Consider the following 55,264-nt stretch of genomic DNA (forward strand, 5'->3'; position numbering starts at 1 on the left):
TCCGCCCTAGCGGCGGCCTGCCGCTTAGCGCCTGCTGCGATTGGGGGCAGCCATGACGGGATCGCAGGCGGCCGGCAGCGTCGGCATGTCGCAGCCCAAGATCTCCAAGCTGGAGAACGGCCGGCTGTTGCCTTCGGTCGAGGACGTACGGACCCTGCTGACGCTCTACCGGGCGGAAGCGGCCCAGCGGGACGACCTGCTGGACCTCACGGCGCGGCTGCACACAACCGTCGAGAGCAACCGGACGATCCTTCACCGGGGCGCGGCCAGACAGCAGATGCAGATCGCCCAAGTCGAGGCCGAGGCAGTCAGCTTGAGGTACTTCTCACCCATCGCCGTGCCCGGTCTGCTGCAAACCGCCGAATACGCGCGGCGCGTCTTCGCCCTTGACCTGTCGGGCACAGAGCTGACCTCGGCCGTCGCAGCCCGACAACAACGCCAGCAAGCCCTGTACAAGACGGAGAAGAAATTTACGTTCGTCCTCACGGAAGCGGTGCTGCGCTGGGGGTTCTGCCCGGAGGAGGTCATGGCCGCACAGATCGGTCACCTCACCTCCATTGCCACGCTGACCAATGTGAAGATCGGCCTGATCCCGTTCGCCTCACGCCCCAAGGATCTTCCCCTGCACGGCTACCAGATCTTCGACGACCGTCTGGCCACCATCAGCCTGGAGCACGCGACGGTCAGCGTGACCGAGCCCCGCGACATCGCCACCTACCTCACGTTGTTCTCCACGATGTCGGAGGCAGCCGAATTCGGCGAAGCGGCTCGGGCCCGTATTGCCGCCATAGGCCGCGAGTATCAGTCTTGACCGTAGCCGTCGAACCGCCCCGCCTTGACTGCGGCGAGGAAGGGTCCGAGCCGGGCCGGGGCGGCGGTGAGAATCACGTGGGGGTCGTCACTCTCGCGTATGAGTATGCGGCCGTCGTGCTGAGCGAGCTCAATGCAATTGGCCCCCTCCCCTTCCGAGAACGAGGACTTCTTCCATATGGGTATGACGGACATGCCAGGACTCTCACATTTCTTGCGCGATGCCGCGAATAGTCTCCCGCGATGCACGGATGCCCAGTGAGACACCTGCGAGGACATCGTAGATCGCCCGGTACTTGGCGAGTTGGGCCTCCGCGTCCAGAAACGCACTTCCGTAGGCGGTATCGACCGTCGCGGTGTCCAGGCTGGGGACGACCCCACCCGCGTACAGGAGATTCTGCGCCGACCCGATGAACTTCTCTGAGGCGAACGGGATCACGCGCAACGTCACGGCAGGCCACTCGGACACCTCCAGCAGGTATTCCAACTGAGCCTTCACCACCTTCCGGCCGCCACTGCACATGCGCAAGGCCGCCTCGTGGATGATGCCGTCGAACGTCGGCGGAGATGCACGTTCGAAGATCAGACGCCGCCTGATCCGGTGCTCTACCCGAGCCTCGATCTCGCTCTCAGGGAGCGGCGGGATGACCGACTCGAAGAGGGAGCGCGCATAGTCCTCGGTCTGGAAGATGCCGGGAATCGTGAGTGCCTGGATGGAGTGGAAGTACGTGGCATGGTGCTCGAGCTCCGCGAGATCGAGGAATGACGGCGGCAGAACACCTCGATACTCCTCCCACCAGCCCTTGCCACGCTCCTCAGCCATCGCACACAGCACGTCCACCAATGTCTCGTCAGCGGCGGAGTAGAACGCCGCAAGGCGTCGGACTCGTTCGGCGCTGACACCCCAGCGCCCCGACTCCACGTGGCTGATCTTTGCCTGGTTGCCCCCGATCATCTCCGCCGCCGCGCGGGCGGGCAACCCGGCCGCCTCGCGAAGCTTCCGCAGTTCCGATCCCAACCGCGCCTGACGGACGGTGGGGTTGCTTCTGGCTGGCATCGCTACCTCTCATCAATCGGCCTGCGTGCGAAGCAGTGTGGCGCGCCACCGTCGCGCGGATCCACTTCGTGTCACCCACAGGCGTGAAGCATCCGCATCAAGCTTGTGCCGCGTCAGATCTTCGCCCTACGGTCGCGTCGCAAATGAACGCTCAACCCTCCGCACACGCCGGGAGACGCAATGAGCACAGCCGCATTGGACAGAGCCCCACGCATCGACGCCCACCCAGCCCAGATTTACCACCTCACCACCCCGAACTGCCCGACCAGCCCAAAGGTGGTCCGCGATCTCCTCGCATCACTCTTGCTCGTCACGGGACATCCCGACCTGGTCGACGCCGCACAGGTCTGCGCCTCGGACGTGGTGACCAATGTGGTACAGCACACCAAGGTGCCGGACATGCACATCGATGTGACCATCCAGGACGACCGCGTGATCGTCGGCGTACGAGACGACGATCCCTGCGGGCATCCCGAGATCCGTCAAGCAAGCATCAAAGATGAGACTCGACGCGGCCTACAACTCGTGGACCACCTCTCCTACGCCTGGGACGTGGCATGGACAGGCGCGGACGGCAACCAGACGGGGAAGCGGGTGTGGTTCGAGCTCCGCGAGCCAGGACTCCGCGTGTGAGGCTCACCGCGCCGGACGACGTACGGCCCTGTCGGCCTGACCCGCGCTCAGCTCCGGACAGCCAGCTGCCGTGCCGCCGCCTCCACCGTCTGCGCCAGCAGCACGGCGATGGTCATGGGGCCGACCCCGCCCGGGACGGGCGTGATCAGGCTCGCCCGCTCCCGCGCGGTCTCGAAGTCGACGTCCCCGACATTGCCGGGGTTGTACCCCGCGTCGATCACCACGGCTCCCGGCTTCACATCGGCCCCGGCGATGAACCGCGGACGGCCGACCGCGGCCACCAGTACATCGGCCTCCCGCACGATCGCCGACAGATCGGCGGTGCGCGAGTGGCAGTACGTGACCGTGGCGTCCCGGCCGAGCAGCAGCATCCCGGCGGGCTTGCCCAGAATGGCGCTGCGCCCCACGACGACCGCGTGCTTGCCCACGAGGTCGACGTCGTACTCGTCCAGCAGCCGCATGATGCCGCCGGGGGTGCAGGACGCGAAGCCGGGCAGGCCGAAGGCCATGGCCGCGAAGGAGTGCATGGTGACGCCGTCGACGTCCTTCTCCGGGGCGATCGCCTCGAAGGCGGCGCGCTCGTCGATATGAGGTCCCACGGGATGCTGCAGGAGGATCCCGTGCACCCCCGGGTCCTGGGACAGCGCGGTGACGGTGTCGACGAGGACGCCGGTGCTCACCGACGCAGGCAGGGCCACCTGCCGTGACTCGATCCCCGCCTTCCGACACCTGGCACGCTTCATCCGGACATAGGTCACCGAGGCCGAGTCTTCCCCGACCAGGACGGTGGCCAGACAGGGCGCCGTCCCGGTGCGCCGTGCGATGTCCGCGGCGGCCTTCGCGGTGTCCTCGATGATGCGACCGGCCAGGCCGGTGCCGTCCATCAGGCGAGCTGTTCGGGTCCGGTCCATACGCCACTCCTGAGGCACTCACATGAGTCGCCCAGGCGCGCGGCATCGACAACCGGTGTCAGACCGCTCCCCGGTGGTGCTCCACCTCAGCGCCAGTCACGGCCCGCGTCCACCGTAAGGGAGGGACGCCGCTCGGCGGCGGACGATGGCCGGTCCCCGGGGCGGCTAGCATCACCCGCACCGGATCCGACGAACGGAGTTCACCCGTGCGTAACCCGCGCGTTGGCGTCGCCATCCTGACCATGGGCACTCGGCCCGCCGAACTGACCGCCCTGCTCGCTTCGGTCGCCAAGCAGGACACCCCCGCGGCGCGGGTGGTGGTCGTCGGCAACGGCTCGCCGCTGCCGCTTCTCCCCGACGGGGTGACCGGTGTCGAACTGCCGGAGAACCTGGGCATCGCCGGCGGCCGGAACGCCGCCCTGGCCCGGCTGAAGGAGTTCGGGGATGTCGATGTGGTGGTGGACTTGGACGACGACGGGCTGCTGATCAGCACGGACGTCTTCACCCGGCTGGTGGAGCTGTACGAGTCCGACCCGCGGTTGGGCATCGTGAGCTTCCGCATCGCCGACGAGCGGGGCCGCACCCAGCGCCGCCACGTCCCCCGTCTGCGTAGCTCGGATCCGATGCGCGGCGGGTGGGTGACCACGTTCCTCGGCGGCGGCCACGGCCTGTCCATGCGGATGCTGGAGGAAATCGGCGGCTGGCCCGAGCCGTTCTTCTACGCCCACGAGGAGACCGACCTGTCCTGGCGGGCCCTGGACGCGGGCTGGAAGGTGCTCTACGAGCCGGACTTGGTGCTCCAGCATCCGTGGACATCGCCGACCCGGCACGCGGTCTTCTACCGTATGGTCGCCCGCAACCGGGTCTGGCTGGCCAAACGGCACCTTCCCGCCCTCCTCGTCCCCGTATACCTGGGAACCTGGACCGCGCTGACCATGGTCCGCACCAGGTCGGCGGCCGGTTTGCGGGCGTGGTTCGGCGGCTTCGCCGAGGGCCTGCGCACCCCGTGCCCACCGCGTCGACCGATGCGGTGGGCCACCGTATGGCGGATGACCCGGCTGGGCCGACCGCCGGTCATCTGATCAAGCGGGCAGCCGCTGGAGCACCAGCGTCCGGTAGCGGTCGGCCACCTCCGCCAGAACCTCCGCGCCGTCCCGCGCCCATAGGGCCGGGTTGAAGATCTCCACCTCGATCGGTCCGTCGAAGCCCGTCGCGTCGACGCGCTCGCGGAACCAGCGGAAGTCGACGGCGCCGTCGCCGAGTTGGCCGCGGCCCAGGAGGACGCCTTCCGGGAGGGGGGTGATCCAGTCGGCGAGCTGGAAGGAGGCGAGGCGGCCGCCGGCGCCCGCGCGGGCGATTTGGTCCGCCACCGTGTCGTCCCACCACAGGTGGTACGTGTCGACGACGACGCCCACCTGGTCCGCCGGGAAGCGCTCGGCCAGGTCGAGGGCCTGGGCGAGGGTGGAGACGACGCAGCGGTCGGAGGCGTACATGGGGTGCAGCGGTTCGATGGCCAGGCGGACGCCGTGGTCGGCGGCGTAGGGGGCGAGTTCGGCGAGGGCGTCGGCGATGCGCTCGCGGGCGGCGAACAGGTCGCGGCTGCCGGGTGGGAGGCCGCCGGAGACCAGGATGAGGGTGTCGGTGCCGAGGGTGGCGGCCTCGTCGATGGCGGCGCGGTTGTCGGCGAGGGCGGCGGCGCGTTCGTCCGGGTCGATGGCGGTGAAGAAGCCGCCCCGGCACAGGGAGGTGACGGCCAGGCCCGCGTCGCGGATCAGCCTCGCGGCCGCCTCCACGCCGTACTCCTGCACCGGCGCGCGCCACAGGCCGACGCCCGGGACGCCCGCCTTGACGCAGCCCTCCGCCAGTTCGGGCAGCGACCACTGCTTGATCGTTTCCTGGTTGAGGCTCAGGCGGGTCAGGTCGCCGCTCACACCGGTCATTGCGTCACTCCGTACACCGTCAGCAGGGCCTTCATCCTCGACTCCGCGAGGCCCGGGTCCGGGAACAGGCCGAGGCCGTCGGCCAGTTCGTACGCCCGCGCCAGGTGCGGCAGCGAGCGGGACGACTGCTGGCCGCCGACCATCGTGAAGTGCGGCTGGTGGCCGGCCAGCCAGGCCAGGAAGACGACGCCCGTCTTGTAGAAGCGGGTCGGGGCCTGGAAGAGGTGGCGGGACAGCTCGACCGTGGGGTCGAGCAGGCCGCGGAAGGCCGCCGTATCGCCGGTGTCAAGCCTGCGCACCGCCTCGGCGGCCAGCGGCCCCAGCGGGTCGAAGATGCCGAGCAGGGCGTGGCTGAAGCCGTGGTCGTCGCCCGCGATCAGTTCGGGGTAGTTGAAGTCGTCGCCCGTGTAGCAGCGGACGCCGTCCGGGAGGAGGCGGCGCAGCTCGATTTCACGCTGGGCGTCGAGGAGGGAGACCTTGATGCCGTCGACCTTGTCGGGGTGGGCGGCGATGACGTCGAGGAAGGTGCGGGTGGCGGCGTCCAGGTCGGTGGCGCCCCAGTAGCCTTCGAGCGCCGGGTCGAACATGGGGCCGAGCCAGTGCAGGACGACCGGTTCGGCGGCCTGGCGCAGCAGATGGCCGTAGACCTCGAGGTAGTCGTCGGGGTTCTTGGCCACGGCGGTCAGGGCGCGGGAGGCCATGAGGATGGCCTGGGCGCCCGCCGTCTCGACGACCTCCAGCTGCTCCTCGTACGCGGCCCTGACCTCGTCGAGGCTGTACGGGTAGCCGAGCTCGGTGACCGGCAGCTGGTCGGTGCCGACGCCGCAGGCGATGCGGCCGCCGACCGCCTTGGCCTCGGCGGCCGAGCGGCGGATCAGCTCGGCGGCGCCGGCCCAGTCCAGGCCCATGCCGCGCTGGGCGGTGTCCATGGCCTCGGCGACGCCGAGACCGTGGGACCACAGGTGGCGGCGGAAGGCGAGGGTGGCGTCCCAGTCGACGGCGGCGGGGCTGTCGGGGGTCACATCGGCGTACGGGTCGGCGACGACGTGGGCGGCGGAGAAGACCGTACGGGAGGCGAGCGGCGCACCGCCGGGGGCGAAGGCCGCGGGTTCGGTGCGGGGTTCGTACGGGCGGGTGGCGCCGCCCTCGGCGGGGAGGTGGATGGTCACAGGCTCAGCTCCGGTACGTCCAGGCGGCGGCCCTCCGCCGACGACTTGAGGCCCAGCTCGGCGAGTTGCACGCCGCGCGCGCCGGCCAGCAGGTCCCAGTGCCAGGGCTCGTCGAGGGCGACGTGGCGCAGGAACAGCTCCCACTGTGCCTTGAAGCCGTTGTCGAACTCCTCGTTGTCCGGGACCTCCTGCCACTGGTCGCGGAAGCTCTCGGTGAGCGGGATGTCGGGGTTCCAGACCGGCTTGGGGGTGGCGGAGCGGTGCTGGGCGCGGCAGCGGCGCAGCCCCGCGACGGCCGAGCCCTCGGTGCCGTCGACCTGGAACTCGACCAGTTCGTCGCGGTTGACGCGGACCGCCCAGGAGGAGTTGATCTGCGCGACGGCGCCGCCTTCGAGCTGGAAGATGCCATAGGCCGCGTCGTCGGCGGTGGCGTCGTACGGCTTGCCCTGCTCGTCCCAGCGGGTGGGGATGTGGGTGGTGACATGTGCCTGGACGGTCCGTACGGCGCCGAAGAGCTCGTGCAGCACGTACTCCCAGTGCGGGAACATGTCGACGACGATGCCGCCGCCGTCCTCGGCGCGGTAGTTCCAGGAGGGCCGCTGGGCGCTCTGCCAGTCGCCCTCGAAGACCCAGTAGCCGAACTCGCCGCGCACCGAGAGGATCTTGCCGAAGAAGCCGCCGTCGATGAGGCGCTTCAGCTTGAGCAGGCCGGGGAGGAAGATCTTGTCCTGGACCACGCCGTGCTTGACGCCGGCCGCGTCGGCGAGCCGGGCCAGCTCCAGGGCGCCGGCCAGGCCGGTGGCGGTGGGCTTCTCGGTGTAGATGTGCTTGCCGGCCGCGATGGCCTTCTTGATGGCCTCTTCGCGGGCGGCGGTGACCTGGGCGTCGAAGTAGATGTCGATCGAGTCGTCGGCGAGGACGGCGTCGACGTCGGTGGACCAGTGGTCCAGGCCGTGGCGCTCGGCCAGGGCCTTGAGGGCGTGGTCCCGGCGGCCGACGAGGACCGGCTCGGGCCACAGCACGGTGCCGTCGCCGAGGTCGAGGCCGCCTTGTTCGCGGATGGCGAGGAGGGAGCGGACGAGGTGCTGACGGTAGCCCATGCGCCCCGTCACACCGTTCATGGCGATCCGCACTGTCTTGCGTGTCACGGTTTTCTTCTCCTCACCGAGGTCCTCTTCAGACGTCGCCAGGGTCATAGCAAGCGCTTTCTATACGCTAGCCGCCCCGGCCCGCCCATGTCCACAGAGAGAAGGGGTCGGAGAGCGGACACGGGGCGGTCGGTGCGTCAGCGCAGTGTCAGGCGGTAGTTGAGCGGCGCGCGCCCCGTGATCAGCACGCGGATACCGGAGACATTGAGGCTGCCGGCCATCCAGCTGTAGCGCTCCCCCGCGTCCACGGTGGCCGGCTGACGCGGGCCGCTGCCGTTGCCCGGCCCGAAGGTGATCACGTCATCGCCCACCGTGTACGTCCCGTACCCCTTCACCAGCTGGTACGTATCCGCCTGGCCGGCGACCGGCTCCACGCCGCCGAGCGTGCCGCCGGGACGGAAGCACAGCTCCAGGGCGAGCGGGACCTCGGAGGGGCCGACCGAGAAGTCCAGGTCCCAGCCGCCGCCCGACTCCCTCAGCCGCACCTCCGTACGCAGGGTGCGCCACTGTTTGGGCCGGTACGGGAAGTCCATCGCGGACCAGAACCGGCCGTCGTCGGTCAGCGGGTACAGCCCGTCGGCGCGCCGGTGCTGCGGCGGCAGCGGCAGGTGGAACGCGGCCCGGACCTCCGCCGACAGCCGCCAGCCGTCGGACGTGCGCACCAGGTCCTCGGCCCGGAAGTGGCCGGTGGAGAAGAACTGCGGGGACAGCCGCAGCGAGTCCAGGATCGCCCCGCCCTTGCGCCACTTGAGGAAGGTCGGGTTGGTGGAAAGACCGGAGGAGATGGCGTGTACGTCGGGGAAGTCGGTCCCGCCGAAGATCGAGGTACGGGTGGCGCCCCGGCCGATCCTGACCAGGCCGCACTCCTTGTCGTGGAAGGTGAACTCAGCCACGGCCTCGGTGGCCTTGGGCAGCGGTGCGGCCAGCTCCGGGTGGTCGAGCACCTCGGCGAGGAAGTCGCCGAGCGGGGTCTCGTCGAAGGTCTGGTCCGCCCCGCGCCGCTGGATGGTCTCCGCGACGGCCGCGAACCGCCCGTCCTTGTCCCGGAGCGCCAGGGCGCGGTACTGGAGCCAGTACTCGGACACATGCTTCGTCGTCTTCTGGTCCTGGCGGCGCGAATGCACCGTCTCCACCTCGCCGTTCGGCTCGATGAGGTGGAGTGTCGCCTCGAGGTTGCGGCGTACGCACGCGTACAGCTCGGGCCGGTCGGTCAGCCGCGCGAGCGTCAGCAGGGACGGGTTGGTGACGATCGGCGCGTACGTGGCGCTGCGCTCGCTGTACTGGCCGGCCGGGTACTGGTCGATGCCCTCGGCGAGCCAGGCGTCGATACGCCGGGTGTAGCTCTCGTCCGGCCAGAAGGAGTTGACGCGGGCGAGGGCGGCGCAGATCTTCCAGCGGTGGTTGGGGGTGTGCACCCCGCCGTCGGCCAGGCCCTTGCCCGCCTTGAGCAGGATCTTCTTGAGGGTGGCCCGGATGGACCGCGTGGAGGTGTCGTCGTCCTCCTCCAGCAGCCCGTACGTCAGCCCCAGGTCGACGATCGAGAAGCCGGTGTCCGGCGGGGAGTGGACCGCGCCCTGGTCGTAGAGGCCGTCGTCGAACTGCGCGGCGGCCAGCGCGTCGGCCAGTTCGGTCATCGGCGCGATGAGCGCGGCGTCGTGGTGGTGGCCGGCGTCGGCCCATACGTGCACCGAGGCCAGCAGGCGCAGGCTGCGGGCGGCCCAGCGGGCCTTGCCCTGGTTGGTCAGCTCGGCGATGGCGGCGGCGCGGCCGTCCAGGACCTCGGCCACCCGGCCGTCGGCCGCCTTGGTGAGGACGGCCAGGAACTCCTTGTCGACATCCGTGGCCCGGCCCGGTGCTGCCGCGGCGGACTCGGGCGCGGCGGCGAGCAGCCCGCCGACGGCGGCGGTCCCGGCGAGGAAGTGGCGGCGGTGCAGGGTCATCTGTGGTGCTCCGTGGTGGTTCGGGGACGCTCAGAGGTGGCCGTTCCGGCCGCGGAGTGCTCGACGGCCCGCGCGGCGAGCGCGAGGGGGCCGGGCACGAGGACGACCAGCGGCGGGTAGGCCCAGGCGCAGACGGCGGCGGTGGCCACGGCCAGCAGCAGGACGGCGCTCCCGCGCGGCGCACGCACCGTCTCGTACGCCGCCGTACGCGCCGCCTCCCGCCAGCTGGTGGCCGACTCCGGGCGGGCACAGGCGCGCAACAGGACCACGGCCAGCAGGGCGCCCGCGGCCAGCAGGGCGGGGCGGAAGACCGCCGCGCCCGGCAGCCCGGCCCCGGCCAGCAGCGCGTTGAACAGCAGCAGCGCGCCGCCCGCCACGACGGCCGCCCCGGCCAGCAGATCGCCGGTGCGCAGCCGGGCCCGCAGGGCCCGGACGTAGCCCGGGACGGTGATGGTCTCGTCGTGGCGGACCCGCCGGTCGAGGGCGGCGCAGGCGGTGGACATGGCGGCGGGCGCGGTGAGCACCGGCAGAGCGGCGACGGTGGTCACCAGGCCCAGCAGCAGTACGTCGGAGAAGAGGGCGAAGCGGGGGCCGACCAGCTCCCCCGGTTCCCGGGTGGTGGCGTGGGGCATGGCGGCTCAGCCCTTCAGTCCGGAGTTGGCCATGCCCTCCACCAGGAAGCGCTGGAAGGCGAGGAAGAACAGCACGATCGGCAGCAGCGCGAAGACCGACATGGCGAACATCGGGCCGAAGGCCGACTGGCTGGAGGCGTCCACGAAGGACCGCAGGGCCAGGGTGAGGGTGAACTTCTCCGGTTCGAAGAGGTAGATGAGCTGGGTGAAGAAGTCGTTCCAGGTCCAGATGAAGGTGAAGATCGCGGTGGTGATCAGGGCGGGCCTGGTCAGCGGCAGGATGACGCTGAAGAAGGAGCGGAACGGCCCGCAGCCGTCGATCCGCGCCGCCTCATCCAGCTCGCGCGGCAGCGAGCGCATGAACTGGACGATGAGGAAGACGAAGAAGGCGTCGGTGGCCAGGAACTTCGGCAGGATCATCGGCCAGTAGGTGTTCACCATGCCGAGCTGGTTGAAGACGATGTACTGCGGGATCAGCACCGCGTGGTGCGGCAGCATGATCGTCGCGATCATGAAGGCGAACAGCGGGCCGCGCATCTTGAACCGCAGCCGCGCGAAGGCGTACGCGGCGAGCGAGCAGCTGATGACGTTGCCGAGCACCGCGCCGCCCGCGATGAGCAGCGAGTTCCACAGCAGCCGGCCGACGCTGACCTCGTTCACACCGTCCAGCGCGGTGGAGTAGTTGCTCCACTCCAGATGGCTGGGGAGCAGCTTGAGGCTGGCGATCACCTCATCGGCCGGTTTGAAGGAGGTCGCGACCAGCCAGGCCAGCGGGTAGAGCATCACCAGCAGTACGCCGATCAGCACGACGTGCAGGGCGATCCGGGCGGGGCGCGGGCGGCGGCGGGCTGTGGCGCCCGTCGTCACCGCGTGGGTGGTGTCCACGGTGGTCATCGGGCCTCCTCGTTGTCGTCGTTGGCGTAGAAGACCCAGGAGCGGGAGGTGCGGAACAGCACCGCGGTGACGATGCCGATGGCCGCCAGCAGCACCCAGGCCATGGCCGAGGCGTAGCCCATATGGGAGGCGGTGAAGCCGCGGTCGTAGAGGTAGAGCGTGTAGAAGAGCGTGGAGTCCGCGGGCCCGCCCTTGCCGCCGCTGACCGCGAAGGCCGGGGTGAAGACCTGGAACGCCTGGATGGTCTGCAGCACCAGGTTGAAGAAGAGCACCGGGGACAGCATCGGCAGGGTGATGGAGCGGAACTGCCGCCACCATCCGGCCCCGTCCATGGCCGCCGCCTCGTAGAGCTCGCCGGGTATCTGCTGCAGCCCGGCCAGGAAGATCACCATGGGGGCGCCGAACTGCCACACGGTCAGCAGCGCGACGGCCAGCAGCGCCCAGCCCGGCTTGTTGATCCAGCCGCCGATGTCCAGGCCGAACCAGGACAGCATGTTGTCCACGGTGCCGCCGTCGTTGAAGACCGCCCGCCAGACCAGGGCGATGCTCATGGACGCGCCGAGCAGCGAGGGGGCGTAGAAGGCGGAGCGGTAGAAGCCCTTGCCGCGTTTGACCGACTTGAGCGCCAGCGCGACCGCGAGGGCCAGCGCCAGCTGCAGCGGAACCGCGATCACGACATAGGTGAGGGTCGAGGTCACCGACCGCCAGTAGCGGGGGTCCTCGGTGAACATCTGGACGTAGTTGCGGAAGCCGACCCAGCTGGGGTCGTTGAACATGTCGTAGTTGGTGAACGACAGATACAGCGAGACGGCCATGGGCAGCAGCGTCAGCACACTGGCGCCGAGCACCCACGGGGACAGGAACACCCAGGCGGCGCCCTGGCGCTCGCGCTTCGGGGGGCGCTTGCCGGACCGGCCGGCGCTCGCCGGAGCCGGCTGGGGGCGGGTCGCGGTCGCGGTCATTGCCTCAGCTCCGCCTTCGCCTCGGTGACAAAGTCCTCCGCCGCCTCACGCGGCGACATCTGCTCGAACGACACCTGGTCGTAGTCGCGGCTGAAGGTGGTCTGCAGCGATGCGTCGCCCTTGGGCGGCGCGGGCGGCGGATCCTTGAGCTTGCCCTCGAACTGCTTCTGGTACGACGAGACCACCACGTCGAACCCCTCCAGCTTGGGCGCCACGACCTTGCGGATGGAGTCGTTGGCCGGGATGCCGCGGGAGTTGCCGAGGATGGCGCCCGCATCGGGGTCGTTCAGCAGGAAGTCGATGAACCGGGCGGCCTCCTTGGGGTGGCCGGTTTTCGCGGACGCCCCGAAGAACATCGACGGCTTGAAGTACTGGCCGGGCGTGCCGTTCTCGCCCGACGGCATCGGCGCGAGTTTCACGCTCTCCCCGACGATCGCCAGATAGCCGCTGGCGGGGGCGTCCCAGTTGAAGTCCGAGACGGCCTTCAGCCGGCCGAAGGGGGTGTTCTCCACCGAGCCGTCCATCTGGGTGGTCTGCTCGGCGGAGCTGACCGCGCCCTGCTTGCGCAGCTTGCTGCACCACTCCCAGTAGCGCGCCAGATCGTCCGCCGTGAAGCCGAGCTTGTAGTCGTCGGTGTAGAGGACCTTGCCCTGGCCGCGCAGCCAGATCTCGAAGACGTCCTCGCTCTGGCCCGGGTCGGTGCTGCCCGCCCGTCCCCCCGTGGCCTTGGACTTGGACAGCTTGAGCATCGCGTCCGCCCAGTCGTCCCAGGTCCAGCCGACCTTGGGCTCGGGCACCCCGGCCTTGCGCCACAGGGCCGAGTCGTACACCACGGTCTCCGAGCCGCGCGCCACCGGGATCGCGTACTGCTTGTCGTTCACGACGCCGGTGGCCAGCAGCCCCTTGTCCATCTCGGCGGTACGCAACTCCTTGTGTTCGCCCAGGTCGAGCAGGACACCGCCGTCCGCGTACTGGTTGATCATGCGGTAGTCCAGCTGCATCACATCGGGCGCGTCGCCGCCCGCCGCCTGGGTGGCGAGCTTCTGCTTGTACGCGTCGAAGCCCGCGAAGTTGGTGCTGATGTGGATGCCCGGGTTCTTCTTCTCGAAGAGCTTGATGGCGTCTTCCGTGCGGGCCGCCCGGTCCGGGTTGCCCCACCAGGTGAAGCGCAGGGTGACCTTGCCGCCCGAGCCGCCGCCTTCACCTCCGCCGCAACCGGTGAGGGTCGCGCAGAGGGTGAAGGCGAGGGCCAGGGCGCAGGACACCTTTGTCCTGATTCGAAGCATGCTGTGGCCAGCCTCCCTTCTGATCTTTCCGAAACGTGGTGGCCAGCGATCAGCGCTGGGACAGGGGTCAGGTCACTCGCCGTAGTACGGCAGCGTGACGCCGGGGAGTTCGTACTCGTCGCGGCGGCCGCACATGCCGTAGCCGCCCTGCCGGGTGGGCCCGGACGCGCGGACGCGGGCGCGGGCCAGATGGGCCGGGTCGCCCGCCGCGAGGGAGGCCAGATGGTCGCCGGTGCGCTGCGCGGCGGCGAGCGCGCCGTCGCGCCAACGGGGCTCCCAGTCCGCCACCTTGGGCCCGACCAGCCGCACCGCGGCCTGGTGGAAGGCGCGCAGCGGGCCGTCGTCGCCCTTCTCCAGGGCCTCGCGCAGCTCCAGATAGCCGGTGACCGCCAGATCGCGGCGGCGCCGGGCCGCGGCGTCGGCCTCGGGCCCCTCCTTGGCGGGCAGCGTGGCGGCCGCGGTGTACGCCTCGGCGTCGGCCAGGACCTCGGAGGGGAAGGTGAACACGGCGTCGCCCGCCTCGGGCAGCCCGCTGTTCTGCATCAGCACGGTCACCTTCAGCCCGCCGCCCTGCACCATGCGGTGCACCGTGCCGGGCGAGAACCACACCACCGCGCCCGGCTCCAGCGGTGTCTCGACGTAACCGTCCTCGACGGTCAATGTCTGGACGGCGCCGCGCCCGCCGGTGACCACATACGCCTCGGTGCAGGCCAGATGGAGGTGCGGGCTGCCGCCGCACACCCCGTCGGCGGCCTCCCATTCGTACGCGCTGATGTGGGAAAGACCCACCCCGCCCGGCAGCGGATCGGTGATCCCGGTCATCTTCCGCTCACCACCCGTGGGACTTGAGGTAGGTCTCGGCGCGGTCCCGGTCCCAGGCGCCGTCCGCGATCACCACGCGGTAGCGGTACGCGAAGCTCTCGCCCGGCGGCAGCGCGAACTCCTCGAAGAACGCCCAGGAGAAGGCGACCGAGGGAATGGGCTCGGAGCGTACGAACCAGTGGGAGGCGTGAATGGCTCCCCCATCCTGTGACAGGTTCTGAGGGGCGTGGGAGAACAGCATGGTGGAGTGGCCGTCCACATCGTCGTGCTCGGCGGTGATGGCGATCCAGGGCGCCTCGGCGGCCGGGGTGCCCATCAGGTCGGACGCGCCCTGCTCGCCCTCGCCGCCGCGCCCGCCGGGGCCGAACACATCGCCGCCGGTGAAGTCGCGGGGGCCGCGCCAGTTCAGCCCGGTGTAGCCGGCCATCTCACGGCCCGCGGTGGTCGGGGAGCCGAAGCGCAGCTCCTCTCCGCGGACGTTGGTGAGGCGGATCGACCAGTCGATGGCCCAGGTGCCCTCGGCGGGCTCCACGGAGTGCACCTCGACGGTGCGCAGCTCCTGCGCCCACTCCTGGCCGCCGCTGTGCTGTTCAGAAGGATGGGCCACCCACGTCAGGTTCTCGGTGAAGCGCAGCCGGTCGTCGGTGACGGTGAACTCCTCGAAACCGTCATGGCGCATCGAGCCGACGCGCTCCTCGACCCGCTGGTAGCCCTGCTCCGGGCCGAGGTAGCTGTTGCCGCCCCAGAAGTTCTGCCCGGACAGATGGCTCGCGGTCATCTGCAGGCCCTTGTGCCAGCGGTGGTCGTTGGGCCGGTAGCCGGAGACCACATTGCCGGCCAGGGTGCGCAGCGGGTGGGTGTAGGGCTTCAGCGATTCGAACGGGTCGGCGTCCGGCTTGTAGACGTAGGCCAGCAGCTCGACGCCCCCGGAGGCGACCGTGACGCTCTCGCCGTGGGTGTGCGTGACGGTGATCGGCTCGGTCATGCTCAGTTCTCCTTGGCGGGTGCCCAGTCGGGGTGGTTGCCGTGCATGGCGTCGTAGTACGGGTCGCCGGGGGCGATCTCGCCGGCGTGAACGGGCCGTCCGGTGAAGGCCGACTTGTACAGCGCGGCCAGGAACTCCATGGTGCGGCGGGCGTCCGGGCCGCTGCCCGGGGGCCGTACCCCGTCCCGTATCGCGTCGAGCACCACGGCCAGCTGGGCGGTGTGCGAGCTGGGCAGCTCGGCGGCGGGGCTGCGCCAGTGGGCGATGCGGTCGGCGGCGTCGCGGGTGTGCGGGGCGGGGGTGTAGACCCAGTCGTCGTTGCTGTGCCCGTACAGGTGAGTGAGTTCGACGGTGGCGTCGGCGCAGTCGATGCGGATCCGGCTGACCTCGTCCGGCGACACCACGCTGTTGACGACGGTGGCCACGGCGCCGTTCGCGAAGCGGACCAGCGCGGTGGAGACGTCCTCGCTCTCCACGTCGTGGACCAGCCGCCCGGCCATGGCCCGTATCTCGGTCCAGTCGCCGAGGAGGTACAGCAGCAGGTCCATCTGGTGGATGCCGTGGCCCATCGAGGGGCCGCCGCCCTCGCTGTCCCAGCGACCGCGCCAGGGCACCGCGTAGTACTCGGTGTTGCGGTACCAGGTGGTCTGGCAGTGGGCGACCAGCGGCTTGCCGAGCTCGCCGCTGGTCAGCAGCTCGCGGGCGTGGACGGCGCCCGAGCCGTAGCGGTGCTGGAAGACCACGGACGCGTACGGGCCGCCCTCGGGCTTCCCTGCCTCCTCGGCCGCCGCGATCTCGTCGTACTCGGCGAGCGTGAGGCACAGCGGCTTCTCGCACAGCACCCAGGCCCCGGCGCGCAGGGCCGCCACGGTCTGCTCGCGGTGGAGGGAGGGCGGGGTGCCGATGAGAACCAGGTCGGGGCGCTCGGCCTCCAGCATGGCAGCCAGGTCGGTGTAGCCGGTCACGGTGAATCCGGGGCCCGTCTCGCCGGGCTCGGCGGCCTGGGCGCGGAATGCCTCCAGGCGGTCCTCGTCCACGTCGACCCCCGCGACGAGGTCGACGCGGTCGGCCTGCGCGCGGAGCGCGGGCAGATGGCTGCCGGAGACAATGCCTCCGGTACCGACGACTGCGGCACGGATACGGGTGGTGGCTGCGGCCATGAACAGGGCTCCTCGCCGAGGGAAAGCGCTTGCTGGGGAGGACCCTAGACATGGTCCGGATGACCGGACAAGACCTTGGCGAGCACAATCGGGCCCCTGTTGAAACTTTCGAACGGGAGGGGAACGGGGAGGGCGATGCGCCCGGACATCCCTCTCCGGCACCCACCCTGACCAGTGAGAGCATGGGCGTGCGCGAAGGGGCGCACGCGGCGCACCACCAGGTGACCATCCAACGGAGGAATCATGGCAGTGACCCTGGCCGATGTGGCCGCACGGGCGCGGGTCTCGGCGGCCACCGTGTCGCGCGTCCTGAGCGGCAACTACCCGGTCGCCGAGTCGACCCGGGCCCGGGTGCTGCGCGCGGTGGACGAGCTCGAGTACGTGGTCAACGGCCCGGCGAGCGCGCTTGCCGCCGCCACCTCGGATCTGGTGGGCGTGCTCGTCAACGACATCGCGGACCCCTTCTTCGGGATCATCGCCGGCGCCGTGCAGTCCGAGATGGGGTCGGCCATGGGCGCGGAGTCCGGCCGCCACGGTGAAAAGCTCGCCGTGATCTGCAATACCGGCGGCTCCCCGGAGCGCGAACTCAACTACCTGACCCTGCTCCAGCGGCAGCGCGCCGCCGCCGTCGTGCTCACCGGTGGCGCCGTCGAGCACCCCGACCACATGGCCGCGGTCGCCGCCAAGGCGTCCCGCCTGGCCTCGTCCGGCACCCGCGTGGTGCTGTGCGGCCGCCCCCCGATCGAGGACGCGGTCACCCTCACCTTCGACAACCGCGGCGGCGCCCGGCGGCTCACCGAGCATCTGCTGACCCTCGGCCACCGCCGGATCGGCTATGTGGCCGGCCCCGCCGAGCGCACCACGACCCGCGACCGCCTCGAGGGACATCGCGCGGCCATGTCGGCGGCGGGCCTCGGCAGCCCGGGCGAGGCGGGAGCGGAGCGGCTGACCGTCCACGGGCTGTACGACCGCTCCTCCGGCTATGACGCCACGCTCGAACTGCTCCGCCGCGACGAGGCGTTGACGGCCATCGTGGCCGCCAACGACACCATCGCGCTCGGCGTCTGCGCGGCGCTGCGCGACCAGGGGCTGCGGATCCCCGACGACGTGTCGGTGGCCGGCTTCGACGACCTGCCCTTCAGCGCGGACGCGGTCCCGGCCCTCACCACGGTCCGGCTGCCCCTCCACGAAGCGGGTGCCCGCGCCGGGCGCCTGGCGCTGGGGCGCGAGCCGCAGCCGCCGGGTGGGGTGGCGATGGTGCGCTCCGAGCTGATGGCCCGGGCGTCCACGGCTCCGCCGCGGGCCGTCGGGTAGGGAGCCGGGCGGCGGGTGGGCCGTTCTGAGCCGGGCGATCCAGCGCCCGGGACACCGGTGGTGTTGTGAAAGTGCTTGATCTGGAGCAAGTATTAGGTCAAGCGATTCTGGGGAGGGACCCATGTCCGACGACCTCGACACCGCCATCGACGAGGTGCGTTCCTTCAACCGGTTGTACACCCGAGTCATCGGCGTCCTCGACTATCCGGGCCGGCTGCACACCCCGTACACCCTCAGCGAGGCCCGCATCCTGTACGAGCTCGCCCAGCGCGAGCGCGCCCATGTCTCGGCGCTCCGCGATGATCTGGGGCTGACCGCCGCCCATATGAGCCGGACGCTCGGCCGCTTCGAGGAGCAGGGCCTGATCACCCGCGAGCGCAACGTCCGCGACGCCCGCCACCAGCAGGTCTCGCTCACCGCCGAGGGCCGGGCCGCCGCGGCCGAACTGGACCGCAAGTCACGGGAGTCGGTCGGGCGGCTGCTGGCCCGGCTGGACCGGCCGCAGCTGCGTCGGCTGCGCGAGGCGCTGGCGACCGCGCGCGGTGTGTTCTCCGGCGCGCCGGAGCGAGTGCGGCTGCGTGCTCCGGGCCCCGGCGATCTCGGCTGGATCGTGCAGCGGCACGGCGCGCTGTACGCCAAGGAGTTCGGCTGGAATGCCGAGTTCGAGGCTCACGTGGCGCGGATCGTTGGTGAGTTCGGCACAGATCCGGGGTACGAGCGCGCTTGGATCGCCGAGCTCGGCGGGCGTCCGGTCGGGTCGGTGCTGTGCGTACGGGACGAGGCGCCCGAGACGGCCCGGCTGCGGCTGCTGCTCGTCGAGCCGGACGCCCGGGGGTTCGGGATCGGCGACCGGCTGGTGGGGGCGTGTGTGAAATTCGCCCGCGAGGCGGACTACCGCGAACTGGTGCTGTGGACCAACGACGTCCTGACCGCCGCCCGCCGGATCTACCAGCGGGCGGGGTTCGAGCTGATCGCCGAGCGGCGGCACCAGAGTTACGGGGCCGATCTCGTCGGCCAGGACTGGCGGCTCATCCTCCGGTGAAGATGACGTCGCTGCACGAGTAGAACGACTGGTCCAGGTGGCTGGCCTGCCAGATCATGAAGACGACATGGCGGCCGGTGCGCCCGGGGGCGTTGACCGGGATCGAGACGGTGACCCCGTTCAGCGAGGGGTCGGTGGAGGGCTCCCCGACTCCGGGAGCGATCTTGCCCGTCTGGGCGACCAGTTCGAGGTCGCTCCAGCGCAGCGGCTGGGTGGTGGCGTCGTACCCCTGCTTGGTGACGTAGATGCGGTAGTAGTCGGCGCCGTGCTTGGCCTGGTCGTGGTTCTTGAAGGTAAAGCTGTTGTTGACGGCCGTGGCCTCCCACTTGCCGGGCACGTCCATCGCGTTGTAGCGACCCGAGGAGGTGTGCCCGCCGCTGCAGAGCTGGCCGTCGGGGAGGGCGGCCTGGTGGTTGCCCGCGACGCCTTCCCGGTAGAGGCCGTTCCAGTTCCACATGGCGTTGACATCGGCCTGCCAGGCCTGCCAGCACATGGGGTCCTTGGTCTTCATCTCCGGGTTCTGGAAGTCGCCGCCCCAGCGCTTCCAGCAGCCGTAGTTGCGCGAGGCCGGGCCGATGGCCGAGCCATGGGCGGAGGCGGTGTCCGCCAGCGGGATCGCGATCATCAGGACGGCGGCGGACGCGGCGGCCGACGCCCGCGCCACCCACCGCCTCCGGTTGTGCTCATGACAAATCATGATGGCTCCAGATGTCCCTTGTTCTCCTCTGATACGGGGTGCGCACAATGCACGGGAGCGCTCCCATCGTAGAACCGGGCCCTGGAGGCGGCCAGGTATCCGAAGGGGCGTCATCCGGCCGAAAATCACTCGCGCCAAGGAGGCTTCGCGGGATAAGGAGTGAGCAGTCGGAACTGAATCAGAGCATGAGGTACACCCGCTGAGTACGCATCAGGTCATCGAATGGACCGAAGCCGGGCGGGCCCGCGACGCCCGATGGCGCTCCGAGAACGGGGCGCCCCCGCCCCGCCGGGTGGCGACCGCCGACGACCGTATGACGGCCGACACCGCCTACCGCCTGGCCTGCGAGGGCACCGCGCTGCTGTGGCGCGGCGACTACCAGGGCGCCCGCCAGCTGCTGAGCGCCATGGCCCGCCGCGTCGACCGGGGCCCGCGCCGCCCACGTCGGCGGCGCGCCCCCGCGGCCTCCCCCGCCGAGGCCTTCCACCAGCACCGGCAGGCCCAGTCCCGGCGGGCCCGGGTGCTGGGCATGCTGCTCGTCCCGCTGGACGGCGACTACGGTGTGCCGCTGCGCCGCGCGCCCGACGTACGGCAGGCGTGCGCGGAGGCGTACGGACCGGCCGAAGGGCCCTCGGTGACCTCCCTGAGGGAGTTGCTGGGCCTGATCGGCGCGCATGAGTGGCGCACGAAGGGCGTCGCGGTGCCGGCCCTGGGCGGCGACCGGATCCATCCGCACTACGGCGTCTTCTCACCGGTGCGCGGCGAGTACGTGGACCTGGTGGCCGAGGCGCCGCTGCCCGGCGATACATCCCTGGCGTACGACATCGGCACCGGGACGGGCGTCCTGGCCGCGGTGCTCGCCCGCCGGGGCGTGGGGCGCGTCGTGGCCACGGACCAGGACCCGCGGGCGCTGGCGTGCGCGGGGGAGAACATCACACGGCTTGGTCTGGCCGGACGGGTGGACGTCGTGCGGGAGGATCTTTTCCCGGACGGCCGGGCCCCGCTCGTCGTCTGCAATCCACCCTGGGTGCCCGCCCGCCCCACCTCGCCGGTCGAGTACGCGGTGTACGACCCGGACGGCCGGATGCTGCACGGCTTCCTCGACGGCCTGGCCGACCATCTCGCCCCGGGCGGCGAGGGCTGGCTGATCCTCTCCGACCTCGCCGAACACCTGGGCCTGCGCCCGCGCGACGAGCTACAGGCCGCGTTCGACGCGGCGAGCCTGAGGGTCGTGGACCGGCTGGACACCCGTCCCGGCCATCGCCGCGCCACCGATCCGGACGATCCGCTGCACGAGGCCCGCGCGGCGGAGGTGACCTCACTGTGGCGCCTTGCCGCCGGGTAGGTGGCACAGTGGAGACCTGATCCATTCGAAGAACCGGAGCCCGTATGCAGCTCGCCTTCTCGACCCTCGGCGTCCCCGGCCTGCCGATCAAGGACGTGGTGCGGCTCGCCGCCGACACCGGCTACCACGGCGTCGAGCTGCGGGCGCACCCCGAGGAGCCGGTGCACCCGGGGATCGGGGCCGCCGAGCGGGCGCGGGTGGTGGCGGAGTTCAAGGCCGCCGGGGTGGCGGTGCTGACGGTCGCGGGGTACGTACGGTCCGCCGCGGCGGGGCCGGACGAACCGGCGCTGGAGGAGCTGCGGGAGCTGCTGCGGCTCGCCCATGACCTGGGCGCGGCCCATGTCCGGGTCTTCCCCGGCGGCGGTGACCTCGACGCCGCCGAGGCCGACGCGAACGCCGCCCGGCGTCTGGCCTCCGCCGCGCCGTACGCCGCCGACCTGGGCGTGCGGCTGCTCCTCGAAACGCATGACTCGCACCGCACCGGGGCCGACGTGACCCGCGTACTCGGGTTGGTCGGCCACCAGAGCGTGGGCGCGATCTGGGATGTGATGCACCCCTGGCTGGGCGGCGAGGATCCGTCCGCCACCCATGCGGCGCTCGCCCCGTACCTGGGCTATGTGCAGGTCAAGGACATCGCCTCGGCCGACGACACCACCCCGCTGCCGCTGGGCGCGGGTGTGCTGCCGCTGGCCGAGTCCGTGGAGCTGCTCAGCCGCGCGGGCTGGGACGGCTGGCTGTGCTGGGAGTACGAGAAGCGCTGGTATCCGCAAGCGGCGGAGCTTCCGGGGCTGCTTCCCGCGGCCCGGGACCATCTGCTGCGGCTGCTCGCCGAGGCGGCCTGAGCGACAGCGCGGGCGCGGTGTCAGCCCGGCCGGGCGTGGCGGCGCAGGGCGGTCTCGGCCCCGTGGGGCGGCAATTCCTGGCTGACCTGCGCACCACCCATCCGGTGCACCGGCGGTGCACCCACTCGGCGCACCCCACGGCGTGCCCGCCCCGGAGGCCGCGGCGACCGCTGCCACCATGGCCGTATGCGTCCCGCCCCGCACCCTCTGTGTCCGGCCACGCCCACGGAACCGGTCCGCGGCGCGGGCCGTCCAAGCCGTGTGCTGCTGGTGAGTCTCCGCAGAGCGGTATCGGCCGCGCTGCTGGCTGCGTCGCTGACCACCCTCTCCGCCGCCTGCGGCCAGCAGCACGCCGCCGTCAGTGCGCCCCCCAACCACCGCGCTGACGGCGGCACCCCGAGTTCCCCGCCCGGCACGCCGTTCCGCCAGGGCCGCGTCGACTCCGGGCTCGCCTACTTCACGAGCGCGCCCGGCTCGGTCCGGCAGGTGCGGGCGGTGCTGCGCGGGCCGGACGAGCTGAAGGCCTTCGCCCGGCTGTTCCGGGGGCGGGCGCAGGAGATCATCGATCGGGCCGGGGCCACCGACTTCAGCCGCACCACCCTGGTCGGCTGGTCCGCGACCACGGGCTGCGCCCAGTGGCCGTCGGCGACCCTCCACCGCGCCGGTGACACCCTGAAGCCCATCGCGGGCCCGCATCCCGAGCCGCCGCCGGAGTGCTACGCGCCCTTCCATGTGATCGCCGTCTTCGAGGTGCCGCGGGACCGGCTGCCCGTGCAGCCGCGCTTCGCCGACTGACCGTCGCGCGTCACCCAGTCACTCCCGGACATCGTTCGGGCATCGCGCGATCGGTGTCATATGCCGATTGACCGAGACAGGGTCAAGACTGTTCCCCTTGGCGACTTCGTTCAACTCAGATTGACGCAGCCTCACTTACCCCATATTTTCCGGATGTTCGTGCCATGCGGACCACAGCCACCCCCTCCTCGAACCGACGGAAGGAGTGCGGGTGCACGACCCGGCATTCCCCAAGGCGGCCTCCCGCCGCACCCTGCTGACCGCCGCCCTCGCGGCCGCGGCCGCCGCCTGTTCCCCACAGCGGACCTCCGCCACCCGGGAGGCCTCGCCGACCCACCGCGCAGCCGGCCCGGCCGGCGGCGGCGAACGCCGGGACCGGGACCGGGACCGCAAGCGGGCCGAGGCGCTGCTGGGCCGGATGACGCTCGACGAGAAGATAGGCCAGCTCTTCGTGGTGCGGGTCTACGGCCATTCGGCCACCTCCCCCACCCCCGCCGACGCCGCGCAGAACCGCAGGGAGACCGGTGTCGCCACCGCCGCCGAGCTGATCGCGAAGTACCACGCCGGCGGCGTCATGTACGCGGGGTGGGCGCACAACATCCGCGACCCCCACCAGCTCGCCGCCCTCTCCAACGGCATCCAGAAGGCCGCGCTCGCGGGCCGCACCCCCGTCCCCGCGCTGCTGTCCATCGACCAGGAGCACGGCATCGTCGCCCGCATCGGCGCGCCCGCCACCCTCCTCCCGGGCGCGATGGCGCTCGGCGCCGGGGGCAGCGCCGCAGACGCCCGCACCGCCGCCCGGATAGCCGGGGCCGAACTCGCCGCGCTCGGCATCCGGCAGGACTACGCGCCCGTCGCGGACGTCAACGTCGACCCGGCCAACCCCGTCATCGGCGTACGCTCCTTCGGCGCCGATCCGAAGGCCGTGGCCCGGCTGGTCGCGGCCCAGATCGAGGGCTATCAGAGCGCCGGGGTCGCGGCCACCGCCAAGCACTTCCCCGGGCACGGCGACACGTCCGTGGACAGCCATCTCGACCTCCCGCTCATCACCCACTCCCGCGCGCAGTGGGAGCGGCTGGACGCGCCGCCGTTCCGGGCCGCCATCGCGGCGGGCGTAGACGTGATCATGACGGCGCATCTGCGGTTCCCCGCGCTCGACCCCCACGACGGCCCCGCCACGCTCTCCAAGCCCATCCTCACCGGTCTGCTGCGCGGCGAACTCGGCTTCGGCGGCGTGGTGGTGACGGACTCGCTCGGTATGGCGGGGGTGCGGAAGAAGTACGGCGACGACCGGGTGCCCGTGCTGGCCCTGAAGGCGGGCGCGGACCAACTGCTGAACCCGCCGGACCTGCCGGCCGCCTGGGCGGGCGTCCACCGGGCCGTACGGGGCGGCGAGCTCAGCGAGGCCCGTATCGAGGAATCCGTGCTGCGCATCCTGGAACTCAAGGCGCGCCGGGGCCTGTTGGACCATCCGTACACCGGTGACGGCCAGGTCGCCCGTACGGTCGGCAGCCGCGGGCACCGCGCCGCCGCCGACCGGATCGCCGAGCGCACCACCACGCTGCTCGTCAACGACGGCCATCTGCTGCCGCTGTCCCCCCGCCGCCACCGCAGGCTGCTGGTCGTGGGCCCGGACCCGGCCGCGCCCTCCGGCACCGGCGGCCCGCCGACGGCGGTCCTCGCCCGCGCCCTGACCGCCCTCGGCTTCACCGCCGAGGCCCTGTCCATTTCCCTTGGGTCTACTGGCTCTGGCGCCGGGCTCGACCCGACGACGGAGCGGATCAAGGCGGCGGTCGCGGCGGCGCGGGGGCGGGACGCGGTGATCGTGGCGACGTACAACGTCGGCAAGGACTCCCGGCAGCGCGTCCTCGTCTCCAAGCTCGCCGCCACCGGCGTTCCGCTGGTCCATGTGGCCCTCCGGAACCCCTATGACATCGCGTACGTCGCGCGGCTGACCGGTGCCCGGGGCAAGGCCCCCGCGGCCTCCCTGGCCACCTACTCCTGGACGGATGTCGAACTGCGCGCCGCCGCCCGGGTCATCGCCGGCCGGACCGACCCGCGCGGCAGGCTGCCCGTCCCCGTACGGCGCGCGGACGCCCCGCACCGGGTGCTGTACCCGGTGGGCCACGGGCTGTCGTACTGAGCCCGGTCGGACCGGTAGGTGAAGGTCAGGACAGCAGCAAGGGCATGTCCCAGCCGGACGGGGTGGCTCCCGCCGCGTAGGAGTCGAGGGCCAGGGCGACGCCCGCGGCGCCGTCCAGGTAGCCCGGGATGTCGGAGCCGTAGGGCACCACTGTCATGGTGAAGCGGTGCCCGAACGGCAGGTCCGGGTCGAAGGCACTGATCAACTCGGTGGCCAGCCGGTCCCGGAGGACGTCGATCCGCGGGTCGCCGAAGTGTTCGTTGAGCCGGCCGAGTTGGTGCAGGGCACCTGCCCAGCCGTGGCACAGGGCGTGATCGTGGATGCCCCAGCCGTGCATGGGCAGGGTCAGCAGCCGCTCCACCGACGCTCGCGACAGGGCTGCCCAGTCCTGTCGGCCCAGTGCCAGTCCGGCCAGTTGCAGGGCGCGCGAGACACCGGGGGCGCCGTAGCACCACGACGGCCATCCGGCGGGTGCGCCGTACTCCTCCGGGCCGGCCAGCCACTGGGCGAGGCTGAGATGAGGGGGCCAGAAGGGGCCGTGCCCGTCTTTGACCGCCCACCGCGTCAGGAGGTCCGCCGTGGACTCGATGGCCTCCCGCTGATCCGGCCGCCTGACGCCCTGCTGCCAGGCGAGCGACATCAGCGCGAGAGGGCCCGCGACGCCGTGTGAGATGCCGAGGTTGAGGTGGCCGCCGGGAAACGCGGCCTCAGAGCCGATACGTGGCGCGTCCAGAGCCCACCACCGGGGCACCCGGTGCCCGCGGTGCCCGACTGTCCCGCGCGACAGGCGGATCAGGTGGTCGAGGACGCTTTCGAGCGCCTGGCCGCAGCTCTCGACGCGGGCGAGAAGGTAGCGGCCGACTCCGGTCAGACCGCGGACCACCTCGTAGTGGCCGATGCTGGGAAGTGGGGCATCGTCCCAGGCCGCGGGCAGTACGGTGGCCACCAGATCGCGCTGATACGCGTCGAGACGCTGGAGCGCGGAGACATAGCCGCCGGTGCTGCGATGGGCGAGCAGCACCGCGAAGGCCAGTGCCCCTGGCCCCTTGAAGATGCCGCTCGGGGCGACGGTCCCGGAGGCCACGGCCCGGGTCGCCACTCCCAGGTAGGCATGCGCCCGGGGAGCCTGTTCGGCCGCGCGGTGGCTCACTCCGCTGAACGCGATGGACAGGCCGGGGCTTCCGCTGCCGAGGGTCAGCTCGGCCCAGACGCTTTCGGGGACGCCGTCGTCCGCTGCCTCGGCAGGGATGCGGGTGGCGGCCATGGTGGCGGCGGGGTCGGCCAGCCGGTCGAGGATCTGGGCGGAGACGGCCAGCGCACGTTCACGTACGGCGGCACGGTCACGTACGGGTCGCATGAGCCCTCCTTCCGATGTGGGCGCGGGCCACGCCGCGCAGTACGGCGTATCCGCGGGCCTCCGCCGCCGGACCGACGCCGAACAGGCGATTGTGCCGCATGTGGAGGAGGGAGAGCACCGCCTCGTCACGGTCGGCGGGCGGAGCGGGCAGGATCAGGCGGCCGTAGGCGCGCGGCTCCGGTGTCCCGGTCCACAGTCGCGCGAGCTCCGGGGACGACAGTTCCTGGGCGGCCAGGCGGGCGGTCTCGCCGGTCTCGCCGGGGCGGATCAGGCGGTGGGCCGACGACCGATGCCGTTGGTAGGCGTCGTGTTCCGGTCCTTTGGTGAACATACGGTCCACCCAGGCGCACCAGTCCCAGTCCCCCAGGGAGTCCAGCAGGACGGCGTGTCCCAGGGCGGCCAGCACATCGTCGGGTACGGCCGACGCTCCCGCCCCGCGCGCACGCAGCTGCAGCAGCGCGGAGAGGCTGTCGGTCTGGAACAGCCGCTCGGCCGCCTCCTGGGACGAGTCGCCGCCGTAACGGTCGGTCTCGGGCCGGTACACGTCCAGGGCCATGGTGCGCAGGGCACCGGAACCGATCGCGGCGCGGATGTGGCGGCTGAGAACGGGCAGGACACGGCCGTTCAACACGTCCGGATCTCCATGGAAACGCAGCCGCAGATGCGGCTCGGGGTCCCGGTAGCGCAGGAAGAACCACCGGTCGACGTCCTTCTCGACGGCCGAGAGCCACTGCGGCAGGTGGCCGGTCAACAGGGCGTCGTGGGCGGCGGGTTCGGCGTACAGCTTGACGAACAGCCAGTCCTCACCGGGCAGGTGGACCCGGGTCGGGGCACGCCGGACCGGCGTGGGGGCGGACGGTGCGGAGGAAGGGCGGGTCTCGGAGGTGCGCACCAAGGGCACCACGATCTCGGTGCTGTGCCCCGCGTTCCAGCCCAGGTGCGCACCGTCGGCGGTGATGTCCTCGTACAGGACGAAGCGGGGCCGCTCCGCGGTCAGTTCGGAGCGCAGCAGGTCCTGGTCCCATGGGTCGCGCAGGTCGATCGGGTACATCTGATCGTTTTTGGCGATCTGCACACGGTCGGGTACCACAAGGCGCCGCCGCCACTCGCGCAGCCCCTCCTGCCACGCGGATCCGCCCTGCGCGCGGGCGGCGTCGCGCAGCCGTCGGCCCGGCAGCCAGCGGCGGGGGGCCGCCAGGACCCGGCCGTAGCGAACCCGGGGCAGATAGGGAAGGACGTCCAGGCCGGCCCAGTCCCAGCCGGACCATACGCGGGGACGGGCCGCGGCCAGATCCGACAGGAAGCGGGCCACCGGGGGCGCCTGGGCGTCGAGCGCCAGCATGTGCGGGAACACCGGTACCACCTGGCGGCCGGTGGGTTCGTGCAGCAGTCTCAGCCCGTCCGCGCCGGCCGCCACCAGCAAGGTGCGCCAGTCCAGGCAGTGGGGGTCACCGCGGTCGTCGGCGACGCCGATGGGGATGCGGTACGGGAGCAGGCGCGGCACCTGGACGATGTTGAGCGAACGAGGGTCGGTGGGCGCCACGTCCACCTGCGCCCGCAGGCTGTCGGAGCCGGCGGAGTACGAGACGAGGTGGGCCAGTTCCTCGGTGAGGCCGGTGGTGGCGGCGAACCGGCCCGCGGTGGCGCCGGCCGTCCAGGAGCCGATGTGCGGGCTGCCGAGGAGCTGGAAGTCTCCCCGGTCCAGGGCGTCCAGGCTGTCCGCGAGAATCTGGAAGCACAGTTCAAGGGTGCGCGGCGGCCTGGTGTCGGGGTCGTGTCCCACGGCGGTGGCCAGACGTTCCACATCGTCGTCGGTGAGCTCGATATCGGTTCCGGCGAGGACGGCCTGCTGGACGAGCTCCGCGATCACACCACGGCGCGGGCCGTCGGCCTCCTCACCCGGTCCGGTGCGCGGATGGACGGGCGGCTCCGCGTACTCGGGCGGCAGTCCAAGACCGCGGTGCGGGTCGACGAGATCGGCGAGGGGCACGGCCGACGCGGTTCCGTACCGCTCGATGAAGCGGTCCCGGTAGTCCCGCATGTACTCGAGCGTCGTCCACTCGGGCGTCATCGCCCAGATCGCGGCGGCGTAGCGGCGCACCTCCTCACCGACCGGGTGCGGGACGACGAAGTCGGCGGGCATCCGCAGATCGACGTGGACCGGTGGCCGCTGGTGCCCGTCACCGCTCTCCCCGGGTGCGTCGAGGCGGCGGACCCGGTCGAGAAGCGTCTGCCAGGAGGCGAGTCCCGCGCCGGGAGGGTCCTGTTCGTGAACGGCGGCGGCCGAGCGGACCGAGCGCAGTCCCGCGGCCGTGTCGGGAAGGGTGTCCTGGAGCGCGGCCTCGATCCGGTCGAGGAGTTCGTCGTCGATGCGGTGCGGGGTCAGCGAGGTGAGCAGGAGCCCGTGCTGGACGAGACCGCCGAGTTGGGCGTCCAGGCGCTCCGGGCCGAGTGTGGGGAAGCGGCGGGACAGCTCGTCGGACAGGGCGGTGTACGGGACGGGGGTGGCGGTGAGCTCGCGCACCGCGGCGACCAGCGCGTTGTCGCGGACCGAGGTCTGCCGCTCGCCGGTGCGCAGCGTCAGCCGGCCGTCCCGGAGGACACACAGGTCGTTGAGGACGACATCCACCCGGCGGCGCACCCGGGGGTCGGCCAGCCAGGCCGTCACGCGGCGGTGCAGCCAGGCGCCGTCAAGACGGACCGACACCTCGCCAGGGCCCGTGGGCCCCGCCTTGGCAGCGGGGCCGAAGCGGGCCCTGCCCACTCCCGCGAAGAGCCCGAAGGGGGTGGGGCGTCCACCGGACCGCCGCGCGTACCGGGTGAGGGTCCGGGCGGCGCTCAGGGTGCGCTTGCGGCCGTGAGCCGCCGCCTCCTCGTCGTCACCGAGGCGCCGGAGGCTGAGGGCCAGGCTGCCGCTGGCGACGTGGACGGCCTGCTGGAGCAGGGGGTCGGCGGCCAGGCCGCGGATGCCGGGCACGGGGTCATCGGCGTTGATCACTGCCTCGGCGCGGTCCCGGGGCCTGCTCGCGATCCGCACCAGCACCGGTTCACGTACCTCGAAGAGTTCGAACTCCGGTCGCACGATTCTGTTTCCTCGCCTCGCCTGGGATACAGAAAGCGGGGCAGGCCCTGCCTGCCCCGCCCGGTGGTCCGGCCCCTGCTAGCAGCAGATGGGACAGCGAGTGCCGATCGCGTAGCTGCTCGGCGAGGTGTAGGTACCCTGCCCGAACTGCTCCGTCCCCTCCGGAAGGTCGGAGACGCGCAGGTCGAGGTCGAGGTCGAGGTCAAGGTCGTCGTTCTGAAGAACAATCTCAGTGCGCATGCTTCTCCCTGATGTGTCAAGGTGCACGGACTGGAACTCGCCGAAGCGCTTGTTCTCCTCGGCAGGCACTACTTTCACTCTCAAATCACCCGCCAGGGAGCCGATTTTCAGCCATGATCTGCGGGCTGACGCGGCTGCTGAACGGGCCGGTGCGAGCCGCGAAGCGCCCTACGGCCGCAGGGCCGGTTCGCGCTCCACGTCCCGGCGGTCGAGCCGCGCGTCGTACGAGGCCAGCGGCTTCGCCACGGGCTCGACGCCGGCCCAGCGCTGCACCGCGGCCGTGGCCTTGGCCTTCTCGTCGGCCGCGAGCTGGCTGATATTCGAGCCGTGGTTGCCGCCCGCGACGGTGTAGACGTAGGAGTCCCGGGAGCCCTTGCCGAGCCGGAACCGCTCCGCGCCCCACGGGTCGTTCTGCCCGTATACGAACAGCATCCGCCGCGCGTCGTGCCGCACCCAGCTGTCGATGTCCCGCATCGCATATGGCCGGAATCGCATCGGGATCTCCTGGGGGACGTAGCTGCGCGGGGTGTAGATGCCCGGGTAGCGCAGCAGCCCGTCCAGGTGCGGGGTGTCGAAGGTGGGCGAACCCAGTTCGGTGCCCGCCTGGTAGTAGTACGGCGTGTAGGTCTCCAGGCCCTGGTCGGTGTAGGCGGCGAAGCCGGAGATGTCGTCGATGAAGGCGTACAGCTCGTCGGTCGAGGCGGTCGGCGCGGGCACCTCGGCGCACTCGCTCACCAGGTGGTACTGCCAGAAGGCCCACACCAGGTCGAGGACGACGTTCTCGTACGCCTTGTCCGCGCTGCCGACGACGGTGAAGGTCTGGCCCTCGTCATCCGCCCACTTCTGGTAGCGGGCGACGATCTCGTCGCGCCGGACCAGGGCCTCGCGCTGCACCGCGTTCAGCTTGGTGCGGCACTCGGGCGTGCCGACGGAGGCGAAGAAGCGGTCGTAGGCCGAATCCTCCTTGTTCACCACGTCGTTGGGCGCGACGTAGGCGACGGTGGCGTCCATGTCGCCCGGGTAGAAGCGGCGGTAGTACGTCGCCGTCATACCGCCCTTGCTGCCGCCCGTGGCCAGCCACCGCTTGCCGTAGACCGGCTTCAGGGCCCGGTAGAGGCGGTGCTGGTCGCTGGCCGCCTGCCAGATGTCGAGCTTGGACCAGTCGGCGGGCTGGGGCCGGGACGGGGTGAAGAAGCGGTACTCCAGCGACACCTGGTTGCCGTCGACGATCTGGGTCGGCTCGCTGCGCCGCGGGCTGGTGTTGACGTTGTAGCCGGAGGTGAAGAACACCGTCGGCCGGTCGGTGGACTTGTGCAGCAGGGTGAACCGCTGCTTGAAGGTGCCCTTGGACGGGTGCCGGTGGTCGATCGGCTGGGTGTAGGTCAGCACGAGGAAGCGATAGCCGTCATAGGGCTTCTCCTCGACGAAGCTCATCCCCGGTATCGCGAGTATTCGGTCCTTGATGTCCGGCTCCGCGGCGGCCGGTTTCGCGGTGGTCGGTGCCGTGCTGGTCGGTGCCGCGGTCGCGCTGCCGACGCCCGCGCCGACCGCCCCGACGAGCATCACGAGCGCCAGCAGCCATCTGAGTGCCTTGGCCATTCGCCCTCCCCTTCGGTTCGTACAGATTCAGTTCGCGCGGAATCAGTCGTGCAATTCCGTTCGCGCAGATCGCCGAGAACCTATCGGGGCACAGGTGAGGCCACCAGACCGGCCAACTGAGGCCCGAATACGGAGAGTTATGGGCTCCGCCCTCTTTCGTAGCGGGCTGTGATGGCTCATCCTGCCTACATGGACCGAGACGAACGGCACGACCGGAGCGAACGGGCCGAGCGGCTGACGCAGTATCTGACCGAATTGCAGGAACGAATCGATCCGCGCTCGCTGGAGTTGCTGATGCGGCTGCTGCGCGAGCTGAGCACCTCACCGGCCGTCCGCGGGGGGACGTACGAACTCGGCATGGGGCCCGAGGAAAAGGAGCTGTTCACCCCCGCTCTGCAGGCGGAACTGCTGGTGCTGTTCGGCCTGCTCACCTCCCAGGACGAACGGGTGGTCGTGGACCTCGGCGACAGCCCGCACGCCAAGGGCATGAAGGTCCTGGTCCCCCAGGACCGGGCGGACGACCCCGACTTCCTGCAGCGGCACAAAAAGCGGGTCGCCGCCGAGGCGGAGCAGCGGGAACGGGACAGGCGCGAGGTGGAGGGGATAGCCAGGGCAAGCGGCATGGAACCGTGATGTAACGATGGGTAACATCAGTTGAGTGCCGAGAGTCACCACGGGGGTCACGGGCGCAGGCGCAAGGCCCGGCCGGACCGGTGCGCAACATGGCACACCCTCCCGGCCGGACGACGCATCCGGCGCCCGCCCGCCGTCAGCCGACGGCCGTCGGCGCCGTCTCCCCCGTGTAGGCGTGCCCCGTGAAGGTGCGCCACAGCTCGGCGTACCGCCCCTCGCGGGCCACCAACTCCTCATGCGTACCGTCCTCGACGACCCGCCCGTGGTCCAGGACCACCACCCGGTCCGCACGGGCCGCGGTCGTCAGCCGGTGCGCGACGACCAGCGTGGTGCGCCTGCCCGCCAGGCGGTCCGTGGCCTGGTTCACCAGGGCCTCGGTGGCCAGGTCGAGCGCGGCCGTGGCCTCGTCGAGCAGCAGGATGTCCGGGCCGACCAGTTCGGCGCGGGCCAGCGCGATGAGCTGCCGCTGCCCGGCGGACAGATTGCGTCCGCGTTCGGTGACCTCGTGCAGATAGCCGCCGTCGAGGGAGGCCACCATGGCGTGGGCGCCGACCGCCCGGGCCGCCGCCTCCACCTCGGCGTCGCTCGCGTCCGGGCGCCCGTACGCGATGGCGTCGCGCACCGTCCCGGGGAACAGATACGGCTCCTGCGGCACCACGCCCAGGCGGTTGCGGTACGCGGTGAGGTCGAGCTCGCGCAGATCGGTGCCGTCCACCCGCACGACCCCCGAGGAGGGGTCGTAGAACCGCGCGACCAGCTTGACGAGCGTGGACTTGCCCGCGCCCGTCTCGCCGACGAAGGCGACGGTCTGCCCGGCGGGGATCGTCAGGTCGACGCCCGCCAGCGCCTCATCCGCGCCATTCGCGCCGTCCACACCGTGTCCCCCGTACCCGAAGCGCACCCCGTCGAAGGCCACCTCCCCGCGCAGCGCCCGCACCTCGCGCGGCGCCTCGGCGAGCGGGGTCTTCGTCGGCTCGCGCAGCAGCTCCTGGATGCGGCGCAGCGAGACGGTCGCCTGCTGGTAGCCGTCGAAGACCTGGGAGAGCTGCTGGACGGGGGCGAAGAACAGGTCGATGTAGAGGAGGTAGGCGACCAGCGCGCCCGCCGTCAGCGTGTTCTCGCCGACCCGCCCGGCGCCGACGATCAGCACCAGCGCGGCCGCGACGGAGGACAGCAGCTGGACGAAGGGGAAGTACACCGAGATCAGCCACTGGCCGCGCACCCGCGCCTGGCGGTACGAGTCGCTGCGCCCCGCGAACCGCTCCCGGCCCGCCCGCTCGCGCCGGAACGCCTGCACGATACGCAGCCCGGCCACGCTCTCCTGCAGATCGGCGTTGACCACGCTGACCCGCTCACGCGCCAGCTCGTACGCCTTGACGCTCTGCCGCCGGAAGAAGAACGTCCCGATGATCAGCAGTGGGAGCGAGGCGAAGACCACCAGCGCCAGCTGGACATCGATGATCAGCAGCGCGACCAGGATGCCGAAGAAGGTCAGCACGCTGACGACGGCGGTGACCAGACCGGTCTGCAGGAAGGTCGACAGCGCGTCCACGTCCGTGGTCATCCGGGTCATGATCTTGCCGGTCAGCTCGCGCTCGTAGTAGTCGAGCCCGAGCCGCTGCAGCTGAGCGAAGATCTTCACGCGCAGCGCGTACAGCACGCGCTCACCGGTCCGCCCGGTCATCCGCGTCTCGCCGATCTGCGCCGCCCACTGCGCGAGGACGATCACGAGCGCCAGCGCGGAGGCGGCCCACACCGCGCCCAGCGCCATCCGCTGGACGCCCTGGTCGATGCCGTGCCGGATGAGCACCGGCAGCAGCAGCCCGGCCAGCGCGTCGACCGTCACCAGCGCCAGGCTGACCGCGAGCGGCGCCCCGAACCCGCGCAGCAGCTGCCGCAGCCCGTACGCCCGCTCGGGGCGCGCGGCCCGTTTCTCGTCGACGTCGGGGGTGTCGGTGGCGGGTGGCAGGGCCGCGACCTTGGCCAGCAGATCGGGGGTGGCGGGCATCCCGGCGAGCGCCCCGGCCATGCCGGGGCCGGGGGCGGCGGGGGCTCCGCCGCTGACCCGGTCGCGGTCCGCGCCGTTGCCGTCCGTCGTGTCGCGCCGCACCCACAGCTCGGGGGTCACGCCGTCGACGACGCGCGGAGGCTTCGCGTCGTGCGGCCGGGCCTCCCCGTCGGGCGTGTCGCCGTCCGCGGCGCCGTGCTCCGCGGCGGCGCGGGCGACGGCGGGCGCCGGATGCGGTCGCTCCGGCTCGGCCGCGGAGCTGTGCTCCGCGCCGGGCCCGCCGTCCCTCCGCGCCAGGCTGCTGCTGATGACCGCGCGGGCCACAGCGCGGTCCGCTCCGGCGGCCCAGCTGTCGGCCGTGGCCGGCCGGTGGCCGTCGCGGGGCGATGCGTCGGGCGCGCCGTCCGGGTGCGGCGTGTCAGCCGAGCGGTCGATATCCGGCGCGTCGGGCGCGCCGTCCAGCCCCGGCACGGCGAGCCCGGCGGCCGAAGCCTCCCCGCCGAAGGCCCCGGCGAGCGCGTCCCCGTCCACCCGGCCGTTCCCGTCCACCCGACCGGTTCCGTCCGCGGCCGGGGCGCCCGCGCCGCCGGGCGCGCCCTCGCCGAGCGACGGGGCCCACACACGTCCAGCCGCGAGCGGCCCCGCGACGGCCGCCGCGACGGTGGGACCGACCGCGGCGCCGCCCACCGCATCCGCCGCGGAGCGGCCCGCGCCGTCGCCACCCGCCACACTGCCCGCCGGGTCGCGGGTGATTCCGCTCAGCTCGTCCGGGTCGGTCAGCAGCCGCCGGTACAGGGCGCTGCGCTCGCTCAGCTCCTCGTGGGTGCCGACGTCGGCGAGTCGGCCGCGGTCGAGTACGGCGATGCGGTCGGCGAGGGCGAGGGTGGACAGGCGGTGGGCGATGAGCAGGGTCGTACGCCCCGCCATGACGCCGCGCAGCGCCTCGTGGATCTCGTGCTCGACGCGCGCGTCCACCGCCGAGGTGGCGTCGTCCAGGACGAGCAGCCGCGGGTCGGTGAGGATGGCGCGGGCCAGGGCGACACGCTGGCGCTGGCCGCCGGAGAGGGTCAGGCCCTGCTCGCCGACCTCGGTGTCGTAGCCGTCCGGAAGCGCGGAGATGAAACCGTCGGCCTGGGCGGCGCGGGCCGCCGCGCGGATCTGCTCGTCGGTGGCGTCCGGCGCCCCGTACGCGATGTTGGCCCGCACCGTGTCGGAGAACAGGAAGCTGTCCTCCGGCACCAGCCCGATCGCGGCGCGCAGCGACTCGTACGTCAGCTCGCGCACATCGTGGCCGCCGATCCGCACCTCACCCGCCGACACGTCGTAGAAGCGGGGCAGCAGCAGCGAGAGCGTCGACTTGCCGCTGCCGGAAGCGCCGACGACCGCGACCGTCTCGCCGGGCTCGATCCGCAGGGACAGATCGTCGAGGACGGGGCGGTCGGGGTCGTAGCCGAAGGTGACATGGTCGAACTCGACGGTCGCGGGCGCGTCGGCCGGCAGCTCCCGGGCGTCGGCGCGCTCCTCGATGGCGGGCTCGGTGTCGATCAGCTCGAAGACCCGCTCCACACCGGCCCGCGCCTGCTGTCCGACCGTGAGCACCATCGTGAGCATCCGGACCGGCCCGACCAGCTGCGCGAGGTAGGTGGAGAAGGCGACGAAGGTGCCGAGCGTGACCTGGCCGCGGGTGGCCATCCAGCCGCCCAGCGCCAGCATGGCGACCTGGCCGAGGGCGGGTACGGCCTGGAGGGCGGGGGTGTAGCGGGAGTTCAGGCGCACGGTCCGCAGCCGGGCGGCGAACAGCCGGCGGCTGACCTCGCGCAGTTTCCCGGTCTCCTGCTCCTCCTGCCCGAAGCCCTTGACCACGCGCACTCCGGTGACCGCCCCGTCCACGACCCCGGCGACGGCCGCCGCCTCCCCCTGCGCGTACCAGGTGGCGGGGAACAGGCGGGTGCGGCTGCGCGAGGCGAGGATCCACAGGGCGGGGGCGAGGGCGAGGGCGATGACGGTGAGCAGCGGTGAGAGCGCCGCCATCACGATCAGCGAGATCACAAAGAGCAGAACGTTGCCGATCATCATCGGCACCATGAACAGCAGCCCCTGGATGAGCTGGAGGTCGCTGGTGGCGCGGCCGACGACCTGCCCGGTGCTCAGCTCGTCCTGCCGCCTGCCGTCGAACCGGGAGATCGCCGCGAACATCTCGGTGCGCAGATCGTGCTGTACGTCCAGCGCGAGCCGGCCGCCGTAGTAGCGCCTGATGAAGGTGAGGCCGTAGACGACGACCGCGGCGACGACCAGCAGGGTGGCCCACGGGGCGAGCGAGCGGTCGTGCTTGACGATCACATCGTCGATGATCAGCTTTGTGACGAGCGGCACCAGCGCCGTCACGGCCATCCCGCCGAGCGAGGCGCCGAGGGCCAGCAGCACGTCACGGCGGTACCGCCAGCAGTAGCGGATCAGCCGCCGCGCCCAGCCGTCCTGCCGTGTCTCGGCCTGACGCCCATCGCCCTGACGTATACCTGCCTCGTCCGCCGTCGCGTCCGCCACCCGTGACCTCCCGGTCTGCCTTTGCTACCGGAAGGCACCAACGCTCTGGTGTGCGGATTTCATCCTGCCGCAACAAAACGGGGCCAGGGGCTCGGCCCCTGGCCCCCGCCGTGACCTGTGGATTCCGCCCTTCAGGCGCCGCTGCTCGGCAGCCGGACCGTCAGCGCGTACAGGCGGGTGATCTGGTTCACGTTCGCGTTGTCGTCGCTGACGAGCAGAAGGGTCAGCTCGTCATCGGAGGGGTGGTCGATGATGGTCATGCCCTCGATGTTGTCGAGCAGCTTGTTGTGCTGGGGCTGCTTGGCGGGTGCGCCGAGGTCGGGGCATGTGACGAGATCGGCGAGCAGGGTCTTCCTCACGAGGTGGGCCGCCCCGGGCAGGTTCTCGACGTCGGTGACGTCGCTCGCCTGGCTCAGATCGGCGAGGTAGAGGCGGACGGTGTTGCCGCTCGGAGAATGGCCGCGTTCGAGGACGAGGAGACGGCCGTCGGGGGTCGCGGCGATCTCGGAGATGCCGAGATCCTTGTTCGCGTTGTCGGGATTCTTGTCGACCGCGTAGCCGTACTGCTTGCTGATCTTGAAGTCCTTCGCGGCCTGGCCCTGCTCCCGATGCCAGCTCTGCAGCCGCACCAGCGTATGCCCCGCGGTGTCCTTGCCGTCCCCTTCCAGCGGCCCCTCCATGGAGGCGATGAGGGTCTGGCCCCCGGGCTGGAGGGTCAGCCCTTCGAGGGTCAGATTCCTGTCGGGGGCCCGCCCGGCGGGCTTCACCAGCAGCCTCTTGGGCATGTCCAGCTTGACGGGATTCTTGCCGGACTCGTCGTAGAGCCGGATGGACGGCTCGATCTCGGAGGTGATCAGGCGGGTCCTGTCGCTGTCGATCACCACGGCCTCGGAGTCGAGTGAGGGATATCCCTGCTCGTCCCGGAGATCGGTCACCGCGCCCGGCTTCAGATCGGGCTCCATGTCCAGGCGGAACAGCAGGGACCGGTCGGAGAGCGCGGCGATGGAGCCGTCGGCGTCAACAGCGAGGCCGGAGAGATTTCCGACGTACCTCTTCCGGAAGAGGGTCGCGTCGAGGTCGTCGGAGAAGGCATCGACATCCACGTTGTCCGAGCACTTGTGGTCGTCGTCCTGGGCGCGGGCGGTCGCACTGCCACCCGCGACGCCCAGGGAGCCGCAGAGCGCGAGGGCGGCGGTGGCGGTGGCGAGTGCGATACGGAGATGGCGGCGCATGGGCGTTCCTCTTCGGTGGAAAGCGGCCTGAACCGCGCGGCTGAGTTTGCCGACGCGGCTCCGGACGCTAATTCGCCCACCTGGAGCCCGAGTTGAGCGCCGTACTAGGCCGCCGCACCCGCCGCCTCCGGTGCGACCTCCTCTGCGAGCGTGACCTCCGCGCACCGTCCGGCCAGCTCGCCCAGGGGCAGTCCGAGGACGCCGGCCAGGGCGGCGACGGTGAAGAAGGCGGGGGTCGGGGCCCGGCCGGTCTCGATCTTGCGGAGGGTCTCGGCGGAGATCCCGGCCTCGGCAGCGACCTCGGCCATGCTGCGTTCGCCGCGGGCCTGGCGGAGGAGGAGGCCGAGGTACCGGCCGCGTTCGCGTTCCAGCGGGGTGAGAGGAGTGCGCACCATGACCGTGATACTAATACCGGTATAAGAATTGGGTCGAGGTACCTCGCCGCATCATCAGGAGGCCACCATGGTGGAGATCAAGACCGACGCGTCGCTGGACGCCATGCGCGAGGCGGGGCGCGTCGTCGCCGCCGCGCTCGCCGCCACGCAGGAGGCCGCGGCGGTCGGCGTGTCGCTGCGCGAGCTGGACGAGGTGGCGCGCGCGGTGCTCGCGGAGGCGGGGGCCGAGTCGCCCTTCCTCGGCTACCGGCCGCACTTCGCGCCCACCCCCTTCCCGGCCGTGATCTGCGCCTCCGTGAACGACGCGATCGTCCACGGCATCCCCAACGGCTACCGGCTGCGCGACGGCGACCTGGTCAGCATCGACTGCGGCGCGATCGTCGACGGCTGGGCCGGCGACGCCGCCGTCAGCTTCATCGTCGGCACCCCGCGCCCCGCCGACCAGCGCCTGATCGAGGCCACCCAGCAGGCCCTGGCGGCGGGCATCGAGGCGGCCGTGGTCGGGGCCCGCATGGGGGACATCGCACACGCCATCGGCACGGTCGGCCGCGCCGCGGGGTACGGCATCCCCGAGGACTTCGGCGGCCACGGCATCGGCCGCCGGATGCACGAGGACCCGCCGGTGCCCAACGAGGGCCGCCCCGGCCGCGGCTACCCGCTCCGGCACGGGCTGGTGCTGGCCATCGAGCCGATGTTCATGGCGGGCGGCCTCGACGCGTACACGACCGACGCCGACGGCTGGACGCTGCGCACCCCGGACGGCAGCCGCGCGGCGCACAGCGAGCACACGGTGGCCATCACGGAGGACGGCCCGCACGTACTGACGGCGCTGTGACCCGCCGTTCCGTCGGGCTCCTGGCGCGCGCTTCCTGGCGCACGCTTCCTGGCGTACAAGCCCCGACTCCCCTCGGCTAGGATCCCCGCGTGGACACCTACTGGCACGCCGTAACACCGCCGCCGTGCGCCTGATCGGGCGCACGCGCTGAAAGCTTGATCCCCCTGCCGCTCCCGGCCGCCGCCACGCGCTGATCGCGCGGGCTGCCCGGGGCCGCCGTCGTGCGCCCGTTCTCGAAATCCAGCCTCTTGACGGTTTCGACAACGGAGTTCACGACTGTGGCTCAGCACACCCCTGCTTCATCCGGCGTGTCCCCTTCATCCGCGCCTTCACCCGCGCCTTCACCCGCGTCACGCCCCGCGCCGCCCCCTACGTCCCCGGGCACCCGCCCCAACCGCCTCATCGACGGGCCGCTGCCCATCCTCGCGGCGGCGGTGCTCTGGGGCACCACCGGAACCGCCGCTTCCATGGCCCCCGCGGGCACCTCCGCGCTCGCCATCGGCGCCGCGAGCCTGGCCCTGGGCGGGCTGCTGCTGTTCCTCACCACCCGCGGCCGGTGGACGCTCTTCACCGCGTCCACCGGCGCGGAGCGGCGGCTCCTCGCCCTCGGCGCGCTCGCCGTGGCCGGAAATCCGCTCAGCTTCTACCCGGCCGTGGCACGTACGGGCGTGGCCGTGGCCGCCGTGATCGCGCTGGGCAGCGCGCCCGTCTTCACCGGCCTGCTGGCCTGGGCCACGGGCCAGGCCGGGCCGACCAAGCGCTGGGCCGTCGCCACCCTGGCCGCGGTGGCCGGGTGCGCCGTCCTGACCCTCGGCCCCCAGCTCACCGGGGACCCGGCGCACATGGACGCCACCGGAATCGGCCTCGCCGCGCTCGCCGGGCTCTCGTACGCCACGTACTCGCTCATCGGCGGGCGCCTCATCGGCCGGGGGCACCCGTCCGCCGCGGTCATGGGCGCGATGTTCGGCGCGGCGGGGCTGCTGGCGCTGCCCGTCCTGCTCGCCACCGGTACGGCGTGGCTCGCCACCGTCCGCGGCGCCGCGGTGGTCCTCCACCTCGGCGTGTTCCCCGTCTTCCTCGCCTACCGCCTCTTCGGCCACGGCCTGCGCCACACCCCGGCGTCGGTGGCCACCACCCTCAGCCTGGCCGAATCCGCGGTGGCGGCGGTGCTGGGCGTCACGGTCGTGGGCGAGCGCCTGCCAATGGTGTCCTGGTGCGGGCTGGTGATCCTGGCCCTGGGCCTGGTGCTGCTGGCCGCACCGAGGCGGGCGGGTCGCCGCGGGCCCGGCTGACCTGACTGCCCCAACTTCCCCGGCCGGCCCGGTCCGGTGTTGCGGTGGGGGGGCTACCCCCACCGCAACGTGGTGGCCAGCCGGATGGGCGGTGACCTGCGCGTGCGGCGATCGTGTGTCCATCGGGGATCGGCCCGGCAGACCACGTGAACGAACGATCAGGCAGGGGAGACATTGAATGCTCCCCTTCGCGAACGAAGGGGATTCCTGGCTCAGGCCGCCGTCCGGAACCGCGTTCCGGACGGACTTGCGCCCTCGACACCAGCAGGGTCCAGACCGGCCCTGACGAGCATCACGCGCGCGGAGTTCTTGTCCCGGGGCGAGACGGCTCCGCAGGCGGTGCAGGTATAGGTGCGTTCACCCAGCGGCAGGGCGTGCTTGGCTCTCGCTCCGCACTGTCCGCAGTCCATCGTGGTGTACGCAGGATGAACCAGGTAGACGATGCGCCCGTGCTTACGGGCCATCTCCACCAATGCCTGTTTGGTGGCGCCAATGGCGGCGTCCGCGGCCTTCCTCGCCATAGTCGACTTGGCCAGGAACTTCGGGCGGAAGTCCTCCACCGCAACTGCGTCATGGTCCCGGACCACCGTCTTGGCCCACTTGCGCCCAGTGTCCTGGCGCTGCCGGGCCACCTTCTTGTGCGCCTTGGCGCGCAGCCGCTTCGCTTCCCGATAGCCGCGCGAGGCGGCCTGCCCCTTCTTGGGTTTGCGGCGGGCCATCATCCGGTCGTAGCGGGAGACCTTCGCCCGGGCCTTCCGCCCGTGCTCCGGATGCGGCAGGTCGTGATCGTCGGAGGTGGTAGTGGCGGTCTCCTTCACACCCCAGTCGATGCCGAGTACCCGGCCTGCGGCGGGCAGCGGCTCGGCCGGGGCGGGCGCAACGAACGAGGCGTACCAGTGGCCGAGGCTGTCCCGGTAGATCCTTACCGAGGACGGCTCGGCGGGCAGCGTCCGGGACCACACCACCCTCAATTCGATGCCGCCCGCCAGGTACAGACGGCCGTCCTTGAGCCGGAAGCCGCGCCGGGTGTAGTTCAGCGTCGGGTCGGCCTCGTGCTTCTTCTTGAAGCTTGGCATTCCGGCGCGCTGCCACATCGGCAGGCGCCCCTTGATGTCCTTCAGTGCTTTGGTCCGGGACCTGCCGAAGTCCCGGATGATCTGCTGCTGCGGCACCGACGAACCCGACGCCAGCCACGGGACAAGGCCCCGGCCTCGGTCAGCATCCGGTCCAGTTGAGCCGGACCGCAGGTCAGCTTGGCTTCGGGGTGAGCCTGGTTGTGCGAGTGGACAGCCTTGGACTTGGCCACGCACTCGTTCCAGATCCAGCGGCACCGGCCCCACTCCGCCTCCAGTGCGGCCCTTGCCGTGGCAGACACACGCAGCCGGTAGGTGTATCGGGTATGCCCGATATTCACCTCAATCGCCTGCAGTATCTCCATATACGCACTGCAGCAGGATAGTTGAGCCGCGTGAGGCGGTTCGGGGAATCTTCTCGATGCAGGCTTCCGCCCGCGGCTTACCGCTGACGGAAGTCCGCGCCCATGGGGGACGAGTTGTGGCGGCGCTCCGCGTCGCTGGGATCAGAGGCGATTCCTTCAGACGGAGCCTGGTCGATGCCGTCGACGGCGTCGTGTGGTGGCGGTGGGGTGTGGTCGCGCCGCGGGAGCAGGAGCGGGGTCGCCAGCATGAGCAGCCCGGCGATGGCGATCGCCGGGCGGGGGCCGGTGATGGCGGCGAGCAGACCCCATACAGCGGTCAGGGCCGCGGTGGTGGCGCTGCTGCTGACCGACCAGGCGGTCAGGGTGCGGGCGACCCGGCCGGGGTCGGTGTGGTCGAGCCGGTAGGTGGACAGCACCGGGTTGAACACGCCGCAGCAGGTCACCAGGCCGAGCTGGACGGCGATGATGAGCACGATCCCGGGGACACCGGGTTGCACGAACACCAACCCGATGGACCAGCACACACGCAGCACCCCGGCGGTGAGCAACACCCTGTGCTGCCCGAACCGCGCCACGAGCCGGGGTGCCAGCCGTGAGCCGACGAGGCCGCCGACACAAGGGGCCGCGAACGCGAGACCGTACTGCCAGGGCGCGAACCCGAGGCGGTCCAGCAGGAGTACGGCGAGCAGCGGCTGCGTCGCCATGATCAGGCCGTTGACCAGGATCGTGTTGAAGAACAGCGGGCGCAGCACCCGATGCCCCAGGATGTGGCGCCAGCCTTCGAGCAGATCGCCGGATCGCAGCCGCGGTGTGCTGGTCCGCTCAGGGCTCGGTGCGCCGGCCCGCGCGATCCGCTCGGGGCGCGGCTCGCTGCCGCCGATGGCGCGGATGCCCAGTGCCGAGAGCAGAAAGCTGACCGCGTCGGCGACCACGGTCGTCACCGGGCCGAACATCCCGATCGCGACCCCGCCGAGCGGCGGTCCGACCACGGTCGCGGTCCATGTCGTGGCCTCGAACCGGCCGTTCGCGACGAGCAGGTCCTCCGGCGGCACAAGTGCCTTGAGATACGCGCCGCTGGCCGCCCTGAAGGCGATGTTGGCCGCGGCGACGACGACGGAGACAACGAGAAGTTGGGCGTAGCTGAGCCGGCCGAGCGCGTACGCGGCGGGGACGCTCATCAGCGCCGCGAACCGGGTCAGGTCCATCGCCACCATGACCGGCCGCTTGCGGCGGAACTCCACCCACGGACCGAGGGGCACCGCGACCATGGCCCCCACCACCAGACCCGCGGCGGAGAGCACCGCCACCTGGGTCGGCCCGGAGTCCAGCACGAGGATCGCGATCAGGGGAAACGCGCCGAAGCCGAGCCCGGTGCCGTACGCGCTGACGGCATAAGCCGCCCACAACCACCCGAACCGCCGCCCCAGCGCCCGCCTACCCGGCATGCCCCCACGCACCTCTCACCGATCCGAACCACGACACGCTGACCACCGGCATCCAAGCGAGTGGCAGACGGCGAGAGCAAACAACCGATCGGCCAGGTGGGCACAACCAATCGTTGTGCGGGTAGCGTGGGTTGGCGTGGATCTCGATGCTGTGCGCACCTTCGTGGCCGCCGCGGACGCGGGACGGTTCCAGGACGCCGCCGCCGAACTGTCGATCACCCAGCAGGCCGTCTCCAAGCGCGTCGCCACGCTGGAGAAGACCCTCGGCGTACGGCTGTTCACCCGCACCCCGCGGGGAGCGAAGCTCAGCATCGACGGACAGGCGTTCCTGCCCCACGCCCGCGACCTCCTACGAGCCGAGGAACGGGCGATCGCCGCCGTACGCCCCGGCCGTCGCGCGCTGCGCGTCGACGTGATCGGCCGACGGCTCGCCCCGGCCGCCCTGCTGGGCGACTTCCATCGCGCGCACCCCGAGGTCGAGCTCGACGTCGTGACCCTCTTCGACGCCGACGCGGCCATCGACGCCATCCGGTCCGGCACGATCGACGCGTCCTTCCGCGCCGTCACCATGCCCGGCCGGCAGCTCCCCGACGGCATCAGGGGCGCCCGTACCTTCGACGATCCCCTTCAGATCGGGGTTGTCCGGGTCTACGACGAGCCCGTCCAACTGCTCACCGGACCGGCCCACGAACTCGCCGCCGCCCGCGCGGTCACGCCCGCCGAACTCGTCGGACACCGGATCTGGATGCCCGGCCTCGTCCCCGGAACCGAATGGGGCGCCTACTACGACGCCCTCGCCGCCGCGTTCGGGCTCACCATCGAGATCACCAGCCCCGACTTCGGCACCGGGCCCCTGCTGGACACCATCGCCGACTCCCGGTCACTGGCGACCTTCGTCGGCGAGCGGACACACCTCGTCTGGCCCGCCGACCACGGCCTGCGGCGCATCCCCCTGCGCGCCCCGACACCGGTCTACCCGCACTCACTGCTGTGGCACCGCGACAACCCGCACCCGACCCTGGCCGAGCTCCGCGACCATCTGTGCTCCGGGCGGTTCGACCACTCCCCGAAGACCGCGACCGGGACCGGGACCTGGACACCGGCCTGGGCCTAGCGACGGGGCCACCGGGACTGGGGCCGGGACCACCGCGTTGCCACTGGGGAGGCCGCCGTGCCCGGCACGGCGGCCCTACGCCAGTCGGTGCCCTTCGCGAGCGGGCTGCTCTCGCGAGCGGGCCGCTCAGTCCTGGTAGACCTTGTTGGTCCCCGGTCCGCCCGAGAGCGTGTCCGTGCCCTTGCCGCCGTGGATGGTGTCGTTTCCGCTGTTGCCGTAGATCGTGTCGTCACCCTCCTCGCCGTAGAGGGTGTCGTTGCCCCGGCCACCGTAGATGTGGTCGGCGTCGGACAGGCCGTGGATCACGTCGTTCCCGTCCTCGCCGTACATGTTGTTCTCGGTGTCGGCGACGCCTCCGCTCATGGAGTCGTTGCCGGGACCGCCGTAGCAGTCCATCGAGCAGTTGGTGATGGTGTCGTCACCGGCGTCGCCGTAGGGCCCCATGCCCCAGACCCCGCCGCCGCCGTCGAGGCGGTCGTCGCCGTCGCCGCCGTGGAACACGTCCCGCGCGGAGCCCTTGAGAACGTCGTCGCCGGGACCACCGTAGATCGAGGAGTAGGCGCTGCTGTCGGCGTCGACGGTGGCGGTGTCGTTGCCGTCACCGAGGTTGACGTCGTAGTTGTCCGAGTCGTCGGAGCCCAGGGGGACTTCGGTCGCGCACCGGACGACGGTGTGGTCGGCGGCCGAGGGGTACACGCATTCGTCGTATTCCGCCGCGGTCGGATCGATGGTGATGTCACCCCGATCGCGGAAGGTGATGACGTAGTACGACTCCCACTCGCTGCGCTGTTCGATCTCCACGGAGACCTTGAGGTTGTTCGTCTGTGCGGCAGCGCCCTTGTACCAGAGCTCGCTGTCCTCGTGGACGACGGAGGCCACCGTGGTGGCCGCCTGGGCGGCAGGGGCCGCGAATAAGGCTCCCCCGAGGGCGAGGGCGAGCGTGGAGGTGCCGGCGATGATTCCGTGCTTACGCATGCCAGAAGTGACCCTTCGCGGTGCTTGATGGTGGTCAGGCCGACGCGCAACGGGAAGGCGTCGGCAAAGCGGTAGACACGGCTCCGGGGGCCGGGGTTGTGCCGGAAAAGGCACTTCCGTTGCCTGGGGCGAACATGTCATCCCGGGGTTTCCTGGCGTTCTTCTGGAGGGCACCGAAGGGCAACTCTGCGGATGGCTCCAGTGGTTGAGGTGTGACCTGGCCTCGCCGCGGCATCAGGTTCTGCGCCGCGCGTTGCATGTGGGTGCGGCTCGCTGCACTGCGCGGCGCTTCGCGGGTGCAGATACGCTCCGCTGCGCTTCGCAGCGCGGTCTCGGACCCTCCGGGTCCAAGACGAAACCCGCACCCGCCCGAGCCGAATGCCGCGAGACGGCGCACAGGCGCAGGCGAAGCGAACGGGGAGGCTAGGCCATGCGCAGCAGATGGTCCGTCGGCCCGTAGCCGATCTTCCAGTCGATGTAGATCCCTGACACACCGTCATCGACGCACCGCAACCCCACCGTCACCCAGCGGACCGCCCCGTCGCCGCCGAGCGAGAAGGCGACCGCCGCCTCGAACCGCTCGCCCCCACACACGGACACTCGGCCGGACCCGGCTCCTGGTCCTCCCAGTACTCCTCCCGCCAGTACGGCTCGCTGTCCGCGATGAACGCACGGCTTTCGCACCCGGCACACACGCAGGGGACAATCCTCGCCGGGCGGTCGTCGACGGCGCTCCGGAGAAAGGCCGCGAGCTCGGCGGAGACACCCTCGTCGACCTGGTCATCAGCATGCACGGGCACATCGTCCCAGACGCCCGTCCCGTCAGACCCGCCCGGCTCGTCAGGTCTCCGTCGGCATCGCGCAGGCAGCCGCGATGGCAGCGGTGTCCCAGTAGAAGGGGTGGACCTCGGCGATCCGCCCGTCCTTGAACGCGACCGTCTGAAGTATGGGAAAGGCGAGTTCCCGGCCGCTGGCACGGGCGCGAGCACGGACCCGGGTGAACACCACCGCGGTCTCACCGGTGCCCAGGAACTCCTGCTCCACCATGTCGAACACGTCCCAAGTCCGGCTCATCTCCACGAAGAACCTCTCCATGCCCGCATGCCCACGCCAGGTGCCGCCGTAGGGCAGGGCATCGGCCTGGTGCAGTACGACATCGGGCGCGAAGAAGGGCGCGAGCATGTCGAACGGCGCCTCACCCGGGCCTCCGGCCGCCAGGTACTCCGCCTCGGCCGCGTACATGCCGGTGAGGATGGCCATCGAGTCTGTCGTCGAGGAACCTGTCGAGGCATTCGTCGCTGAATCAGTCATGCCGCCAGCATGATCACCTCCGTAGGCGCATGCTGGCGGCATTCGGACCTCGCTGTGCACATGCCTTACGCAGCCACCGGCGCCCGCTCGTCGAGCAGCCCCTCGCCCCGCAGATCGGCCCACACCCCGTCCGGGATCTCGGCCCCGAACGACTCCAGATTGCTCCGCGCCTCCTCGGCGGTACGCATCCCCACCACGATCCCCACGACGATCGGATGCCGCAGCGGAAACGCCATCGCCACCTGCGGCAACGTCACGCCGTGCGCCTCGCAGACATCCGCGATGCGGTGCGTTCGGCGGAGCAGTTCCTGCGAGGCGGGCGCGTACTCGAAGTGCGCGCCTTCGGCGGGGCGCGGGGTGGCGAGCAGACCCGAGTTGAAGATCGACGCCGCGAGTACGGAGACGCCGCGCTCGGCGCACGCGGGCAGCAGGTCGTCCAGGGCGTCGTGCTGCAGGAGCGTGTAGTAGCCGGACAGCATCACCGCGTCCACGTCCGCCTCTTGGACCAGCTTGGTGAGCATGCCGGTGTGGTACATCCCCGCCCCGATGGCTCCTACGACGCCCTCGGCGCGCAGCTCGTCGAGGGCGGGGTAGCCGGTGCGCAGCGCGTCCTCGAAGTGTTTCTCCGCGTCGTGGAGAAACAGCATGTCGATGCGGTCGACGCCCATGCGGGTGAGGGAGTCCTCGACGCTGCGGCGTACACCGTCGCGCGAGAAGTCCCACACCCGGCGGTGCGTCGCGGGCACCTGGAACGCGTCGTCCATACGGCCCGCCGGGTCCTGCGGGACGAGCAGCCTGCCGACCTTCGTCGACAGCGTGAACTCGTCGCGCGGCTTGGTGCGGAGGAGGTCGCCCATCCGGCGCTCGGAGTGTCCGATGCCGTAGTGCGGCGAGGTGTCGAAGTACCGGATGCCAAGATCCCACCCCACGGCCAGCGCCCCCGCGGCGGTCTCGTCGTCCAACGCCTGGAACAACCCACCCAGCGGCCCACCCCCGAAGCCCAGCTCCGTGACCTCTACAGTGCTGCGGCCGAGCCGGTTCTTCCTCATCCCGCGGTTCCTCCTCGTGTCACGGCGCCGACGGGCGGCAAGTTTGCCGTGGGGGTGGCGGGGCGCCAACCGGTTTTCGGGGCGGGATGGTTCAGGAGGTGAGGCGGTCGAAGTCCCCGGCCTTCACCCCGGCTATGAACGCGGCGAGGCGCATGGGGGTAGTGGAGACGACGACGCGGGGGTCGTCGCTCTCACGTATGAGGGTGGTGTCGGCGCGCCGCGCCAGCTCTACGCAGTTCTCGCCTCCGGCCCCGGAGTAGGACGACTTCTGCCACTTCAACGATTCGCTCATGCCTGCCTTCTCATAGTTCCCGTGCGATATGACGGATGAGCTGCCGGGAGTCCTCGACGCCGAGCGAACCGCCCTCGGCGATGTCGAGCAGTTCCCGGTAGCTCTGCAAGTCAACCTCAGCGTGTAGATACCGCCCGCCGAACGGTGTGTCCACCTGAACCGTGTCCAACTGCGGGACAGCGCCGCCCGCGTAGAGCACCGGCGTCGTGACTTCGATGAAGTCCTCGTTGGTGAAGGGGACCACGCGCAGCGTCACCGTGGGCCACTCCGCGACCTCCAGGAGCCGTTCCAGTTGCGCCCGTACCACCTTGCGGCCGCCGAAGCGCATCCGCAATGCCGCCTCGTGAATGATCGCGACGTTCGGCGGAGGGGTCTCTCGGTCGAAAATCACCTGCCGTCGCATGCGATGCTCAACGCGTGCCTCGATCTCGTCGTGCGGGAGCCTGGGGATGTTTCCGCTGAACAGGGCTCGCGCATAGTCCTCCGTCTGGAAGATTCCCGGCAGCGAGACGCTCTGCACCGAGCGCATATAGGTGGCGTGGTGCTCCAGCTCCGCGACGTCCAGGAACCCGGGCGCAAGGATGCCCCGGTACTCATCCCACCAGTGCTGACCACGGTGCTCACGCGCGATGACACACAATGCCTCGATCAGCACATCGTCCCCGCACGAGTAGAAGGTCGCGAGCCGACGAATGCGCTCCTCGCTGACGCCGATCCGCCCGGACTCGATGTGGCTGATCTTGCCCTGGTCGGTGCCGAGCAGCCCAGCGGTCTCGCGTGCCGTCTTACCAGCACGCTCGCGGAGTTTACGCAGTTCGGCACCCAAGCGCGCTTGTCGAGCCGTGGGGTTGTCCCTGGCGGGCATCGCGTACGTTCACCGATCCTTCCGGTCCTCCGGGCCTCGTGCGCAGCGATACCACACGACCACCCACAGGAGTGACATCTACTCAGCAACCTTGCTACGGGGCTCCCCTGCCACCTACCTTCTGTGATCGTACCGCTACCGAGACAGCACATCGCGCGGCGCCGGAAGGGATCACCATGGCCGACCTGCCAACCCAACTACCCATCCACGCAACGGAACCGGCCCACCGCTATCGACTCCGCGCCCCCAACATCCCCGAAACCGCCAAGGTCGCCCGCGAGATGATCGCGGGCCTGCTGCTGGCCACCGGCCACCCCGCCCTCGTCGAGACCGCGCGCCTCCTGGTCACCGAGGTGGTCGCGAACGTCCACCTCCACACCAAGGTGCCGCTGCTCTCCCTCGAAGCGACGCTCCGGGGCCCTCAACTCCACGTATCCGTACGGGACGACGACCCCAATGGCGCACCCTGGCCACCCGAACCCCGCACCCCCGAGGCGGAAGCCGACGCCGAGAACGGGCGTGGCCTGCTGCTGGTCCAGGCGTGCGCCGACGCCTGGGGGACGGTGTGGCACGGTGGAATCCAGCCCACCGGCAAGAGCGTGTGGTTCTCACTGTCCGACGCGCCCGTCCTGAAGACGACGTAGGGCATCTTCGCCTCCGGCGGGCTCCGCTGACCCACCCCAGCGCGGAGCGGCCCGCTCGTACGTTGCCGGGCGCCCACCCTATTCTGACCGTGAGGTACCTCAACAGACGCTGCGGCGGACAAGGATGCGAGCATGGACGACAACGCCGTGACGGCCGAAGAGCTGGGATTGCGCTTTCTGGCGCTCTCGCACCGGGTGCGGCGGGTGGTCGACGACCGGATGGCCGCGGCGGGGCTGTCGCTGGCACGGACCAAGCTTCTGCGGATACTGCGGGAGCTGGGTCCGACGCGTCAGTCGTCGCTGGCGGAACACCTCGGCTTCGCCGCGCGTACGGTCACCGAGACCGTCGACGGGCTGGAACGGGACGGGCTCATCGAGCGCGCGACGGACGCGACCGACCGCCGCGCCAAGCTGGTCTCCCTCACCCGGGCCGGGAGCGCCGTACTGGTCACCGCCACTCAAGCGGGAGAGCAGGTGCTTCAGGAGGTCTTCGGCAGCCTCGGCCATGAGCAGCGCGCCAGCATGATCCAGCTCTGCGATCTGATCGACTCCGCGGCCCGGACGGCGGCCGGTCCGGCTCGACCACCGAGGACGACCGCCCAGGGCGTTCCTCACACTGCGTAAAGCGCCACCACGGGTGACGGCCTCTCGGGCGGAGTCGTTCATGCCGCGGTGGCGAGGATGTCCTGGAGCAGCGTGGCAGTCCTCTCCCAGAGGTCCCGCTGGATCGCTTCGCTGCGGCCAGGCTCCGGGCACGGGAGGGGTTTGGCATCCTTGACGGAGAAGTAGCCGCTGGTGACCTCGGCGAACCGGGGATCGATGGCGAGCCGCTCGATGATGCCGGCGCCGCGCCGGGGGTCTCCCACCCGCAACAGGCGGAAGGTCCTCTCCAGCACACCGGACAGCGGCAGCTCACGGCCGAGTCCGCTGGTGTTGAAGCCGGGGTCGCAGCAGTTGGCCGTGATTCCGGTGCCCGCGAGCCGCCGGCCGAGTTCCTGGCTGAACATGATGTCCATCAGTTTCGTCCGGCCGTAGAGCCGCGAGGATTCCCGCCGGTTGTAGGCGTCGACGAGGGTCAGGTCCCGGGCCGGGTCGATGCCGCCGGAGTGGCGGGCGGCCTCGGAGGCAACGGTGACGATCCGCGCGGGTGCCGAGGCCAGGAGCCGGTCCCGCAGGGTCGCGGTGAGGACCCAGGGCGCGAGGTAGTTGACCGCGGTCATCTCACTGAAGCCCTCATCCGTGATCCGCTGGGAGAAGGCGTGCAGGCCGGCGTTGTTGATCAGAACGTCGATCCGCGGGTAGCGGGCGCCGACCTCCGCCCCGACGCGGCGCACATCGCGCAGTGACGACAAGTCGGCCAGGAAGACGTCTACGGGGGTGCCCGGCGCCGCGGCCTCGATCTCCTGGCGCAGTGCCGCCGCCTTCTCCTCGCTCCGGGCGATGACCCCGAGGGCGACGCCGCGGCGGCCCAGGTTCAGGGCGACCAGTCTGCCCAGGCCATTGGTGGCACCGGTGATGACCATGACGGGTCGGGTGTCCATTCGACTCTCCTCCGCCTCATACGCCGGCACACCTTGCCAAATTGCTGAGGTACCTCAGCAATAACTAAGGTAGCACGCATCAATGAGGCCCCTCAGTAAGTCGTCCGGCTGCCGCTGCGCGGATCGACGAGCAGAACCCGTCACCCGGCGGCCCGCTCCCGCAGGTGTCAGGTGCCGCTGGTCGCCTTCACCGCTCCCAGGGGCTGATCGATCCGGGGGCCGTGGCCGGGCCGGCGCTCGGGGAGGAGGGCTCTGTCGGACGGGGCCGTGCTGGAGGTCACGGCCCGGGTGGCGGTGAGGTCTTCGATGCGGTCGGCGAAGTCCGGTTCGGGCAGTGGCAGGTCGAGGTCGTCGATGAAGTCCACGGCCTGGGATACGTAGTTGATGACCGCGGTGGTGGCGGCGGGCGCGGCACGCCCCTTTTTGAGCCCGCGCAGGATGCGCAGGGCGATGGCCATCTCGTGGTCGGTGGTGGCCGACTCCTCCTCCGAGTCGGTCACGGGCGGGACGACGCCGCCCGCCTGTTCGTGCCACCAGGCCAGCCACCAGTGGGCCTGGGCCTCCTCCCCGAGGGCCATGTGGTGGAGGTAGAGGCAGTAGGCGGCGGCGGGGTCGCCGGCTCCGCTGGCGAACTGCCACCAGAACTGCGCACTGTCTTCGTGGCCGGCGAGTTGCAGGACGCAGCCCAGAGCTCGTGCGCCGGGCGGCTCGAGGATGCGGTGGGTGATGACTTCCTGTAGCTGCGCCAGAGCGCCGTCACGCCCGATGATCGCCTCGCACAGGGTCCGCAGATCCCGGGCCATCCGCTCGTCCGTATCCGGCGCGTGACCGGCGACGGCATCCCGGCCGTCGGCCGACGGCGGGCGGTCCGGGGAGCCGTCGGCGAGGCGGGCGGCGAGGCGGGCCTCGGCGGCGGCGACGTCGGGGGGAGGGGTGGGGTTGAGCAGGGCCCGCGCCAGGACGTGGTCAATGAGCGAGGTCATCGGCATTGTTTCCTTCGGTGGTCTCGAGGAGTTGCTGAAGGCGGCGGCGGGCGTAGCGCGCGGTGGAACGTACGCCGGCCTCGGTGATGCCGAGGTGGGTGGCGGTCTGGGCGACGGTGTAGCCGCGGCAGTGGAGCAGGATGACCACATCCTGCTGACGTTCCGGGAGCTTCTTGATCGCCTGATAGAGGTTCAGGCTCTCCTCGAGCATCGCGATGGGGTCGATCGCGTCGCGCAGGGCTGCGGTTTCGAAGGTCGCGTTGTCCACGAGGCAGGGGCCGCGGTTCCGGGCACGGGCCACGTCGATGGCGCGGTGCTTCATCACCTTCCAGGCGTAGGCGGCAGGGTTCTCCATGGCCAGGACGCGGGTCCAGGAACGGGCGAGCTGTTCGAACGCCTCGTCGACGGCTTCCTCGGCGTCGGCGCGATTGCCGAGGTAGACCTCGGCCCGGTGGACATAGGCGCCGCGGTGGAGCTGGTGGAAGGCGCGGAAGTCCGGGGGGAGTTCGTCGGGCAGTCCGGTCATCGAGGTCACACCGCGCAGGCGGAGGTGGTCCCGGGTCACCGCTTCCCCTCCCTGTGCCCCTGGTGCAGTTCCGAGATGCCCACGCGGACCCCGGCCGCGGCGGCGCGGCGCAGCAGGGCCAGGACGTCGCTGCCGAAGACGCGCATGACGAGCGCGGCGGTGGCGAGATCCCCTATGAGTTGAAGATTCACGGACTTTCGCTGTCCTTCTGTCGGTCGTACGAGGCTGCCCCGTCCCCGCCCCGCGAGTGCGCCGTATTGCGCCCTCTGTTACCTCTAGCGTTCGCGAGAGTCCGAATGTGCATCAGACAATACGAAATTCTTACGGACTGCACCGATCCGGTTACAGAGTGCCGGGTCAGGCCGTCGCCCGGAACCTGTGACGTAGATCTCCACCTGGTAGATCTCTTGGCTTCCGCAAGAAGCACAGGCGCCGCAGGCATCACGCGCCGCCGGAGGCTCCCGCCGCGATCTGGCGGGCCATGATCGTCGTGAGCTCGTACGCCGTGTGGGAGGCGGCCACGGACGTGATCTCCGCGTGGTCGTACGCCGGGGCGACCTCGACGACGTCGGCGGAGACCAGGTGGCAGGAGGACAGGCCGCGCAGGATCTCCAGGAGCTCGCGGGAGGTGAGGCCGCCCGCCTCGGGGGTGCCGGTGCCGGGGGCGTGGGCGGGGTCGAGGACGTCGATGTCGATGGAGACGTAGAGGGGACGGTCGCCGATGCGCTCGCGCAGTTGCTGGGCGACCTCGTCCACGCCGCGCCGCATGACGTCGGCGGAGGTGACGATGCCGAAGCCCATCTTCGCGTCGTCGTCCAGGTCCTGCTTTCCGTAGAGCGGACCGCGCGTTCCGACGTGCGAGAGGGCGGAGGTGTCGAGGATGCCTTCCTCGACGGCCCGCCGGAAGGGCGTGCCGTGGGTGTACTCGGCCCCGAAGTAGGTGTCCCAGGTGTCGAGGTGGGCGTCGAAGTGGAGCAGGGCGACCGGGCCGTGCTTACGGGCGACGGCGCGCAGCAGAGGGAGGGCGATGGTGTGGTCGCCGCCGAGGGTCATCAGGCGGGCGCCGGTGGTGAGCAGATCGTCCGCGGCGGCCTGGATGGTCTCGACGGCCTCGTTGATGCTGAAGGGGTTCGCGGCGATGTCCCCGGCGTCGGCGACCTGGGCGAGGGCGAAGGGGGACGCGTCCTGGGCCGGGTTGTAGGGGCGCAGCAGCCGGGACGCCTCGCGGATGGCGTTGCCGCCGAAGCGGGCGCCGGGACGGTAGGAGACCCCGCTGTCGAAGGGCACGCCGACCACGGCGACGTCCGCCGCGCCGCCGACCTCGTCGACGCGCGGCAGCCGGGCGAAGGTGGCGGGGCCCGCGTAGCGGGGGATGCGGGACGAGTCGACGGGGCCGAGGGGGCGGCGGTCTGTGGTCATGGCTTCGAGGGTAGGCAGGACGGGCATCCCGGCACATGTACGTTTCCGAGGGCCACGGCCGTCCTTTTTGGACGCCACGTCTATGTCGCGGCTGCTCATATGCCGCAGCCACGAGGTACGCCGCCCCCGGCGGGTCCCTCGCGCCGGTCAGCTGTCCGTGGGGCTCCCCAGGGCCGCCGCCGCGGCCGCGACGGAGTCGATGGGGGCGGCTTCGGGGGCGGGAGCGGGTGCCAGCTCGCAGGTGAAACCGAGGCGCTTCATGGCGCGGACCACCTCGCCCGCGGTGAAGTCGCGGCGGTCCTGGCGGGTGACCACCGCTCCGACCTGCATGGCCGGGTAGGTGCGACGGCCGATCCGGACCGAGGGACCGGTGATCGGTTCGGGCTTGACACCGCTCATCGCTTCCTTCACCTCGTTCGCGGTCAGATCGAAGGCGTAGTTGGCGATGACGCAGCGCATAGGACCTCAGCAGGGAGAGGAGGGAGGAAGGGAGCCGGTGGGGCCAGGGTCCCACACCGGATGCCCGGCGGGAAGCTCACAACCGGGTGGCGTGGCTCCCCCCGTTCCGTCGCCGCACGTGCTAGCGTGTTAGGCAGTTGCAGTTTTGGTACCCATGAACTTTATGTGCGCCTGACAGATGTAGCGGTCAGGCGCATTTTGTTTTTCCGGTCATTCCGGATGGGGTCATTGCGGCGACACGGAATCCGTAAGGTTCGGATTCCAGTTCTGCCCCTATCGAAGGAGAATGACATGGCGACTGGCACCGTGAAGTGGTTCAACGCGGAAAAGGGCTTCGGCTTCATCGAGCAGGACGGCGGCGGCGCCGACGTCTTCGCCCACTACTCGAACATCGCCGCCCAGGGCTTCCGTGAGCTCCACGAGGGCCAGAAGGTCTCGTTCGACGTCACGCAGGGCCAGAAGGGCCCGCAGGCCGAGAACATCGTGCCTGCCTGACGCAGTACACAGTGATGAGCCGGGGCCCGCGCCCGTAAGGGTGCGGGCCCCGGCTCGCGCTTGGCCGCACCCGCCCCACGCAGACAGACTGCACAGAGAACCTGCCGCACCGGCCCCATCGCGGCCGGTCTCGAGGACGGCGGCCTTCACCCACGGCCGAGGGCCGATCGACGCCTCGGTACATGGCCCCACATGGCCCCGTCATTCACCCGATCTCCGGCACGTTCTGCGAATTCTCACCTCCGGGAACTTCCCCGTTGAGGAGTCCTCCTCGAAACGCGCCGTACGCCGTACGAGGAAGGCCCCGTATGAACCGCCCTGCCCGCTCGTCCCGCAGCGCCTCATCGTCCCGCAGCGCCTCACCGCGCTCGCGCAATCGCCGCCCGTCCGCCGCCGCGGCCCCCGCCCGCGGCCCCGTCCCCGCCGACGGGAACGAGTTCTCCCTGCCGCCGAGCACCACTCCGCTCCTGCCCGCCGTCGGCTCCTTCGCCGAGCTGGGCCTGCCGGCGGGGATCACCGCGGAGCTGGCGCGCCAGGGCGTGACCGTACCGTTTCCGATCCAGGCGGCCGCGCTTCCCAACGCGCTCGCCGGGCGCGATGTCCTGGGTCGTGGACGGACCGGCTCCGGCAAGACCCTGGCCTTCGGCCTGGCCCTGCTGGCCCGTACCGCCGAGCAGCGCGCCGAGCCCCGCCGCCCCCTCGCCCTGGTCCTGGTGCCCACCCGGGAGCTGGCCCAGCAGGTCACCGACGCGCTCGCCCCGTACGCCAGGCCGCTGCGGCTGCGCGCGGCCACCGTGGTCGGCGGGATGTCGATCGGCCGCCAGGCGGGCGCGCTGCGCGACGGCGCCGAGGTGGTCATAGCCACTCCGGGACGGCTCCACGATCTGATCGAACGCGGCGACTGCCGATTGGACCGGGTGCGCGTCACGGTTCTCGACGAGGCCGACCAGATGGCCGACATGGG

At 71.2% G+C, this 55,264-nt stretch carries 52 protein-coding genes, 1 pseudogene and 1 riboswitch (1 of these 54 only partly in view); of the genes and pseudogenes, 17 read left to right on the forward strand and 36 right to left on the reverse strand.

Annotated features, from left to right (window positions below; all coding sequences use genetic code 11):
* Positions 1–40 precede the first annotated feature (40 nt).
* Positions 41–811 (forward strand): helix-turn-helix domain-containing protein, encoded by a 771-nt coding sequence (locus ACFV2X_RS03865; RefSeq protein WP_385611015.1) that lies wholly within the window; start codon positions 41–43, stop codon positions 809–811.
* Here the strand turns inward: ACFV2X_RS03865 and ACFV2X_RS03870 are convergent.
* Both ACFV2X_RS03870 and ACFV2X_RS03875 read right to left on the reverse strand, forming a co-directional pair.
* Positions 802–1,005: a DUF397 domain-containing protein gene (locus ACFV2X_RS03870; protein ID WP_385611018.1), complete on the reverse strand. Its 204-nt coding sequence runs from the start codon at positions 1,003–1,005 to the stop codon at positions 802–804. The genes ACFV2X_RS03865 and ACFV2X_RS03870 overlap by 10 nt on opposite strands.
* Positions 1,006–1,015: 10 nt before the next feature.
* A complete protein-coding gene (locus tag ACFV2X_RS03875; protein ID WP_385611020.1) occupies positions 1,016–1,867 on the reverse strand; it encodes a helix-turn-helix domain-containing protein in 852 nt (283 codons plus the stop codon).
* Positions 1,868–2,047: 180 nt separating this feature from the next.
* Here ACFV2X_RS03875 and ACFV2X_RS03880 point away from each other — a divergent pair, with 180 nt between their 5' ends.
* A complete protein-coding gene (locus ACFV2X_RS03880) occupies positions 2,048–2,500 on the forward strand; it encodes an ATP-binding protein (protein ID WP_385611023.1) in 453 nt (150 codons plus the stop codon).
* 47 nt (positions 2,501–2,547) lie between these two features.
* Here ACFV2X_RS03880 and ACFV2X_RS03885 read toward each other — a convergent pair whose 3' ends face one another.
* Positions 2,548–3,411, reverse strand: a complete 864-nt coding sequence (locus ACFV2X_RS03885; protein ID WP_385611026.1) for a bifunctional 5,10-methylenetetrahydrofolate dehydrogenase/5,10-methenyltetrahydrofolate cyclohydrolase — start codon at positions 3,409–3,411, stop codon at positions 2,548–2,550.
* Between the two features lie 22 nt (positions 3,412–3,433).
* Positions 3,434–3,521, reverse strand: a riboswitch (ZMP/ZTP riboswitch).
* A gap of 96 nt (positions 3,522–3,617) precedes the next feature.
* Between ACFV2X_RS03885 and ACFV2X_RS03890 the strand changes: the two genes are divergently transcribed.
* On the forward strand, positions 3,618–4,493 hold the full coding sequence (locus tag ACFV2X_RS03890) for a glycosyltransferase family 2 protein (protein WP_385611029.1): 876 nt from the start codon (positions 3,618–3,620) through the stop codon (positions 4,491–4,493).
* Here ACFV2X_RS03890 and ACFV2X_RS03895 read toward each other — a convergent pair whose 3' ends face one another.
* The 11 genes from ACFV2X_RS03895 to ACFV2X_RS03945 form a co-directional block, all read right to left on the reverse strand.
* Complete coding sequence (locus ACFV2X_RS03895; protein WP_385611032.1) at positions 4,494–5,351, reverse strand: sugar phosphate isomerase/epimerase family protein; 858 nt, start codon at positions 5,349–5,351, stop codon at positions 4,494–4,496.
* Complete coding sequence (locus ACFV2X_RS03900; protein ID WP_385611034.1) at positions 5,348–6,520, reverse strand: dihydrodipicolinate synthase family protein; 1,173 nt, start codon at positions 6,518–6,520, stop codon at positions 5,348–5,350. The genes ACFV2X_RS03895 and ACFV2X_RS03900 overlap by 4 nt, the downstream gene beginning before the upstream one ends.
* Positions 6,517–7,668, reverse strand: coding sequence for a Gfo/Idh/MocA family protein (locus ACFV2X_RS03905; RefSeq protein ID WP_385611036.1), 1,152 nt, complete (start codon positions 7,666–7,668; stop codon positions 6,517–6,519). Before ACFV2X_RS03905 ends, ACFV2X_RS03900 begins: the two co-directional genes overlap by 4 nt.
* A 137-nt stretch (positions 7,669–7,805) precedes the next feature.
* Positions 7,806–9,608 carry a hypothetical protein gene (locus tag ACFV2X_RS03910; protein ID WP_385611038.1) on the reverse strand — a complete coding sequence of 601 codons (1,803 nt, stop codon included), beginning with the start codon at positions 9,606–9,608 and terminating at the stop codon, positions 7,806–7,808.
* Complete coding sequence (locus ACFV2X_RS03915; RefSeq protein ID WP_385611039.1) at positions 9,605–10,240, reverse strand: hypothetical protein; 636 nt, start codon at positions 10,238–10,240, stop codon at positions 9,605–9,607. The genes ACFV2X_RS03910 and ACFV2X_RS03915 overlap by 4 nt, the downstream gene beginning before the upstream one ends.
* 6 nt (positions 10,241–10,246) lie before the next feature.
* Complete coding sequence (locus tag ACFV2X_RS03920; protein WP_385611042.1) at positions 10,247–11,134, reverse strand: carbohydrate ABC transporter permease; 888 nt, start codon at positions 11,132–11,134, stop codon at positions 10,247–10,249.
* Positions 11,131–12,096: a carbohydrate ABC transporter permease gene (locus ACFV2X_RS03925; protein ID WP_385611044.1), complete on the reverse strand. Its 966-nt coding sequence runs from the start codon at positions 12,094–12,096 to the stop codon at positions 11,131–11,133. The genes ACFV2X_RS03920 and ACFV2X_RS03925 overlap by 4 nt, the downstream gene beginning before the upstream one ends.
* A complete protein-coding gene (locus ACFV2X_RS03930; RefSeq protein WP_385611046.1) occupies positions 12,093–13,382 on the reverse strand; it encodes an ABC transporter substrate-binding protein in 1,290 nt (429 codons plus the stop codon). The genes ACFV2X_RS03925 and ACFV2X_RS03930 overlap by 4 nt, the downstream gene beginning before the upstream one ends.
* Before the next feature lie 72 nt (positions 13,383–13,454).
* Positions 13,455–14,204, reverse strand: coding sequence for a cupin (locus tag ACFV2X_RS03935; protein ID WP_385611049.1), 750 nt, complete (start codon positions 14,202–14,204; stop codon positions 13,455–13,457).
* Between the two features lie 7 nt (positions 14,205–14,211).
* Positions 14,212–15,189 (reverse strand): PmoA family protein, encoded by a 978-nt coding sequence (locus tag ACFV2X_RS03940; protein WP_385611051.1) that lies wholly within the window; start codon positions 15,187–15,189, stop codon positions 14,212–14,214.
* Positions 15,190–15,191: 2 nt separating this feature from the next.
* Complete coding sequence (locus ACFV2X_RS03945) at positions 15,192–16,349, reverse strand: Gfo/Idh/MocA family protein (RefSeq protein WP_385611053.1); 1,158 nt, start codon at positions 16,347–16,349, stop codon at positions 15,192–15,194.
* 243 nt (positions 16,350–16,592) lie between these two features.
* Between ACFV2X_RS03945 and ACFV2X_RS03950 the strand changes: the two genes are divergently transcribed.
* Together ACFV2X_RS03950 and ACFV2X_RS03955 are read left to right on the forward strand one after the other, a co-directional pair.
* Positions 16,593–17,663: a LacI family DNA-binding transcriptional regulator gene (locus ACFV2X_RS03950; RefSeq protein ID WP_385611055.1), complete on the forward strand. Its 1,071-nt coding sequence runs from the start codon at positions 16,593–16,595 to the stop codon at positions 17,661–17,663.
* A gap of 121 nt (positions 17,664–17,784) precedes the next feature.
* Positions 17,785–18,705: a GNAT family N-acetyltransferase gene (locus tag ACFV2X_RS03955; RefSeq protein ID WP_385611057.1), complete on the forward strand. Its 921-nt coding sequence runs from the start codon at positions 17,785–17,787 to the stop codon at positions 18,703–18,705.
* On the opposite strand, the gene ACFV2X_RS03960 is transcribed toward ACFV2X_RS03955, so the two are convergent.
* Positions 18,692–19,402: a lytic polysaccharide monooxygenase gene (locus ACFV2X_RS03960; protein WP_385611059.1), complete on the reverse strand. Its 711-nt coding sequence runs from the start codon at positions 19,400–19,402 to the stop codon at positions 18,692–18,694. The two genes, ACFV2X_RS03955 and ACFV2X_RS03960, sit on opposite strands and share 14 nt — an antisense overlap.
* A 199-nt stretch (positions 19,403–19,601) precedes the next feature.
* Here ACFV2X_RS03960 and ACFV2X_RS03965 point away from each other — a divergent pair, with 199 nt between their 5' ends.
* The 4 genes from ACFV2X_RS03965 to ACFV2X_RS03980 all read left to right on the forward strand — a co-directional run bounded on the left by ACFV2X_RS03965 (position 19,602) and on the right by ACFV2X_RS03980 (position 24,527).
* Positions 19,602–20,747, forward strand: coding sequence for a methyltransferase (locus tag ACFV2X_RS03965; RefSeq protein WP_385611480.1), 1,146 nt, complete (start codon positions 19,602–19,604; stop codon positions 20,745–20,747).
* A 44-nt stretch (positions 20,748–20,791) separates the two neighbouring features.
* Positions 20,792–21,589, forward strand: coding sequence for a sugar phosphate isomerase/epimerase family protein (locus ACFV2X_RS03970; protein ID WP_385611061.1), 798 nt, complete (start codon positions 20,792–20,794; stop codon positions 21,587–21,589).
* Positions 21,590–21,859: 270 nt separating this feature from the next.
* Positions 21,860–22,384 carry a hypothetical protein gene (locus ACFV2X_RS03975; protein WP_385611063.1) on the forward strand — a complete coding sequence of 175 codons (525 nt, stop codon included), beginning with the start codon at positions 21,860–21,862 and terminating at the stop codon, positions 22,382–22,384.
* A gap of 211 nt (positions 22,385–22,595) precedes the next feature.
* The gene (locus ACFV2X_RS03980) at positions 22,596–24,527 is read left to right on the forward strand and encodes a glycoside hydrolase family 3 protein (protein ID WP_385611066.1); all 1,932 of its coding nucleotides are present in this window, start codon (positions 22,596–22,598) and stop codon (positions 24,525–24,527) included.
* A 25-nt stretch (positions 24,528–24,552) separates the two neighbouring features.
* Here ACFV2X_RS03980 and ACFV2X_RS03985 read toward each other — a convergent pair whose 3' ends face one another.
* The 4 genes from ACFV2X_RS03985 to ACFV2X_RS04000 form a co-directional block, all read right to left on the reverse strand.
* Positions 24,553–25,884 (reverse strand): lanthionine synthetase C family protein, encoded by a 1,332-nt coding sequence (locus ACFV2X_RS03985; RefSeq protein ID WP_385611069.1) that lies wholly within the window; start codon positions 25,882–25,884, stop codon positions 24,553–24,555.
* Entirely contained in the window at positions 25,868–28,966 is a 3,099-nt protein-coding gene (locus ACFV2X_RS03990; RefSeq protein ID WP_385611072.1) for a lantibiotic dehydratase, read from the reverse strand. The genes ACFV2X_RS03985 and ACFV2X_RS03990 overlap by 17 nt, the downstream gene beginning before the upstream one ends.
* Before the next feature lie 78 nt (positions 28,967–29,044).
* Positions 29,045–29,206, reverse strand: coding sequence for an SCO0268 family class II lanthipeptide (gene lanA / locus ACFV2X_RS03995; protein WP_385611074.1), 162 nt, complete (start codon positions 29,204–29,206; stop codon positions 29,045–29,047).
* 168 nt (positions 29,207–29,374) lie between these two features.
* Positions 29,375–30,805, reverse strand: coding sequence for a S28 family serine protease (locus tag ACFV2X_RS04000; protein ID WP_385611076.1), 1,431 nt, complete (start codon positions 30,803–30,805; stop codon positions 29,375–29,377).
* A gap of 189 nt (positions 30,806–30,994) precedes the next feature.
* Between ACFV2X_RS04000 and ACFV2X_RS04005 the strand changes: the two genes are divergently transcribed.
* A complete protein-coding gene (locus ACFV2X_RS04005; RefSeq protein ID WP_385611078.1) occupies positions 30,995–31,438 on the forward strand; it encodes a hypothetical protein in 444 nt (147 codons plus the stop codon).
* Positions 31,439–31,574: 136 nt separating this feature from the next.
* Here ACFV2X_RS04005 and ACFV2X_RS04010 read toward each other — a convergent pair whose 3' ends face one another.
* The 3 genes from ACFV2X_RS04010 to ACFV2X_RS04020 form a co-directional block, all read right to left on the reverse strand.
* Positions 31,575–35,960, reverse strand: a complete 4,386-nt coding sequence (locus tag ACFV2X_RS04010; protein ID WP_385611482.1) for an ABC transporter ATP-binding protein — start codon at positions 35,958–35,960, stop codon at positions 31,575–31,577.
* Positions 35,961–36,121: 161 nt separating this feature from the next.
* Positions 36,122–37,222 carry an esterase-like activity of phytase family protein gene (locus ACFV2X_RS04015; RefSeq protein WP_385611081.1) on the reverse strand — a complete coding sequence of 367 codons (1,101 nt, stop codon included), beginning with the start codon at positions 37,220–37,222 and terminating at the stop codon, positions 36,122–36,124.
* Positions 37,223–37,326: 104 nt separating this feature from the next.
* Positions 37,327–37,617, reverse strand: a complete 291-nt coding sequence (locus tag ACFV2X_RS04020; protein ID WP_385611083.1) for a helix-turn-helix domain-containing protein — start codon at positions 37,615–37,617, stop codon at positions 37,327–37,329.
* A gap of 67 nt (positions 37,618–37,684) precedes the next feature.
* Here ACFV2X_RS04020 and map point away from each other — a divergent pair, with 67 nt between their 5' ends.
* Together map and ACFV2X_RS04030 are read left to right on the forward strand one after the other, a co-directional pair.
* Positions 37,685–38,452 carry a type I methionyl aminopeptidase gene (gene map / locus ACFV2X_RS04025; protein WP_385611086.1) on the forward strand — a complete coding sequence of 256 codons (768 nt, stop codon included), beginning with the start codon at positions 37,685–37,687 and terminating at the stop codon, positions 38,450–38,452.
* 308 nt (positions 38,453–38,760) lie between these two features.
* Complete coding sequence (locus tag ACFV2X_RS04030; protein WP_385611088.1) at positions 38,761–39,744, forward strand: DMT family transporter; 984 nt, start codon at positions 38,761–38,763, stop codon at positions 39,742–39,744.
* 212 nt (positions 39,745–39,956) lie between these two features.
* Here ACFV2X_RS04030 and ACFV2X_RS04035 read toward each other — a convergent pair.
* Together ACFV2X_RS04035 and ACFV2X_RS04040 are read right to left on the reverse strand one after the other, a co-directional pair.
* A pseudogene (locus ACFV2X_RS04035) lies at positions 39,957–41,182 on the reverse strand (RNA-guided endonuclease InsQ/TnpB family protein).
* A gap of 77 nt (positions 41,183–41,259) precedes the next feature.
* Positions 41,260–42,627, reverse strand: a complete 1,368-nt coding sequence (locus ACFV2X_RS04040; protein ID WP_385611090.1) for an MFS transporter — start codon at positions 42,625–42,627, stop codon at positions 41,260–41,262.
* 136 nt (positions 42,628–42,763) lie between these two features.
* Between ACFV2X_RS04040 and ACFV2X_RS04045 the strand changes: the two genes are divergently transcribed.
* Positions 42,764–43,741, forward strand: a complete 978-nt coding sequence (locus ACFV2X_RS04045; RefSeq protein ID WP_385611092.1) for a LysR family transcriptional regulator — start codon at positions 42,764–42,766, stop codon at positions 43,739–43,741.
* A gap of 126 nt (positions 43,742–43,867) precedes the next feature.
* Here the strand turns inward: ACFV2X_RS04045 and ACFV2X_RS04050 are convergent, their stop codons facing one another.
* The 6 genes from ACFV2X_RS04050 to ACFV2X_RS04075 all read right to left on the reverse strand — a co-directional run bounded on the left by ACFV2X_RS04050 (position 43,868) and on the right by ACFV2X_RS04075 (position 48,233).
* Positions 43,868–44,716 (reverse strand): calcium-binding protein, encoded by an 849-nt coding sequence (locus ACFV2X_RS04050; RefSeq protein ID WP_385611094.1) that lies wholly within the window; start codon positions 44,714–44,716, stop codon positions 43,868–43,870.
* A gap of 423 nt (positions 44,717–45,139) precedes the next feature.
* Positions 45,140–45,316, reverse strand: coding sequence for a hypothetical protein (locus ACFV2X_RS04055; protein WP_385611097.1), 177 nt, complete (start codon positions 45,314–45,316; stop codon positions 45,140–45,142).
* Positions 45,317–45,556: 240 nt separating this feature from the next.
* Positions 45,557–46,027, reverse strand: coding sequence for a nuclear transport factor 2 family protein (locus ACFV2X_RS04060; RefSeq protein ID WP_385611099.1), 471 nt, complete (start codon positions 46,025–46,027; stop codon positions 45,557–45,559).
* 65 nt (positions 46,028–46,092) lie between these two features.
* Entirely contained in the window at positions 46,093–47,076 is a 984-nt protein-coding gene (locus ACFV2X_RS04065; protein ID WP_385611101.1) for an aldo/keto reductase, read from the reverse strand.
* A gap of 91 nt (positions 47,077–47,167) precedes the next feature.
* Entirely contained in the window at positions 47,168–47,368 is a 201-nt protein-coding gene (locus ACFV2X_RS04070; protein WP_385611103.1) for a DUF397 domain-containing protein, read from the reverse strand.
* 10 nt (positions 47,369–47,378) lie between these two features.
* Positions 47,379–48,233 (reverse strand): helix-turn-helix domain-containing protein, encoded by an 855-nt coding sequence (locus tag ACFV2X_RS04075; protein WP_385611105.1) that lies wholly within the window; start codon positions 48,231–48,233, stop codon positions 47,379–47,381.
* A gap of 176 nt (positions 48,234–48,409) precedes the next feature.
* Here ACFV2X_RS04075 and ACFV2X_RS04080 point away from each other — a divergent pair, with 176 nt between their 5' ends.
* Both ACFV2X_RS04080 and ACFV2X_RS04085 read left to right on the forward strand, forming a co-directional pair.
* Positions 48,410–48,877: an ATP-binding protein gene (locus ACFV2X_RS04080; protein WP_385611107.1), complete on the forward strand. Its 468-nt coding sequence runs from the start codon at positions 48,410–48,412 to the stop codon at positions 48,875–48,877.
* A 132-nt stretch (positions 48,878–49,009) separates the two neighbouring features.
* Positions 49,010–49,501: a MarR family winged helix-turn-helix transcriptional regulator gene (locus ACFV2X_RS04085; protein WP_385611109.1), complete on the forward strand. Its 492-nt coding sequence runs from the start codon at positions 49,010–49,012 to the stop codon at positions 49,499–49,501.
* Positions 49,502–49,539: 38 nt separating this feature from the next.
* On the opposite strand, the gene ACFV2X_RS04090 is transcribed toward ACFV2X_RS04085, so the two are convergent.
* The 6 genes from ACFV2X_RS04090 to ACFV2X_RS04115 all read right to left on the reverse strand — a co-directional run bounded on the left by ACFV2X_RS04090 (position 49,540) and on the right by ACFV2X_RS04115 (position 53,805).
* A complete protein-coding gene (locus ACFV2X_RS04090; RefSeq protein ID WP_385611112.1) occupies positions 49,540–50,418 on the reverse strand; it encodes an SDR family NAD(P)-dependent oxidoreductase in 879 nt (292 codons plus the stop codon).
* Positions 50,419–50,585: 167 nt separating this feature from the next.
* Positions 50,586–51,401, reverse strand: coding sequence for a hypothetical protein (locus ACFV2X_RS04095; RefSeq protein ID WP_385611114.1), 816 nt, complete (start codon positions 51,399–51,401; stop codon positions 50,586–50,588).
* Complete coding sequence (locus ACFV2X_RS04100; protein ID WP_385611484.1) at positions 51,385–51,927, reverse strand: sigma-70 family RNA polymerase sigma factor; 543 nt, start codon at positions 51,925–51,927, stop codon at positions 51,385–51,387. Before ACFV2X_RS04100 ends, ACFV2X_RS04095 begins: the two co-directional genes overlap by 17 nt.
* 35 nt (positions 51,928–51,962) lie before the next feature.
* Positions 51,963–52,118 (reverse strand): hypothetical protein, encoded by a 156-nt coding sequence (locus ACFV2X_RS04105; protein ID WP_179285093.1) that lies wholly within the window; start codon positions 52,116–52,118, stop codon positions 51,963–51,965.
* A gap of 250 nt (positions 52,119–52,368) precedes the next feature.
* Complete coding sequence (gene speB, locus ACFV2X_RS04110) at positions 52,369–53,346, reverse strand: agmatinase (RefSeq protein ID WP_385611117.1); 978 nt, start codon at positions 53,344–53,346, stop codon at positions 52,369–52,371.
* Between the two features lie 147 nt (positions 53,347–53,493).
* Positions 53,494–53,805: an SCO5918 family protein gene (locus tag ACFV2X_RS04115; protein ID WP_385611120.1), complete on the reverse strand. Its 312-nt coding sequence runs from the start codon at positions 53,803–53,805 to the stop codon at positions 53,494–53,496.
* 291 nt (positions 53,806–54,096) lie between these two features.
* Here ACFV2X_RS04115 and ACFV2X_RS04120 point away from each other — a divergent pair, with 291 nt between their 5' ends.
* Together ACFV2X_RS04120 and ACFV2X_RS04125 are read left to right on the forward strand one after the other, a co-directional pair.
* Positions 54,097–54,300, forward strand: a complete 204-nt coding sequence (locus ACFV2X_RS04120) for a cold-shock protein (RefSeq protein WP_014179498.1) — start codon at positions 54,097–54,099, stop codon at positions 54,298–54,300.
* A 308-nt stretch (positions 54,301–54,608) separates the two neighbouring features.
* Positions 54,609–55,264, forward strand: partial view of a DEAD/DEAH box helicase gene (locus ACFV2X_RS04125; protein WP_385611123.1) — the 5' end (the start) only. Its footprint extends 799 nt past the window's final position; only the first 656 of its 1,455 coding nucleotides appear in the window; its start codon is at positions 54,609–54,611; its stop codon lies off the right edge, out of view.

The sequence above is a fragment of the Streptomyces sp. NPDC059679 genome, assembly GCF_042734105.1.
GTDB lineage: Bacteria > Actinomycetota > Actinomycetes > Streptomycetales > Streptomycetaceae > Streptomyces.

Bases quoted from the DNA above. Each gene is read 5' to 3' on its own strand.
- map (WP_385611086.1), top strand. From the start codon at position 37,685: ATGGTGGAGATCAAGACCGACGCGTCGCTGGACGCCATGCGCGAGGCG.
- ACFV2X_RS03910 (WP_385611038.1), bottom strand. From the start codon at position 9,608: ATGACCCTGCACCGCCGCCACTTCCTCGCCGGGACCGCCGCCGTCGGC.
- ACFV2X_RS03960 (WP_385611059.1), bottom strand. From the start codon at position 19,402: ATGATTTGTCATGAGCACAACCGGAGGCGGTGGGTGGCGCGGGCGTCG.
- ACFV2X_RS04100 (WP_385611484.1), bottom strand. From the start codon at position 51,927: ATGACCGGACTGCCCGACGAACTCCCCCCGGACTTCCGCGCCTTCCAC.
- ACFV2X_RS03895 (WP_385611032.1), bottom strand. From the start codon at position 5,351: ATGACCGGTGTGAGCGGCGACCTGACCCGCCTGAGCCTCAACCAGGAA.
- ACFV2X_RS03935 (WP_385611049.1), bottom strand. From the start codon at position 14,204: ATGACCGGGATCACCGATCCGCTGCCGGGCGGGGTGGGTCTTTCCCAC.
- ACFV2X_RS04080 (WP_385611107.1), top strand. From the start codon at position 48,410: ATGGCCGACCTGCCAACCCAACTACCCATCCACGCAACGGAACCGGCC.
- ACFV2X_RS03880 (WP_385611023.1), top strand. From the start codon at position 2,048: ATGAGCACAGCCGCATTGGACAGAGCCCCACGCATCGACGCCCACCCA.
- ACFV2X_RS04075 (WP_385611105.1), bottom strand. From the start codon at position 48,233: ATGCCCGCCAGGGACAACCCCACGGCTCGACAAGCGCGCTTGGGTGCC.
- lanA (WP_385611074.1), bottom strand. From the start codon at position 29,206: ATGCGCACTGAGATTGTTCTTCAGAACGACGACCTTGACCTCGACCTC.
- ACFV2X_RS03940 (WP_385611051.1), bottom strand. From the start codon at position 15,189: ATGACCGAGCCGATCACCGTCACGCACACCCACGGCGAGAGCGTCACG.
- ACFV2X_RS03870 (WP_385611018.1), bottom strand. From the start codon at position 1,005: ATGTCCGTCATACCCATATGGAAGAAGTCCTCGTTCTCGGAAGGGGAG.
- ACFV2X_RS03930 (WP_385611046.1), bottom strand. From the start codon at position 13,382: ATGCTTCGAATCAGGACAAAGGTGTCCTGCGCCCTGGCCCTCGCCTTC.
- ACFV2X_RS04090 (WP_385611112.1), bottom strand. From the start codon at position 50,418: ATGGACACCCGACCCGTCATGGTCATCACCGGTGCCACCAATGGCCTG.
- ACFV2X_RS03875 (WP_385611020.1), bottom strand. From the start codon at position 1,867: ATGCCAGCCAGAAGCAACCCCACCGTCCGTCAGGCGCGGTTGGGATCG.
- ACFV2X_RS04020 (WP_385611083.1), bottom strand. From the start codon at position 37,617: ATGGTGCGCACTCCTCTCACCCCGCTGGAACGCGAACGCGGCCGGTAC.
- ACFV2X_RS04000 (WP_385611076.1), bottom strand. From the start codon at position 30,805: ATGGCCAAGGCACTCAGATGGCTGCTGGCGCTCGTGATGCTCGTCGGG.
- ACFV2X_RS04095 (WP_385611114.1), bottom strand. From the start codon at position 51,401: ATGACCTCGCTCATTGACCACGTCCTGGCGCGGGCCCTGCTCAACCCC.
- ACFV2X_RS03885 (WP_385611026.1), bottom strand. From the start codon at position 3,411: ATGGACCGGACCCGAACAGCTCGCCTGATGGACGGCACCGGCCTGGCC.
- ACFV2X_RS03955 (WP_385611057.1), top strand. From the start codon at position 17,785: ATGTCCGACGACCTCGACACCGCCATCGACGAGGTGCGTTCCTTCAAC.
- ACFV2X_RS04115 (WP_385611120.1), bottom strand. From the start codon at position 53,805: ATGCGCTGCGTCATCGCCAACTACGCCTTCGATCTGACCGCGAACGAG.
- ACFV2X_RS03985 (WP_385611069.1), bottom strand. From the start codon at position 25,884: ATGCGACCCGTACGTGACCGTGCCGCCGTACGTGAACGTGCGCTGGCC.
- ACFV2X_RS04060 (WP_385611099.1), bottom strand. From the start codon at position 46,027: ATGACTGATTCAGCGACGAATGCCTCGACAGGTTCCTCGACGACAGAC.
- ACFV2X_RS04070 (WP_385611103.1), bottom strand. From the start codon at position 47,368: ATGAGCGAATCGTTGAAGTGGCAGAAGTCGTCCTACTCCGGGGCCGGA.
- ACFV2X_RS03915 (WP_385611039.1), bottom strand. From the start codon at position 10,240: ATGCCCCACGCCACCACCCGGGAACCGGGGGAGCTGGTCGGCCCCCGC.
- ACFV2X_RS04050 (WP_385611094.1), bottom strand. From the start codon at position 44,716: ATGCGTAAGCACGGAATCATCGCCGGCACCTCCACGCTCGCCCTCGCC.
- ACFV2X_RS03920 (WP_385611042.1), bottom strand. From the start codon at position 11,134: ATGACCACCGTGGACACCACCCACGCGGTGACGACGGGCGCCACAGCC.
- ACFV2X_RS03950 (WP_385611055.1), top strand. From the start codon at position 16,593: ATGGCAGTGACCCTGGCCGATGTGGCCGCACGGGCGCGGGTCTCGGCG.
- ACFV2X_RS04005 (WP_385611078.1), top strand. From the start codon at position 30,995: ATGGACCGAGACGAACGGCACGACCGGAGCGAACGGGCCGAGCGGCTG.
- ACFV2X_RS04085 (WP_385611109.1), top strand. From the start codon at position 49,010: ATGGACGACAACGCCGTGACGGCCGAAGAGCTGGGATTGCGCTTTCTG.
- ACFV2X_RS04015 (WP_385611081.1), bottom strand. From the start codon at position 37,222: ATGCGCCGCCATCTCCGTATCGCACTCGCCACCGCCACCGCCGCCCTC.
- ACFV2X_RS04040 (WP_385611090.1), bottom strand. From the start codon at position 42,627: ATGCCGGGTAGGCGGGCGCTGGGGCGGCGGTTCGGGTGGTTGTGGGCG.
- ACFV2X_RS03925 (WP_385611044.1), bottom strand. From the start codon at position 12,096: ATGACCGCGACCGCGACCCGCCCCCAGCCGGCTCCGGCGAGCGCCGGC.
- ACFV2X_RS03945 (WP_385611053.1), bottom strand. From the start codon at position 16,349: ATGGCCGCAGCCACCACCCGTATCCGTGCCGCAGTCGTCGGTACCGGA.
- ACFV2X_RS04065 (WP_385611101.1), bottom strand. From the start codon at position 47,076: ATGAGGAAGAACCGGCTCGGCCGCAGCACTGTAGAGGTCACGGAGCTG.
- speB (WP_385611117.1), bottom strand. From the start codon at position 53,346: ATGACCACAGACCGCCGCCCCCTCGGCCCCGTCGACTCGTCCCGCATC.
- ACFV2X_RS03970 (WP_385611061.1), top strand. From the start codon at position 20,792: ATGCAGCTCGCCTTCTCGACCCTCGGCGTCCCCGGCCTGCCGATCAAG.
- ACFV2X_RS04120 (WP_014179498.1), top strand. From the start codon at position 54,097: ATGGCGACTGGCACCGTGAAGTGGTTCAACGCGGAAAAGGGCTTCGGC.